Origin of the sequence: Sphingomonas sp., from assembly GCF_965227385.1 — a bacterium.
In the GTDB taxonomy this organism is placed as follows: domain Bacteria; phylum Pseudomonadota; class Alphaproteobacteria; order Sphingomonadales; family Sphingomonadaceae; genus Sphingomonas.
Genome location: NZ_OZ245750.1, coordinates 696874 through 752022 on the forward strand (window position 1 = coordinate 696874; position 55149 = coordinate 752022).

Annotated in this window: 58 protein-coding genes and 1 tRNA gene (2 of these 59 cut by a window edge); 27 read left to right on the forward strand and 32 right to left on the reverse strand. The window is 65.9% G+C overall.

The features are described 5' to 3' along the window. The 3 genes from ACO05N_RS03235 to ACO05N_RS03245 all read left to right on the forward strand — a co-directional run. Nucleotides 1-137, forward strand: partial view of a hypothetical protein gene (locus ACO05N_RS03235; RefSeq protein WP_422055754.1) — the 3' portion only. Its footprint begins 133 nt before the window's first position; the window shows 137 of its 270 coding nt (coding positions 134-270); its start codon lies off the left edge, out of view; it ends in the stop codon at nt 135-137. A gap of 86 nt (nt 138-223) precedes the next feature. Further along, nucleotides 224-757, forward strand: coding sequence for a PepSY domain-containing protein (locus ACO05N_RS03240; protein ID WP_422055755.1), 534 nt, complete (start codon nt 224-226; stop codon nt 755-757). 82 nt (nt 758-839) lie between these two features. After that, nucleotides 840-968, forward strand: a complete 129-nt coding sequence (locus ACO05N_RS03245) for a hypothetical protein (RefSeq protein ID WP_422055756.1) — start codon at nt 840-842, stop codon at nt 966-968. Between the two features lie 12 nt (nt 969-980). On the opposite strand, the gene ACO05N_RS03250 is transcribed toward ACO05N_RS03245, so the two are convergent. Together ACO05N_RS03250 and ACO05N_RS03255 are read right to left on the reverse strand one after the other, a co-directional pair. After that, a complete protein-coding gene (locus ACO05N_RS03250; RefSeq protein ID WP_422055758.1) occupies nt 981-1619 on the reverse strand; it encodes an SOS response-associated peptidase family protein in 639 nt (212 codons plus the stop codon). Nucleotides 1620-1625: 6 nt separating this feature from the next. Next, on the reverse strand, nt 1626-1976 hold the full coding sequence (locus ACO05N_RS03255) for an ArsR/SmtB family transcription factor (RefSeq protein ID WP_422055759.1): 351 nt from the start codon (nt 1974-1976) through the stop codon (nt 1626-1628). A gap of 111 nt (nt 1977-2087) precedes the next feature. Between ACO05N_RS03255 and ACO05N_RS03260 the strand changes: the two genes are divergently transcribed. After that, entirely contained in the window at nt 2088-2834 is a 747-nt protein-coding gene (locus ACO05N_RS03260; RefSeq protein ID WP_422055760.1) for a glucose 1-dehydrogenase, read from the forward strand. A gap of 290 nt (nt 2835-3124) precedes the next feature. On the opposite strand, the gene ACO05N_RS03265 is transcribed toward ACO05N_RS03260, so the two are convergent. The 4 genes from ACO05N_RS03265 to thiC form a co-directional block, all read right to left on the reverse strand. Next, nucleotides 3125-3319 (reverse strand): hypothetical protein, encoded by a 195-nt coding sequence (locus tag ACO05N_RS03265; protein ID WP_422055761.1) that lies wholly within the window; start codon nt 3317-3319, stop codon nt 3125-3127. 345 nt (nt 3320-3664) lie between these two features. Then, a complete protein-coding gene (locus ACO05N_RS03270) occupies nt 3665-4456 on the reverse strand; it encodes a hypothetical protein (RefSeq protein ID WP_422055762.1) in 792 nt (263 codons plus the stop codon). Further along, entirely contained in the window at nt 4440-5489 is a 1050-nt protein-coding gene (locus ACO05N_RS03275; protein WP_422055763.1) for a DGQHR domain-containing protein, read from the reverse strand. The genes ACO05N_RS03270 and ACO05N_RS03275 overlap by 17 nt, the downstream gene beginning before the upstream one ends. Nucleotides 5490-5612: 123 nt before the next feature. Continuing rightward, entirely contained in the window at nt 5613-7487 is a 1875-nt protein-coding gene (gene thiC / locus ACO05N_RS03280) for a phosphomethylpyrimidine synthase ThiC (protein ID WP_422058694.1), read from the reverse strand. Between the two features lie 220 nt (nt 7488-7707). Here thiC and ACO05N_RS03285 point away from each other — a divergent pair, with 220 nt between their 5' ends. Further along, nucleotides 7708-8475, forward strand: coding sequence for a class I SAM-dependent methyltransferase (locus ACO05N_RS03285; RefSeq protein ID WP_422055764.1), 768 nt, complete (start codon nt 7708-7710; stop codon nt 8473-8475). An 18-nt stretch (nt 8476-8493) separates the two neighbouring features. Here the strand turns inward: ACO05N_RS03285 and ACO05N_RS03290 are convergent, their stop codons facing one another. From ACO05N_RS03290 to ACO05N_RS03300, 3 genes are all read right to left on the reverse strand, one after another. Next, nucleotides 8494-9351, reverse strand: a complete 858-nt coding sequence (locus tag ACO05N_RS03290) for a MipA/OmpV family protein (protein ID WP_422055765.1) — start codon at nt 9349-9351, stop codon at nt 8494-8496. Nucleotides 9352-9445: 94 nt separating this feature from the next. Further along, nucleotides 9446-9859 (reverse strand): DUF2141 domain-containing protein, encoded by a 414-nt coding sequence (locus ACO05N_RS03295; protein ID WP_422055766.1) that lies wholly within the window; start codon nt 9857-9859, stop codon nt 9446-9448. Continuing rightward, nucleotides 9789-10580, reverse strand: a complete 792-nt coding sequence (locus ACO05N_RS03300; protein WP_422055767.1) for a sterol desaturase family protein — start codon at nt 10578-10580, stop codon at nt 9789-9791. The genes ACO05N_RS03295 and ACO05N_RS03300 overlap by 71 nt, the downstream gene beginning before the upstream one ends. Nucleotides 10581-10631: 51 nt before the next feature. Between ACO05N_RS03300 and gluQRS the strand changes: the two genes are divergently transcribed. The 5 genes from gluQRS (at nt 10632) to egtD (ending at nt 14745) form a co-directional block, all read left to right on the forward strand. Next, a complete protein-coding gene (gluQRS, locus tag ACO05N_RS03305; protein WP_422058695.1) occupies nt 10632-11480 on the forward strand; it encodes a tRNA glutamyl-Q(34) synthetase GluQRS in 849 nt (282 codons plus the stop codon). A gap of 9 nt (nt 11481-11489) precedes the next feature. After that, nucleotides 11490-11720, forward strand: a complete 231-nt coding sequence (locus ACO05N_RS03310; protein WP_422055768.1) for a twin transmembrane helix small protein — start codon at nt 11490-11492, stop codon at nt 11718-11720. A gap of 138 nt (nt 11721-11858) precedes the next feature. Further along, nucleotides 11859-12428, forward strand: a complete 570-nt coding sequence (locus ACO05N_RS03315) for a cob(I)yrinic acid a,c-diamide adenosyltransferase (protein WP_422055769.1) — start codon at nt 11859-11861, stop codon at nt 12426-12428. A gap of 44 nt (nt 12429-12472) precedes the next feature. Then, entirely contained in the window at nt 12473-13732 is a 1260-nt protein-coding gene (egtB, locus tag ACO05N_RS03320; protein ID WP_422055770.1) for an ergothioneine biosynthesis protein EgtB, read from the forward strand. Between the two features lie 35 nt (nt 13733-13767). Beyond that, nucleotides 13768-14745 (forward strand): L-histidine N(alpha)-methyltransferase, encoded by a 978-nt coding sequence (egtD, locus tag ACO05N_RS03325; protein WP_422055771.1) that lies wholly within the window; start codon nt 13768-13770, stop codon nt 14743-14745. A gap of 153 nt (nt 14746-14898) precedes the next feature. Here egtD and ACO05N_RS03330 read toward each other — a convergent pair whose 3' ends face one another. Continuing rightward, nucleotides 14899-16014 carry a GNAT family N-acetyltransferase gene (locus tag ACO05N_RS03330; RefSeq protein WP_422055772.1) on the reverse strand — a complete coding sequence of 372 codons (1116 nt, stop codon included), beginning with the start codon at nt 16012-16014 and terminating at the stop codon, nt 14899-14901. 70 nt (nt 16015-16084) lie between these two features. On the opposite strand from ACO05N_RS03330, the gene ACO05N_RS03335 reads away from it, so the two are divergent. Further along, nucleotides 16085-16546 (forward strand): DUF2721 domain-containing protein, encoded by a 462-nt coding sequence (locus ACO05N_RS03335; protein WP_422055773.1) that lies wholly within the window; start codon nt 16085-16087, stop codon nt 16544-16546. On the opposite strand, the gene ACO05N_RS03340 is transcribed toward ACO05N_RS03335, so the two are convergent. From ACO05N_RS03340 to ACO05N_RS03395, 12 genes are all read right to left on the reverse strand, one after another. Then, complete coding sequence (locus tag ACO05N_RS03340; protein ID WP_422055774.1) at nt 16543-17184, reverse strand: DsbA family protein; 642 nt, start codon at nt 17182-17184, stop codon at nt 16543-16545. The two genes, ACO05N_RS03335 and ACO05N_RS03340, sit on opposite strands and share 4 nt — an antisense overlap. A gap of 9 nt (nt 17185-17193) precedes the next feature. Beyond that, nucleotides 17194-17937, reverse strand: a complete 744-nt coding sequence (locus ACO05N_RS03345; RefSeq protein ID WP_422055775.1) for a FadR/GntR family transcriptional regulator — start codon at nt 17935-17937, stop codon at nt 17194-17196. 87 nt (nt 17938-18024) lie between these two features. Further along, complete coding sequence (locus ACO05N_RS03350; RefSeq protein WP_422055776.1) at nt 18025-20874, reverse strand: TonB-dependent receptor; 2850 nt, start codon at nt 20872-20874, stop codon at nt 18025-18027. 106 nt (nt 20875-20980) lie between these two features. Continuing rightward, nucleotides 20981-21844 carry a rhamnogalacturonan acetylesterase gene (locus tag ACO05N_RS03355; RefSeq protein ID WP_422055777.1) on the reverse strand — a complete coding sequence of 288 codons (864 nt, stop codon included), beginning with the start codon at nt 21842-21844 and terminating at the stop codon, nt 20981-20983. Further along, nucleotides 21841-22593: an SDR family NAD(P)-dependent oxidoreductase gene (locus ACO05N_RS03360; protein WP_422055778.1), complete on the reverse strand. Its 753-nt coding sequence runs from the start codon at nt 22591-22593 to the stop codon at nt 21841-21843. The genes ACO05N_RS03355 and ACO05N_RS03360 overlap by 4 nt, the downstream gene beginning before the upstream one ends. Then, nucleotides 22594-23871, reverse strand: a complete 1278-nt coding sequence (locus tag ACO05N_RS03365) for an MFS transporter (protein ID WP_422055779.1) — start codon at nt 23869-23871, stop codon at nt 22594-22596. Continuing rightward, nucleotides 23868-26045, reverse strand: a complete 2178-nt coding sequence (locus ACO05N_RS03370; protein ID WP_422055780.1) for an alginate lyase family protein — start codon at nt 26043-26045, stop codon at nt 23868-23870. Before ACO05N_RS03370 ends, ACO05N_RS03365 begins: the two co-directional genes overlap by 4 nt. After that, the gene (locus tag ACO05N_RS03375) at nt 26042-28225 is read right to left on the reverse strand and encodes a chondroitinase-B domain-containing protein (protein WP_422055781.1); all 2184 of its coding nucleotides are present in this window, start codon (nt 28223-28225) and stop codon (nt 26042-26044) included. Before ACO05N_RS03375 ends, ACO05N_RS03370 begins: the two co-directional genes overlap by 4 nt. Before the next feature lie 118 nt (nt 28226-28343). Next, the gene (locus ACO05N_RS03380) at nt 28344-28511 is read right to left on the reverse strand and encodes a hypothetical protein (protein ID WP_422055782.1); all 168 of its coding nucleotides are present in this window, start codon (nt 28509-28511) and stop codon (nt 28344-28346) included. Between the two features lie 74 nt (nt 28512-28585). Further along, nucleotides 28586-29305 (reverse strand): Crp/Fnr family transcriptional regulator, encoded by a 720-nt coding sequence (locus ACO05N_RS03385; protein WP_422055783.1) that lies wholly within the window; start codon nt 29303-29305, stop codon nt 28586-28588. A 124-nt stretch (nt 29306-29429) separates the two neighbouring features. After that, nucleotides 29430-30401 (reverse strand): alpha/beta hydrolase, encoded by a 972-nt coding sequence (locus ACO05N_RS03390; protein WP_422055784.1) that lies wholly within the window; start codon nt 30399-30401, stop codon nt 29430-29432. A 193-nt stretch (nt 30402-30594) separates the two neighbouring features. Continuing rightward, complete coding sequence (locus ACO05N_RS03395; RefSeq protein WP_422055785.1) at nt 30595-32817, reverse strand: TonB-dependent receptor; 2223 nt, start codon at nt 32815-32817, stop codon at nt 30595-30597. A 475-nt stretch (nt 32818-33292) separates the two neighbouring features. Between ACO05N_RS03395 and ACO05N_RS03400 the strand changes: the two genes are divergently transcribed. Next, a complete protein-coding gene (locus ACO05N_RS03400; RefSeq protein ID WP_422055786.1) occupies nt 33293-33760 on the forward strand; it encodes an Lrp/AsnC family transcriptional regulator in 468 nt (155 codons plus the stop codon). Between the two features lie 22 nt (nt 33761-33782). Here the strand turns inward: ACO05N_RS03400 and ACO05N_RS03405 are convergent, their stop codons facing one another. After that, nucleotides 33783-34829, reverse strand: a complete 1047-nt coding sequence (locus ACO05N_RS03405) for an ornithine cyclodeaminase (RefSeq protein ID WP_422055787.1) — start codon at nt 34827-34829, stop codon at nt 33783-33785. A gap of 154 nt (nt 34830-34983) precedes the next feature. On the opposite strand from ACO05N_RS03405, the gene ACO05N_RS03410 reads away from it, so the two are divergent. Together ACO05N_RS03410 and ACO05N_RS03415 are read left to right on the forward strand one after the other, a co-directional pair. After that, nucleotides 34984-35421 carry an Lrp/AsnC family transcriptional regulator gene (locus ACO05N_RS03410; RefSeq protein ID WP_422055788.1) on the forward strand — a complete coding sequence of 146 codons (438 nt, stop codon included), beginning with the start codon at nt 34984-34986 and terminating at the stop codon, nt 35419-35421. Between the two features lie 210 nt (nt 35422-35631). Next, nucleotides 35632-36651, forward strand: coding sequence for a histone deacetylase family protein (locus ACO05N_RS03415; protein ID WP_422055789.1), 1020 nt, complete (start codon nt 35632-35634; stop codon nt 36649-36651). Between the two features lies 1 nt (nt 36652). On the opposite strand, the gene ACO05N_RS03420 is transcribed toward ACO05N_RS03415, so the two are convergent. From ACO05N_RS03420 to infA, 6 genes are all read right to left on the reverse strand, one after another. After that, complete coding sequence (locus ACO05N_RS03420) at nt 36653-38782, reverse strand: S9 family peptidase (RefSeq protein ID WP_422055790.1); 2130 nt, start codon at nt 38780-38782, stop codon at nt 36653-36655. Nucleotides 38783-39124: 342 nt separating this feature from the next. Continuing rightward, nucleotides 39125-39200: transfer RNA gene (locus tag ACO05N_RS03425), tRNA-Phe, on the reverse strand. Between the two features lie 19 nt (nt 39201-39219). Beyond that, nucleotides 39220-39402: a DNA gyrase inhibitor YacG gene (locus ACO05N_RS03430; protein WP_422055791.1), complete on the reverse strand. Its 183-nt coding sequence runs from the start codon at nt 39400-39402 to the stop codon at nt 39220-39222. Further along, nucleotides 39399-40337, reverse strand: coding sequence for a ribonuclease (locus ACO05N_RS03435; protein WP_422055792.1), 939 nt, complete (start codon nt 40335-40337; stop codon nt 39399-39401). The genes ACO05N_RS03430 and ACO05N_RS03435 overlap by 4 nt, the downstream gene beginning before the upstream one ends. Continuing rightward, complete coding sequence (locus ACO05N_RS03440; RefSeq protein ID WP_422055793.1) at nt 40330-40899, reverse strand: Maf family protein; 570 nt, start codon at nt 40897-40899, stop codon at nt 40330-40332. Before ACO05N_RS03440 ends, ACO05N_RS03435 begins: the two co-directional genes overlap by 8 nt. Nucleotides 40900-40909: 10 nt before the next feature. Then, on the reverse strand, nt 40910-41128 hold the full coding sequence (gene infA, locus ACO05N_RS03445; protein ID WP_033923152.1) for a translation initiation factor IF-1: 219 nt from the start codon (nt 41126-41128) through the stop codon (nt 40910-40912). A gap of 153 nt (nt 41129-41281) precedes the next feature. Between infA and ACO05N_RS03450 the strand changes: the two genes are divergently transcribed. From ACO05N_RS03450 to ACO05N_RS03480, 7 genes are all read left to right on the forward strand, one after another. Next, nucleotides 41282-41854, forward strand: coding sequence for a NifU family protein (locus ACO05N_RS03450; protein WP_422055794.1), 573 nt, complete (start codon nt 41282-41284; stop codon nt 41852-41854). Next, nucleotides 41854-42447, forward strand: a complete 594-nt coding sequence (locus ACO05N_RS03455) for a malonic semialdehyde reductase (protein WP_422055795.1) — start codon at nt 41854-41856, stop codon at nt 42445-42447. The genes ACO05N_RS03450 and ACO05N_RS03455 overlap by 1 nt, the downstream gene beginning before the upstream one ends. Then, nucleotides 42440-43060, forward strand: a complete 621-nt coding sequence (gene tsaB, locus ACO05N_RS03460; protein WP_422055797.1) for a tRNA (adenosine(37)-N6)-threonylcarbamoyltransferase complex dimerization subunit type 1 TsaB — start codon at nt 42440-42442, stop codon at nt 43058-43060. Before ACO05N_RS03455 ends, tsaB begins: the two co-directional genes overlap by 8 nt. Then, nucleotides 43057-43533, forward strand: a complete 477-nt coding sequence (locus tag ACO05N_RS03465) for a GNAT family N-acetyltransferase (protein ID WP_422055798.1) — start codon at nt 43057-43059, stop codon at nt 43531-43533. Before tsaB ends, ACO05N_RS03465 begins: the two co-directional genes overlap by 4 nt. A 109-nt stretch (nt 43534-43642) precedes the next feature. Continuing rightward, complete coding sequence (locus ACO05N_RS03470) at nt 43643-44059, forward strand: MucR family transcriptional regulator (protein WP_422058696.1); 417 nt, start codon at nt 43643-43645, stop codon at nt 44057-44059. 106 nt (nt 44060-44165) lie between these two features. Beyond that, nucleotides 44166-44588, forward strand: a complete 423-nt coding sequence (locus ACO05N_RS03475) for a Fur family transcriptional regulator (protein WP_066657248.1) — start codon at nt 44166-44168, stop codon at nt 44586-44588. Nucleotides 44589-44592: 4 nt separating this feature from the next. Continuing rightward, nucleotides 44593-45459, forward strand: coding sequence for a lysophospholipid acyltransferase family protein (locus ACO05N_RS03480; RefSeq protein ID WP_422055799.1), 867 nt, complete (start codon nt 44593-44595; stop codon nt 45457-45459). Here ACO05N_RS03480 and ACO05N_RS03485 read toward each other — a convergent pair. Further along, the gene (locus ACO05N_RS03485) at nt 45456-46220 is read right to left on the reverse strand and encodes a L,D-transpeptidase family protein (RefSeq protein ID WP_422055800.1); all 765 of its coding nucleotides are present in this window, start codon (nt 46218-46220) and stop codon (nt 45456-45458) included. The two genes, ACO05N_RS03480 and ACO05N_RS03485, sit on opposite strands and share 4 nt — an antisense overlap. A 257-nt stretch (nt 46221-46477) precedes the next feature. Between ACO05N_RS03485 and ACO05N_RS03490 the strand changes: the two genes are divergently transcribed. Genes ACO05N_RS03490 through ACO05N_RS03500 form a run of 3 tightly spaced genes read left to right on the forward strand, consistent with a single transcriptional unit; the run spans nt 46478 to nt 49796 of the window. Beyond that, nucleotides 46478-47188 carry a murein L,D-transpeptidase catalytic domain family protein gene (locus tag ACO05N_RS03490; protein WP_422055801.1) on the forward strand — a complete coding sequence of 237 codons (711 nt, stop codon included), beginning with the start codon at nt 46478-46480 and terminating at the stop codon, nt 47186-47188. 53 nt (nt 47189-47241) lie between these two features. Then, nucleotides 47242-47748 (forward strand): CinA family protein, encoded by a 507-nt coding sequence (locus tag ACO05N_RS03495; RefSeq protein ID WP_422055802.1) that lies wholly within the window; start codon nt 47242-47244, stop codon nt 47746-47748. Between the two features lie 2 nt (nt 47749-47750). Then, complete coding sequence (locus ACO05N_RS03500) at nt 47751-49796, forward strand: NAD(+) synthase (protein ID WP_422055803.1); 2046 nt, start codon at nt 47751-47753, stop codon at nt 49794-49796. Here ACO05N_RS03500 and ACO05N_RS03505 read toward each other — a convergent pair. After that, the gene (locus tag ACO05N_RS03505; protein WP_422058697.1) at nt 49789-51366 is read right to left on the reverse strand and encodes a cisplatin damage response ATP-dependent DNA ligase; all 1578 of its coding nucleotides are present in this window, start codon (nt 51364-51366) and stop codon (nt 49789-49791) included. The genes ACO05N_RS03500 and ACO05N_RS03505 overlap by 8 nt on opposite strands. A 142-nt stretch (nt 51367-51508) precedes the next feature. Between ACO05N_RS03505 and ACO05N_RS03510 the strand changes: the two genes are divergently transcribed. Then, entirely contained in the window at nt 51509-51814 is a 306-nt protein-coding gene (locus ACO05N_RS03510) for a hypothetical protein (protein ID WP_422055804.1), read from the forward strand. 148 nt (nt 51815-51962) lie between these two features. Here ACO05N_RS03510 and ACO05N_RS03515 read toward each other — a convergent pair whose 3' ends face one another. Continuing rightward, complete coding sequence (locus tag ACO05N_RS03515; protein WP_422055805.1) at nt 51963-53183, reverse strand: phospholipase D-like domain-containing protein; 1221 nt, start codon at nt 53181-53183, stop codon at nt 51963-51965. Between the two features lie 128 nt (nt 53184-53311). Here ACO05N_RS03515 and rpoZ point away from each other — a divergent pair, with 128 nt between their 5' ends. Both rpoZ and ACO05N_RS03525 read left to right on the forward strand, forming a co-directional pair. Beyond that, nucleotides 53312-53656: a DNA-directed RNA polymerase subunit omega gene (rpoZ, locus tag ACO05N_RS03520; RefSeq protein ID WP_294015319.1), complete on the forward strand. Its 345-nt coding sequence runs from the start codon at nt 53312-53314 to the stop codon at nt 53654-53656. Nucleotides 53657-53823: 167 nt separating this feature from the next. Beyond that, nucleotides 53824-55149, forward strand: partial view of a glycosyl transferase family protein gene (locus ACO05N_RS03525; protein WP_422055806.1) — the 5' portion only. The gene runs 51 nt beyond the window's last position; only the first 1326 of its 1377 coding nucleotides appear in the window; its start codon is at nt 53824-53826; the stop codon falls past the right edge of the window.

Below are 55149 nucleotides of genomic sequence, written 5' to 3' on the forward strand. Positions count from 1 at the left end.
CACAGGCCGACATGGCCCCCAACGAAACGATGGAAGAGGCGCTGGAACAGCAGGCCGACAATGTCGAGGAGGCGGGCGAAGCCAAGGCCGATGCGATCGACGACGCCGACGACGCGCGGATGGAAAACACGCGCTGATCGCTTAGCCCCATGCGCGCCGGCGGCTTGCCTCGGCGCGTACTGGGAGGCACTATGACACCGGTATCCCAACCCGGAGTATCGCCATGCGTATTCTCGCCCTGCCCCTCATCGCACTTGCCGCCTGTTCGCCCGCTGGCAACGACGCGGCTCCGCCCAATGGCGTGCTGGCGGAGGGGCCGGAGACGGCGATCACCAATGTCGCAGCGGTCGAGTTGCCCGCCGGCGTGGCCGAGCTTGCCGAGGCGACGGTGCCCGGCATGCGGATCGCCGAGGCCGAGCGTAAGGATCGCGACGGGCGAACCTATTATGATGTCGAGGGCACGCGGCCCGATGGCAGCGAGGTCGAGATCGACATGCTGGTCCAGCCCGACGGGTCGCTGAAGGCGGTCGAGGTGCAGCGCGACATTGACTGGACGCAGGCCCCTGCCCCGGTCCGCGCCGCCGCTGCGGCCACCGCCGACGCCTTTACCCCGGAGCGGGTGATCGAGAGCCGGCAGGTCGAAGACGGGCGGATCCTGTACGAACTGTTCGCGCCGGGTAAACCCAAGGAACCCGCGATGGAGATCGCCTGGAAGGACGGCAAGGCAACGGTGCTGACCGAGCGCGCGGTGCATTGACCGGGGCGGCGAATTCGCAAGCCAGCGCGCCGCAAAGCGCCTAGGCTTGCCGGCGGGCGCTATGCCCGCGAAGGAACAGGTGATGGCCAAGAGCCAGAAGAAGTCGAACCGCGAAATCCGCAAGCCCAAGGCCGAAAAGCCACCCAAGGGCAATGCGTCGAACCCGACGACCAAGGACAAGCCGGTCGCGATGGTGACTATCAAGAGCTGACAGCGCCGCCGCCTATCGCACCCGCGCGGCGACCAGACCGCCGGCGGGAAGCGGGCGGCACAGATCCGCGCTGGGCGTTGCCGGGTCGAGCCAGCGCGCCCAGTCGTCGAGCGGCAGCACCACCGGCTGGCGATCATGGACCGGGGCGACATCCGGGCCGGGCGGACAGGTGAGCATCGCCCACGCTTCCCCCACCGCCGGGTCGCTGCGCCAGATGCCGGCGATGGCGAACCCCTCTGCCCCGGCCAGGGTGAAGGCCCATTTGGCCTTGAGCGGCTTGCCGCGTCGCGCCGGTGCGGGGGCACCGAACAGGTCGGCCGTATCGCCCGGCTCCGGCGCATCGCCATATTCGTAAAAGCCGTCGACCGGGATCAGGCAGCGGCTGGCATGGGCGATCTCGCGGCCGTCGGAGCGGAAATTATACACCGGCTTGCCATTGGCTGCAGGCCAGCTCCAGCGGCGCGTCACCATTTCTGCCACGCCGGGTGCATCGGCCGCGGGGCGGATGATTTCCACCCGGTCGGTGATGCGAAAGCCGTCGAGCGGGGCGAAATTGGGCCGCCCCTCCGGAAAGCGCAGCGTCACATGCTGAGTCGGCCAGCTCCCAAGCAGTTTGTCGAGTTCGCGCTTGCGATAGGCTTCGTTGCACATCGCAGGCTAGCGCGGGGTTGGGCCCGACGTCTCCCCTGCCCCGGCATAGGCGCCCATGATCGCCTTGAGCAGGCCGGGGAAGCGGGTGTCGATTTCCTGGCAGCGGGCATAGTTGCGCATCTCCACGCCGTGCCGTTCCGAACGGATCAGCCCGGCTTCGCGCAGGACGCGGAAATGCTGGGACAGCGAGGATTTGGGGATCACCCGCTCCCCGGTGTCGGCGAGCGTCGCGCAACCCTGAACACAGCCCAGCCCGGCGATCTCGGCATAGATCCGCGCGCGTTCCGGATCGGCGAGCGCGTGCAGGATCGCTTGAGGGCTCACGCTGTCGATGGTGGGATGGACGAAGGGGCGCATGATAAAAGTCAGATAGGCCCCCTTGCCGCCTTGTTCAACAGTTCCATATTCCCGAACTATCGCACTAACGCTGCCAGTTCGGCGGCGGGCGAGGGACAAGGAATTGCAGTCATGAGTCGTTTGCAGGGCAAGGTCGCGGTCGTCACCGGCGCGTCCAAGGGGATCGGCGCGGCGATCGCACGGGCGCTGGCCGCCGAGGGCGCGGCGGTCGTGGTCAACTATGCCAGCAGCCGCGACGGCGCGGACGCCACGGTCGCGGCGATCGAGAGCGCCGGCGGCAAGGCGCTGGCGGTGCAGGGCGACGTCGCCGACGCGGCACAGGCAACCGCGCTGATCGATGCGGCGACGCGCGCATTCGGGCGCGTCGACATCGTGGTCAACAATAGCGGAGTCTATGCCTTCAGCCCGATCGAGGACTTCGACCCGGTCGAATATCACCGCATGTTCGGGATCAACGTGCTGGGGCTGCTCAACGTGACCAAGGCGGCGGTGCCGCATCTGGGCGCGGGGGCGAGCGTCATCAACATCTCGTCCAACATCACCCGCATGAAGATGCCGGGCGCGTCGCTCTATACCGCGAGCAAGGCGGCGGTGGACGCGATCACCCGCGTGCTGTCGAGCGAGTTGGGCCCGCGCCAGATCCGCGTCAACGCGATCTCCCCCGGCATGACGATGACCGAAGGCACCGACGCCGCGGGCATCGTCGAGGGTTCGGACTTCGCCAACCAGATCGTCGCGCAGACGCCGCTGGGCCGGGTCGGCCATGTCGACGACATCGCGGTGGCGGCGGTGTTCCTGGCTTCGGACGAGGCGCGCTGGATTACGGGCGAGGTGATCGGGGTGAGCGGCGGGGCGTGACCCGCAGCGCCGTCGCGCGCGCCGCAGATCGCGGCGGCGCGGCGGCGCTTTGCTTGCGGGAACAGGGACTCGCGCCTGACACCTCCCGGCGAAGCTGACGAAACCATGCGGGTTGCGGGCTGACTGGACGGGATGACACCCGCGAAGCGCCCGCGACACGACAGGTGCGCGACACGGGCGCGACGGGTGCGCGACGATCGCGCGACGCATGCCCGACTGTGTCGCGACGCGATCTGAACATCGGGCGACTGGCACGCGACGCTTTGGCGACAGGACGCGACGGCGGGGCATCAGCGAAGCGACGACGGCGCGACGGGCGCGGGCCTGGGCGCACGCGGCGCAACGGGATCGCGCGGGGCGAGCGGATCGGGGCCGAAGGGATCGGCGAGCCGCGCGGCGTGGAGCCTGAGCGCGTGGGTCCATTGATGGTCGAACGACGTGCCGGCCAGGCGGTTGCGCAACGCATGCGCACTGGACCGCGACATGCCGGCGGCGCGAGCGGCGCGGGCGATGCTGCCGGTTTCGACGAGCGCGGCGAGGAAGACGCGCTGTTTGGCGGGGGTCCAGTGCGCGGACGGGTGGAAATTGCTGGGTCATCCGACAGGATCAAGCGGATTGCGCGCGTGTAGGACAGGGGGTGGCGGGGCGTGTTGGAAGGATTTTGGGTGGGGTGTGGCTCGGGGGCATCCGTCACGGAAATCCCACACTAATCAGCAGCATCTACTGGCGCATGACCGGAGACGAAGGACATTAAACGCCGCAAGAGGCGCAGTGCGGGCATCGGGACCAAGAGATACACCGCGAACGTTCCCGAAGTATCGAAGAAAGCACTATATGAAGGGCTTAAGCAAAGAGCAGGAACTTCCCTCCTTGTAGAAGCCATTCATTAGTCTGTAGAAGTCCGTGCCGCAGGAAATTGAGCGAGAACGCAGCGCTTGACCGGTCAGCTGAAATCGCTTCAATGGGAGCGCCAAAGCGGCATAATCAGGATCAAAACAGAAATATGGATCATTATCACTAAGAAATGTATTTATCTGATCGTAGATGGACCATTGCGAATCGGGAAAAAACGGATCGAAACTATGCAGCTCCGGAGGACGCCGGAGCTTGTATTGAACAGTTTCGCGGACGCTTTTAAGCCATTCATACGAATGAGCGCCATTGATCGTTTGCGACTGTAGTATGTCATGCGCTGAACAAAATCGTTGCGATAATGCAATGGCAACACCATGATCCCCTTTCGCGTTACCATTGTACTGCGAAAATTTAGCACCCCTCTTTCCTTCAACTATAAGAAATCGGCCGGCACGTACGACAACGCGATTCGCCAATAGTATTTCCGCCCTCAAGGCATAGAACGTAGAATAATATAATTTAACTGACGCCCAAAGACGGTCTCCAGCTTGTAGATCGGAAACTGCCTGATAGAGCGTGAAAGCACATCGCTCATATGAGGATGCTATATCTATTGATATGCACTCTTCGAGCTCTTCGACTTCCGACAAAGTGAGCTGCGAATCCTTCATCTCATCGCGATACAATGATAAGGCCTCGGGGGAATCCACCGCGTACTTTTCTTCAAAAAAACGCTGCGTCGCAGCGCGTTTAGAAAGCGTAGCCATCCTTGCTCCCGATGGACCGAGTCATCCCACTTTCCAAGAAGGTGACAACAGTCCTCTTGGCGCTCTTCCCATCCTGCCCCTTCATGTCATCCCACGTAAGCAACTCCTCGTCCTCGAGGCCAAGTATATCGACTATTGTTTTAACTTTAAAAGATCCCTTTTCCGCGCATTTGAGTATCAACTTCTCTAGAAGAAACTCAATCGCACCATTGAAACCCGCGGCTCTAAGGAACGGGTTCTGCGCGGCGTTAGTCCATAGTTTTTGCTTTTGATATGGAAGTCTAATAGCTTCAAAATAATTTTTAACAACAGCTGTCTGATGGTCCAATGACTTCAGGCCTCTCTTGGCAAATTCGCCGTCAAGCTCCAGACCTTTCTTCAGAGCCGTCACAAACGTTGACAATTCGATCTTCCCAACACCACGCGGGGATCCTGGGAATTTTATCAACCTGTAAAGAGGGGAGTCGGCATCTTCATTCAAAGCGGTAGCAATGTCACGAGCGCGATTAATTGCATGTTTAGGATCATTACCTACTTCACCAAACAAATCGTACAAGAGGCTCTTTGGAACAGGCCGCTGCTCTGTGTTAATATTAAGAAATATCGTAGCAGCCTGTTTAGTAGTGAGCCCCACGCAAAGAGTAACGATAACACTTCGATCGCCGACCTTTGCATCATCTGCCATCGCATCTTCAAGGCCGGCTAAACGGTGCTGGCCGTCAATCGCCTGAGCGGCAGATGAAATCAAATCAAAAGAAATAACATTATCTTTAACCAACACCTCGCTCGGGTCAGTCCAATTAAGAATGAAGGAATTGAAAAATGTATTTCCCTGTCGGATGTACTGGGTGATACTTTGAATTCTGCGCTTTGATAGCGGCCGCTGAACAGCGCCCTCCTCTTCATCCTCTCCCCGAACCGCGACGTAGTATATACTTACGAGGTCGCGAACCTTCATCGGGAATGAATAAGCCGTAACATCATCAAGCTTAATAGTGATGCACTGAGCAGAAAACTGCTTTTTGGCTGCCATGCGACACTCCTTGAGACTGCACAAAGGTGCATAGCTCGGTTCACTAAGAAAACAAACGCTCGCATGATTTGACGTAACGCGAGACTTTGAATTGATACAATTCCAGCTCGTTGACCAGCAGTATCAATCGTGCTCCCGCCCGCCCGATCCCAGATACAACTCCCGGCCCATTTCGTCATACACCCGGCTCATCTGCGCCATGCCCTCTTCCGCCACAGCCGCATCAACCGGCTGCGCCGCGATGAAGGCGTCCGCATCCTGATTCTGCTTCGCCGCGAAGTCGCGCACTTCCTGCGTGATCTTCATCGAGCAGAATTTCGGGCCGCACATCGAGCAGAAATGGGCGGTCTTGGCGCCTTCTGCGGGGAGCGTCTGGTCGTGATATTGTTCGGCCGTGTCGGGGTCGAGCGACAGGTTGAACTGGTCGCGCCAGCGGAATTCGAAGCGGGCGCGGCTCAGCGCGTCGTCGCGGACCTTGGCGGCGGGGTGGCCCTTGGCGAGGTCGGCGGCGTGGGCGGCGAGTTTGTAGGTCACCACGCCGACCTTGACGTCGTCGCGGTCGGGGAGGCCGAGATGCTCCTTGGGCGTGACGTAGCAGAGCATCGCGGTGCCGTACCAACCGATCATCGCGGCACCGATGCCGCTGGTGATATGGTCGTATCCGGGGGCGATGTCGGTCGTCAGCGGCCCGAGCGTGTAGAAGGGGGCTTCGCCGCACGCCGCCAGCTGCTTGTCCATGTTCTCTTTGATCTTGTGCATCGGCACATGGCCGGGGCCTTCGATCATCACCTGAACATCCTGTTCCCAGGCGCGCCTGGTCAGTTCGCCCAGCGTGTAGAGTTCGGCGAACTGGGCCTCGTCATTGGCGTCGGCGATCGATCCGGGGCGCAGGCCGTCGCCCAGGCTATAGGCGATGTCATACGCCTTCATGATCTCCGTGATCTCGTCGAACTTCTCATAGAGGAAGCTCTCACGATGATGCGCCAGGCACCATTTGGCCATGATCGATCCGCCGCGACTGACGATGCCGGTGACGCGCTTGGCGGTCAGCGGGATGTAGGGCAGGCGCACGCCGGCGTGGATGGTGAAATAGTCGACGCCCTGTTCCGCCTGTTCGATCAGCGTGTCGCGGAAGATTTCCCAGGTGAGGTCTTCGGCGATGCCGCCGACTTTCTCCAGCGCCTGATAGATCGGGACGGTGCCGACGGGCACGGGCGCGTTGCGCAGGATCCATTCGCGGGTGTCGTGGATGTTGCGGCCGGTGCTCAGATCCATGATCGTGTCGGCGCCCCAGCGGATCGCCCACACCATCTTGTCGACTTCTTGCGCCACGTTTGACGCGACGGCGGAGTTACCGATATTAGCGTTGATCTTGACCAGAAAGTTGCGGCCGATCGCCATCGGCTCGCTTTCGGGGTGGTTGATGTTGTTGGGGATGATCGCGCGGCCGCGGGCGACTTCATCGCGGACGAATTCTGGGGTGACGTAATCGGGGATCGACGCGCCCCAGCTTTCGCCGTCGCGGACGTACTCGGCGAGCATCTGGCGGCCGAGATTTTCGCGGGTGGCGACATATTCCATTTCGGGCGTGACGATGCCGCGGCGGGCATAGTGCATCTGGCTGACGTTCATGCCGGGCTTGGCGCGCAGTACCTTCTTGCGCACGTTCGGGAAAGGCTGGACCCCGCCGCTGCGGTCGGGGCCGAGCTGGCCGTTATCCTCCGGACGCACCTCGCGCTGGGTCACTTCCTCGACATCGCCGCGATCGCGGATCCAGTCGCGGCGCAGTTCCTGAAGCCCGGCCATGATATCGATGCGGGCATTGGGGTCGGTATAGGGGCCGCTGGTGTCGTAGACGCGGACCGGGGGCTCGCCGCTCGACGGTTCGAGATGGATTTCGCGCATCGCCACCTTGCGCGGGCCGACATGGATCTTGGTGGAGCCGCGAATGGCGCCGGTGGTGACGGCAAGTTCGGTCTTTGCGGGGATGTCGGCCATGATGTTCCTCTCCAGGTGGAGGAAACGGACCATGGATGCGGGCCGCTCCCTCCCTACGCCGGTGTCAACCGGATCAGGTTCAGCGGGTCGAAGGCTCCTGCCCTCCTCTCAAGCGCGGATAGGGACCCCATCAAAGTATTACTTTGATGGGAACCCGGCAGCGCTCCCCCGGGGATGCGATCGCCTTACCCGCTTCCGTCGCGCGGGGGAAGGGGCGGGTTTGACCGACCGGGCGGGACGCGCCATGAACCGCGCGATGGAGCGCGAGCGCCGACCGAAAAACCTGGCACACTACGCATTGTGGCTGAAGCTGCGCGCGGGGCGGGTGCGCGACTTGCTGCTGAGCGGGCGGACGCGGTCGGAGCTGTGGACGCGGTGGCGCTATGGCGGGGCGGTGCATCAGGATGTGAGCCTGAGCTTTCCCGACCGCTATAGCGGGCTGTTCCGCCTGACCCAGCGCTTGCTGGCAGGGCGGAGCGCGCCGCGCATCCTGTCTTATGGCTGTGCGGCGGGTGAGGAAGTGGTGTCGCTGCGCGCATATTTCCCCGATGCGCTCCTGGTCGGGGCGGAGATCAACCCGATCCTGTTACGGGCCTGCCGGAAGCTGCCCGCCGACCCCGACCGCCGGTTCGTCGAGTCGACGCCGGAGCAGATCGCGGCGCATGGCCCCTATGACGCGATCTTTGCAATGGCGGTGTTCACACGGCGGCCGAGCGAGATCGCTGCGCGCGGGGTCACCAACATCGCCGGCCATTACCCGTTCCAGCACTTCGCAGCGGGCATTCGCCTGCTGACGGAGCAACTGGCATCGGGCGGGCTGCTCATTGTCGAACATGCACTGTACAGAGTCGAGGACGCGATCGCCGACCTGCCGCTGGACCCGATCATGATCGAGGGCAATGTCCGGTCGAAACACCCCCGGTTCGATCCCAACGGCAACCTGATCGAGCCGAATCCGCAGATTTCGCGCATCTTCCGCCGCCGCTGACGCGCGCGGTGCGCGGGTTCAGAACGTCAGCGCCAGCCCCGCGCCGGCGGTCCACTGGTGGCGCGATCCGGCGATGGTGACGAGCGGGCTGTTCGCGACGTCGCCGACCAGCTTCTTGTAGGTGCCGCCCGCGATCAGCGCGAGGCCCTTGGTCAGGTTGCCGGTGATCGAATGGGTGAACATGCCACCGAAGGTGATGTCCTTCTGCCCGCCTTCGGGCGTGTAGGTGGGAAGGCCGCTGAGCACGCTGCCGGTCGGGGTGACGCCGAAATAGGTGCGGGCGTAGCGGTCGCCGACGATCTCTGCGCTGGCGAACAGGGTGACCAGCGCCTTGGTGCTGAGCGGCGTGGTGTAATTGACCGACGGCGTCCACACGCCGCTGCGGTGGATGCGCGTCACGTCGTGGCGATAGCTGACGCTGACCGACAGCGTGTCGAAATCATGGAGAATGCCGGTCTTGGCGATGGCGCCATAGCCGCCGACCTCGACCGCGGTGTCGATTTCCCCAAGCGCGCGCACGCGGGGGTCGGCGATCGCGTCGCGGTTGGTGCGGTTGAGGTTGATCACCGCGACCGGCCCGAGCTGGAGGTTCCAGTCCTTGCCCGCGACATCGGGGATGAGGTCGAGGCTGGCGCGGTTGCCGAGCACGGTGAAGCTCATCCCCGCGACGGTGCCGTTCGCCGCGGGGGCGGGTACCCAGCGATTATCGTCCGACCCTTCATAGTCCGGGAGCCACACGCCGCCGACGGCGACGGTCAGGCGCGCGCGGGCTTCCTGTGCGACCTCGGCCTGTTCGGGGGTGGGTGCTTCGTCCTGCGCGAAGGCGGGGGTGGCTAAGGTGGCAGCGAGGACGGCGGACAGAAGGCGGATACGCATGGAGATGATTCCCTGAACCTGTTTCAGGGGCGCAACGCTGCGCTGCGGAAATGGATGCGTGCGGTACCGGATCGCGCGTCGATAAGCGCGCGGCTCAGAGCATATATTTCATCTTCACCTGCTGCTTCGCGCCGTCGAGCGGGAAGCACGCCGCCTTGAATTTGGGCGGGCCGAAGGTGATGGTGGGGTTGCGGCTGAAGCCGAACCCTTCCTTCGGGATGCCCATCATCGTGTCGAGTTTCTTGTTGCTGTTTGCGTCATGGATGACGGCGACGGCATAGCTGGCGGTCGCCAGCCCTTCGAACCGGGTTGCCGGGTGGGCGGCGGAAATGGTGCGCGAGATGGCGCGCGGGTCGTCACGGCAATCGGGGAAGCTGTCGGGGCGCGCGGTCAGGCAGATCTGCAGCACGCCCTTGGCATTGCGCAGATTGGTGATTTCAAGGTCGAAGCTGCCCACCGGCGAGGCCGCCGGGAGGAGCAGCAGCGCTGCGGGCAGCAGCGCGCACATGTGCTTTCTGGAAATCGCCAATCCCCCGGTCGGTGCCGCACAGCCGGTCCCAGAATCGAAAATAGAGACCATAGTTGCACCCATATTGCTCATGGTGCCGCTGATGATGGCTCGCGGTGATCAACCACGCACCCAATGGCCCCCGCCACATCATCCGCGGGAACACCTCCCACCCCATGTGATTGGTTACACCCATAAGGGTCATGATTCCAAGCACCAACGCCAATGCGCCGACATGAATGGGAATCGCGAAGACCAGTGCCGGGATCACCACCGCGCCGGTCAGCGCCTCGATCGGGTGGAAGCTCATCGCCGCCCAGGCGGTGGGCGGGCGGCTGTCGTGATGCACGGCATGCGCGATGCGGAACCAGCGCGGCTGATGCATCCAGCGATGCGTCCAGTAAAACCAGGTGTCGTGCGCGAAGAGATAGAGAAACACCGATAGCGGCAGATAACAGAGCGGATAGGCCGAGACATCGGTGTAGATCCGCGTCCAGCCCAGATTCTGCCAGCCCCAGGCGACCACGCCGGCCGGGATGCCATAGATCGCGGCGCTGGCGAGGCTCCACAGCAGCTCGCGCCGCATCTGGCGGTCGAGCCCCGCATAGAGGCCCGGATGCCGGACACGCGTTGCCCAGGCGAAGGCGCCCGAGACGATCAGATAGCGCACCCCGACGATCAGCGTCATCGCGAGTGCCGACAAGAGGATGGCGAGCCACATGCAGCCGCTCTACATGAAAGTCGTGCCCGCCAACAAACGGAGAAACCCGTAATTTCGCCCGTCATTACCCGCTTCGCGCCCAGTCCCACAGGACGGTTGCATATGGGCCATGCCTTTTCGGCGATTGCGGCGCATGATTTCGCGCGGGCGCGGGGTGGCGCGTTCCTGCTGCGGATCGAGGATATCGACGGGACGCGCAGCCGGGCGGAGCATGTCGAGACGATCCTGGCGGACCTGCGCTGGCTGGGGCTGGAATGGGACGGCGCGGTGCTGTTCCAGTCGGCGCGGCTCGATGCCTATCAGGCGGCACTGGACGCTCTGCGCGAACGGGGCCTGATCTATCCGTGTTTCTGCACCCGCGCCGATATCGCCGCGAGCGCCAGTGCGCCGCATGGGCCGGAGGGGTTGATCTATCCGGGGACGTGTCGGGAGCTGGGTGCGCCTGATTTGGCAAAGCCGCATTGCTGGCGGCTAAATGTGGGGGCGGCGCTGGATACCTTCACATCATCGCTGTCCTTCACCGACTCGCGCTTCGGCACAATCGCCGCCGACCCGTCCGCGCATGGCGATGTCGTGCTGGCGCGCAAGGATGCGCCGGCGTCTTACCATCTGGCGGTCACCATCGACGATGCGGCGCAGGGGGTGAGCGATGTTGTGCGGGGCGAGGATCTGTTGCCCGCGACGCATGTCCACCGGTTGTTGCAGGCGTTGCTCGACCTGCCGGTGCCGCGTTATCATCATCATGCCTTGCTGACCGGGCCGGATGGGGAGCGGCTGGCGAAGCGGCATGGCGCGCCGACGCTGGCGGCATTGCGCGAGAATGGCGTGGATGGAAGGGCGATTGCCGACGCCTTGCGGCGGGGCGAGGTTCCGGTTGGAATCGGCGCGGGGAAGGACTAGATTACGGCCATGCAGCTTTTCCTGGTCCTCCTGCTCGTCGCCGCAATGCTGGCCACCGTCTTCGCCCTGATCAAGGGGATCGTCGCGTTCCTGCGCACGACCGAAGCGGAACTCAAATCGGGCGAAGGGCCGAGCGCGTCGGCGCTCAAATCAAACAAGGCGATGCAGCAGCGCATCCTGTTTCAGGGGATCGCGATCGCGATCGTCGCACTGCTGCTGTTGCTGGCGAGCGGGAAGTAACGGGGCTTTTTGATCCGGCTGCGCCGGATGGTACGGCACCGGCCCGGTCCCCCACCCGGCCACCCATCAAGATACCCTGTTGTGGGTGGCCGGGTGGGGGAGCGGGCCGGCGCCGCAAACCAGCGAAGCTGAACAAACATGGTCAAACTCAACAAGATTTACACGCGCACCGGCGACGACGGCACCACCGGCCTTGTCGACGGGTCGCGCGTCGCCAAGCATGATGCGCGGCTGGCGGCGATGGGCGATGTCGATGAGGCGAACAGCGCCATTGGCGTCGCGATTGCCGCGATCGGGGCGGGGCACCCTGCGGCGCTGCTGGAGACGGTGCAGAACGACCTGTTCGACCTGGGCGCGGACCTGGCCACGCCGGGCGAGGATTTCACACCGGGCGAAATGACGCTGCGCATCGTGCCGGCGCAGGTCGCGCGGCTGGAGGCGGCGATCGATGCGGCCAATGGCGCGCTGCCGCCGCTGACCAGCTTCATCCTGCCGGGCGGGTCCGCTGCTGCTGCAGCGATCCATCTGGCGCGCGCGATCGTGCGCCGGGCCGAGCGCAGCGCGACGGCGGCGGCGAGCATCATGCCGATCAATCCGCAGGCAGTGATCTACCTCAACCGCCTGTCCGACCTGTTGTTCGTGCTTGCGCGCGAAATGAACCAAAATGCGGGCGGCGACGTTCTGTGGAAACCGGGGGCGCATCGCTGATTTGAGGATTTGATCCTCGTCGCGTTTCGGGTTAGGAGAACGAAATGCGAACAAAGGCGAGTCCCGCCGCGTGCAGCACAACGCTCGAGGCGCGGTTTCGCGCGGTTCGCGGGCTGTCTGCCGATCTGGTCGCACCTTTGTCCGACGCGGACGCCAGCGTGCAGTCGATGGACGACGCATCGCCCGCCAAATGGCATCTGGCGCATACGACCTGGTTCTTCGAGACGTTCGTTTTGCGCGATTTCGTGTCGGGCTACCGGCTGCACGACGATCGCTTCCCGTTCCTGTTCAACAGCTATTACGAGGCCGAGGGGCAGCGCCACGCGCGGTCGCGGCGGGGCATGGTGACACGGCCGACGCTGGTCGAAGTGCTGGCGTATCGCGCGGCGGTGGATGCGGCGCTGGTCGCGGCGCTGCCCGACCTTCCGCAAGCGGCGGTGGCGCTGGTGGAATTGGGATGTCACCATGAGGAGCAGCATCAGGAATTGCTGCTGACCGACATCCTCCATCTGTTTTCGTGCAATCCGATCGAGCCGGCGATCTGGCCGGGCGACCCCAAGGTGCCGGTTGCGATGCCGGGGCCGATCGGGTGGATCGAAGGTGCGCAGGGTGTCGCCGAGATCGGGATCACCGGCGACGGCTTTGCGTTCGATTGCGAGGGGCCGCGTCATCGCGTGCTGCTGCACCCGCATGCGATTGCCGACCGCACGGTGACCAATGGCGAATGGGCGGCGTTCATCGCCGATGGCGGCTATCGCGACCCGCGCCACTGGCTGTCCGATGGCTGGGCCTGGGTGAAGGCGCAGGGGATCGAGGCCCCGCTTTATTGGGAGCAACAGGACGGCGGCTGGACGCGGTTCGGGCTGGATGGGCGGCGGCCGATCGACCCCGCTGCGCCGGTGACGCATGTGAGCTTTTTCGAGGCCGATGCCTATGCCAGCTGGGCCGGCGCAAGGCTCCCGACCGAGGCGGAGTGGGAGGTTGCGGCGGCGGGATATGACCCGGCGGGCGGCAACCAACTCGACCGCGCCGGGCCGGTCGAACCGCGCCCTGCCCCCGCTGGCCCTGCTTTCTTCGGCGATGTGTGGGAATGGACCGGGAGCGCGTACCGCCCCTATCCCGGCTTTGCCGCCGCTGAAGGCGCGGTCGGCGAGTATAATGGCAAGTTCATGAGCGGGCAGTTCATCCTGCGCGGCGGGAGCTGCGCGACGCCGCGCGGCCATGCACGGGCTAGCTACCGCAACTTCTTTTATCCCCACCAGCGCTGGCAGTTCACCGGCGTGCGGCTGGCGAAAGACCTTTAAGCCCCCTCCCCCCACCGCATCGAGGAGCCCAAGCGATGCTGAAGCAGGAAATCGAAGACGGTCAGGCCAGTCTGGCCGACCCGGCGTTTCGCGCCGACGTGCTGAACGGCCTGACCGCCCGCCCCCGGGCGATTCCGGCGCGCTGGTTCTATGACCGGCGCGGGTCGGAGCTGTTCGAGGACATCACCCAGCTGCCCGAATATTATCCGACGCGGACCGAAACCGCGCTGATGGAACGGGTGTGCCCCGAAGTCGCGCGGGAGGTCGGGCTGGGCGGCGCAGTGGTTGAGTTCGGATCGGGATCGTCGGTGAAGACGCCGATCCTGCTGCGCGCGGTGCGCCCCGCTGCTTATGTGCCGATCGACATTTCGGGCGATTTCCTGCGCGATTCGGCGCGCACGATCGCGGCGCAATTTCCCGCGATGGCGGTCGAGCCGGTCGAGGGCGATTTTTTGAAGCCGCTGAAGCTCCCCGCCGGGATCGGAGGCCTCGCACGGTTGGGCTTCTTCCCCGGATCGACGATCGGGAACATGGCGCCGGTCGCGGCCGTGGACCTGTTGCGGACGATGCGCAGCTCGCTGGGCGAGGGATCATCGCTGCTGATCGGGATCGACCGGATCAAGGACCCGGCGGTGCTGGTTCCCGCCTATGACGATGCGCAGGGGGTGACCGCGGCGTTCAACCTGAACCTGCTCGAGCGGATCAATGCCGAGCTGGAGGGGACGATTCCGGTCGATGCGTTCGCCCATGTCGCGCGGTGGAACGACGAACGCGCGCGGATCGAAATGCATCTTGAAGCGACCCGCGCAGTGGCGTTCGAGGTCGACGGGCGCGGCTTTGCCATGGCGGCGGGCGAGACGATCCATACCGAGAACAGCCACAAATATGGCGACCGCGATGCGCGGTTGCTGCTGGCGGCGGGCGGATGGACGGTGACGCGGGCGTGGACCGACGATGCCGGGCTGTTCGGCCTGTACCTGGCCGAGGCGCGGGCGGTGGAGACGGCGCCTTAAGACAGGCGGCCGTGATCAACCTCCGTTTGTGCTGAGCTTGTCGAAGCACGGTTCCTGCGCGCGATGGGTCGGGCTTGCGGCCCTTCGACAATGATCAGGTGAAACGTACCCCGGCGTTCCAGCCAAAGCGGGGGGCTTTGGCGGACCTGGTCATCAGGGCAAACGGCTGGATACCGGCTCCACATTCCCGCTCGCGCGCCAGCGGCCGCGCAGCAGTTTTGCCACCACGCCGGGAGCGCCGGGGCGGACGAACAGCCAGTCGCGGATCGCCGGGGCGGCGTCGGCGCCGATCACGCGCTTGTAGCCGCTGTCGCCTGCGCCCCAGTCGACGGTGGTGATGCCGTCCTCGAGCGCGCGGACGAGGTTGCGGTAGTAGAGCAGCTTGCCCGGCGAGTGTTTGGCGACGCGGGGGTCGTAGCTGTTGGCGATCGCATATTTGAGCGACCCGGCGTTGAGGTCGAACGAGAATGCGGTGGGTTCGCCATCGATGCGCAGCACCGCCGCCCACAGCATGTCGGCGATCACCGGGTCCTGCGCGGCCGCGCGCCAGAAGGCGCCATGGCCGGTGTCGGTGAACTTGGCATCGCTGCCGTCGGTGCGGTCGGCGATCCAGCTCTTGCGCTCGATCTCCGCCAGCGCGTCGAACGCCGGCGCAGTCCAGTCAGCGCCGGAGACAAAGCTCCAGTCGGGTTCGCCATGGTCGGCGAGATGCTTTTCGTGGAAGCGGTTCTTGCGCAGCGTCGAATTGCGCGGCCAAGTGCCCTCGGCCTGCAGCGCGGCCATGTCGAGCAGGAAGCTTTCGGCGACGAAGCGGTCGAGCGCGACCCAGCCGCGCGTGGCGGCAGCGGCGCGCAATCCTTCGAGCGCGGGATCGCCGTCATAGACCGGGCCGATGCGCAGCGCATTGGCGTGGCGGGCGAGCCGGTCGAGTGCGACCTCGAACGCCTCGGTCCCGGCGTCCTGCGCGACGGGGAAGGACCGGAACGGCCAGTAGCAACCGGGCACCTGTGCGATCCGCAGCGGCGCGGGGCCGGTGGCAACCAGCGGCAATGCGAGCAGCGGCGCGCCCTCGCGCGCGACCGTCAGCGTGCGGGCTTCGCCGCCATAGGCATGGAGCGCGGCGGCGAACCAGCCAAAGCGCAGGAAGCGATGCGTCGGTGCAGCGGTGGCGGCGACGGTGTCGATCGCACTCGCCAGCCCGTCGCCGATGCTGGCGGTCAGCAACGGCGGCAGGCGCGTGAAGTCGGCGAGCGGCATCGGCTTCGTCATGCGGGGCGGTCTAGCGCCAAGTCGTTACGAATGGGTTGGCGGTGCGCGGTTAGCGCCATAAGCTGGCGGCATGCAGGCACCCATGATCTCCACCGTCGCCGCGACGATCCAGATTTCGATCGCGCCCGTGTTCCTGCTGGCGGGCATCGCCGGCATCCTGAACGTGCTGGTCGGGCGGATGGCGCGGGTGGTCGACCGCGCGCGCAAGCTGGAGCAGCTGCACCCGGTGTCGACCGGGGCGGAGCATGAGCGGCAGGTTTGGGAGCTGCGGCTGATCGACCGACGGCTGTCGATCATCAACACGTCGATCTGGCTGTGCGTGGCGAGCGCGATCGCGATCTGTCTGGTCGTCGCGTTGCTGTTCGGAGCGGAGATCGTGCATCTCGACATCGGCATCGTGGTGGCGGCGGCGTTCATCGCGTCGATGCTGTTGCTGACGTCGGGGTTGGTCGCATTCCTGTTCGAAGTGCGCCTGTCGGTGCAGGCGGTGCATGTGCGCGAGGAGCTGCTGGAGCGCGACCGGCTGAGTTAGCGCCGCGCCCGGGCCTGGGCGACCGCGCGTTTGAGCGTGGGCAGGTCGATCAGGCCCGGGACGAGATAGGGGCCGACCATCATGCCCGGCGTGCCGGTCAGGCCGAGCGTGCGGGCATGGTCGTTGGTGCGCGCGAGCAGCGCGTCGATGTCGGCGCGGCGCTTCACCTGATCGCGCTGCAGCCGGGTCCAGTCCACGCCGGCAGCGTCGGCGGCGGCGCGGATCTTGGTCGGGTCGATCCGGCCCGACTGCGCGATCAGCGCGCGGTGGAAGGCGAGGTGCTTGCCCTGGAAACTGGCGGCAATCGCGGCACGCGCGGCGGGACCGGAACCGCCGCCGAGGATCGGCCAGTCGCGATAGACCACGCGGACCTTCGCATCGCTCGCCATCAGCGCGTCGAGCGTCGGGCTGAAGCGGCGGCAATAGCCGCACTGATAGTCGGAGAAGACGACGATGGTGACGTCATGGCCACGCGGCGCGACAGTCGGGGCGAGCGGGTCGTTGCGAATCCTTTCCCGGATCGCCTCGGCCGCGTCGCGGCGGCGGGTGTCGCCTGATTCGGAGACGCCCTCGTCTTGCGCTGCGGTCGAAAGCGGGAGGGTGAGCGCGAACGCGGCGAGCAGGAACTTGCGAAGCATCCGCGCGCCTTAGCGCAGCCGCGCGGTCATCAGGAAGCGTTCGCGGCTTTGCGCGGCCTTGCGGCGCAATTCGCTGATCTCGCGCTCTTCGGTGGCGTCCAGCATCGCTTCAAGCAGGCGGTTGAAATGCTGGCGCATCGCGATGCGCGCGGCGCCGGAGTCGCCGATGCGCAGTGCGTCGACGATCGCGGCATGCTCACGCTGGCGGGTGCGACCGTCATGCTGGCAGACGCTGGCATAGGTGGTGCGCACTTCGGGCATTTCGGTACGCATCCGCCACAGCTGCTGGATGACGTGGATCACCGCCTGATTGCCCGAGGCCGAGGCAATCAGCAGGTGAAATTCCTGATCCGCCGCGGTCGATGCCGCGTCGTCGGTGTCGTCGCGGCCCATGATCTCGAGCAGGTCGTCGAGCCGGGCGAGCGTGTCGGGGGAGATCGTCGACGCGGCGAGCGCAGCGGCTTCGCTTTCGAACAATGAGCGCGCCTCGGTCAATTCGAAGGCGCTGACCTGGGGCGGGGTGTCGGTCGGTGCGGGCTTGCCGTCGGTGACGTAGACGCCGGAGCCGGTCTTGATGACGATGCGACCGATCGCCTGTAGCGCGATCTCCGCCTCGCGGATCGTCACGCGGCTGACGCCGAAACGCTCCGCCAGCTCGCGCTCGCCGGGCAGACGGGTGCCGGGGGGGAATACGCCCTGATCGATCAGCGCAGTGATCTGATCGGCGATCCCCTGGTATAGCCGGTCAGCCATTGCGCTCCTCACCAATTCGCATGGCCCGATCCTTATTGCCTTCACACCAAAGCGCAAGCAGAGACCGGCCCAAGCGAACCGTCCAAACTACAGCCGGAAGCGCGCGCCGAGGAAATAGCGCGGGCCGTAATAGTGATACTGCCGGATGCTGCCGGGAACCGGCATGTCGGTTACCTTGGGCTCGTCGGTGATGTTGGTCGCCTCGGCACGCAGCGAGATGTTGCGGTTGATATTGTACGAAACGCGCAGGTCGACCGTCTGGTTGTCGCGGACATAGCGGTTCTGCGAATTGCCGCCGACGAAATCCTGATAATATTGCGAGCGGTAGTTGTAGATGCCTTGGATCGAGAAGCCGCCAATCTCGTAGTAAAGCTGTGCCGAGAGCACATGCTTAGAATAGCCGTTGAGCGAGGCGGGCGGGATGATACCCGGCGTGATCGTTCCGGTGACCGGGTCGAGCGTGTCGCCGAGGCGGATGTCGGGCGATTCGAAATTAGTGTCGGCGAAATTGTAGCTCACCTTGCCGCCAAAGCCGTCGAGCGGCTTGGGCAGCCAGGAGAAGCGGTTGGCGACCGTGACCTCGACGCCCCAAAGCTGGCTCTTGTTCGGGCTGTTGATGGTCCGGATCACCGGAACGCTGACCGTCTGGCCGTCGATCACGAAGTCTTCGTCGGTCACGAAGGGCATGAAGCCGCCGCCGAACTCCTTGAAATAGATCGTCGCGGCAAAGATCGAGTCGCGATTGGGATAATATTCGAGCGCGATGTCGCCGTTCCACGACATCAGCGGCTTCAGCCCCGGGCTGCCGGTGGCGCGGATTTCGCTGATCGCATCCTCGATCGACGTGCCGTTGGCATCGAGGCTGAAGTTGCGGCCGGACCCCAGCGCACTTGGCGCGGGGCGCGACATCGCGCGGTAGGCGGCGGCCCGCAGCAGCAGGCGGTTCGGTTGCAGCTCAAAGATCGCGTTGATGCTGGGCAAGACGCGCGTGGTTTCGCTCGTCTCCGTCAGCGACTGATAGCTCCCCGTGATCGGAACGAGCGTCACGGTGCCGTCGCCATTGTCGCGCAGGTCGAACTCGCTCCGCAGGCCGATCGACGTCACGCGGGTGTTGACGACGCGGACGCCGATATTGCCGCGGATCGGGGTGCCGCCCAGCTCCGACTGATATTCCGCCATCACATAGCCGGCCAGCGTGCGTTCAGTGACGTCGCGGTTGAGCGGCGAGCGCAGGTCGGCGGGCAGGCCCGGATCTTCCGACCCGGCATATTCGCGCATCAGGCAGATCGGGTCGAACGTCGCCCAACGCGTGATCGTGTTGCCTTCGGCTGCGTCGAGGAAGCCGGTCTGCGGGAATGCCGTCCGGCACAGCTGGTTGATGCGGCGATCCTCGGACATCGCCGGGTTCAGGTTGAGTTCGTTGCGGACGTCATAGTCGGCGAAGGTCTGTTCGGCCCAGCGCGCGCCGACCTTGACGCTGCTGATGAAGCCGTCGACGCGATAGGTGCCGTCGGCGCGGAAGCCCCAGATTTCGTTCTGACGGCGCGATTCGTCGCGGCGGGTGCGCGCGTCATCCCAGAACAGGTCGTGATTGGTGATGTCGAAGCGCGGATCGATCGTGATCGTCGGCGCGAAATTGCCCGGCAGCACTTCGTAGCGATAGGGAATGCGCTGGTTGTTCACTGCGGTCCGCACGCCGTTGACGTCGAACGCGTCGGTACGCAGGCGGACCTGCCGCTCGATTTCGGTCCGGATCGTGCGCGAATAGGCGCCGTCGAGGTTCAGGGTGAAGCGGTCGCCGAAATCGAGACGCAGATTGGCGCCGACGCCGAGATATTCTTCGGACCGTTCCAGATTGCTGGCGGTCGATTCGAACGAGCTCGACCCGTCGAAGCTACGCAGCACGTGATTGTCGTCGAACACGACATTGGTCAGGCTGCGGCGCATTTCGGAGATGTTGAAGTCGCGGCGGTTCTCGACGAACGTCCGGTCGGAATATTGCGCGTCGACATTCAGTTCGACCCGGTCCGAAAATGCCCATTGCACCGCGCCGAAGATCGCGTCGCGGCGGTCGACTTCGCTGATCTGGCGCCAGGCGATCGAATTGGGGACGAGGTAGAAGGGGGTACCGGCCGCAACCTGAGGCTGGGTCACTTCCTGGCAGTTGTTGTTGATGACGGTGACGTTGGCGTTGCACGCGACCCAGGTCGAGCTGCCCGCCATGGTTTCTTCGGGATTGTTGGTGCTGTTGCGTTGCGCGCCGATCGCGATGCCGACATCGCCCAGTCCGCCCAGCTTGAACTGGTCGACATAGGACAGGGTGCCGCGCCAGCCCCAGGCGGACGATCCGGTGACCTTGTCCTGATAGGGGCTGTAATTCGCCTTGATCTCACCCTGCACGCGCATCTTGCCGAAATCGAGCGGGCGCAGCGTGCCGATATCGATCGTGCCGGCGACGCCGCCTTCGACCAGATCGGCCTGCTGCGATTTGTAGATCTTGATGTTGTTCACCAGTTCCGACGGGAACTGGTTGAAATTGACCGAGCGGTCGCCCGATCCGTTGGTCGCCTCACGCCCGTTGAAGGTCGAGTTGCTGAGGAAGGGCCCAAGGCCGCGCAGCGCGATCTCCGACGCGTCGCCCTTTTCGCGGTGCGTGGTCGCGCCGGTGATCGTCTGAATCGCCTGACCCACCGACAGCGCGGGGAGGTCGCCGATCTCGTCGGTCGACAGCGCATCGACGATCGCGGTTTCACGCTTCTTGACGTCGATCGAGGTGCGCAGCGTCTCGCGGATACCGGTGACGACGACTTCGTCCTCCGGCGTGGCGTCGGCATCCTGTGCGAATGCGGGCGCGGCGACGAGCAGCGGGAGCGCGGCTCCGGCGAGCAGAATGTTGCGAAGTGCGCGCGGCGCGCGTGCCTGATCGAGCATGGCCATCAGCCCTCTCCCCTGAGTTTATCTTATGGTCGCACTGGTCGCCGGTCTGGACGATTCTGTCAACCGGTTATTTAGTCCTATTGGCAAAATTGGTCCTACCAGTTGGTCAGGGCACCAATTGCGAGGCGAGCGCCGGGACCGCACGTGCCAGATCGTCGGCCATCAGCCGGGCAAACACGCCAGCCCCGGTTTCGCCGAGATGGGTGTAGTCGAACTTCCGCACATGCTGGCCGCGCGCACCGCCGGGGCGGGTCGGTAGGTCGGGTTCGCGCGCTTCCTCGGTCGAGCGCTGTTTGAGCGTGGTGCCGGCCTTGGCGGCAGCGCGTTCCTCTGCGGTCGGTTCGGCCTGGGCGAGCGCCATCGCATCCGCGGCGCCCAGCTTCTGCACCACCGCGGCGCTGCGGCGGTTGAGGTCGACCAGAGGCGTCTTGGTCGCGGCGGCGACCTTGCGCACCTCTTCCGACCATTCCTCGAGATTGTTGTCGAGCTTGCCGTTCTTGAACACGCGGCGGGTCAGCGGGGTGACGAGGACCGGGGTCGCGCCGACGGCGCGGACTTCCTCGACCATCCTGGTCAGGTTTGCCGGAAATTCGGTGGTGCGGTCGGTCCAGCGTTCGGACGCGCTCGACTGGTCGTTATGGCCGAACTGGATCAGCACATAGGTGGCGCGGTAGCCGGGCACCTTGGCCTCGGCCAGCGCAATGTCCCACCCGCCTTCCTGGCGGTAGCTGCGGGTCGAGCGCCCGCCGCGCCCGGCGTTGAGGCAGGCGACCGAGGATTTGACGTGGCGCGCGCAGAACATCGACGCCCAGCCGCTCGCCACCGCCATGGTCGAATCGCCGACCAGCACGATCTTGTACGGCTGAAGCGGCGGCGCGTCGGTGCGCTCCTTCGTCTGAGCCCTGGCGATGGTCGGAGCCAGCGCGAGGGAAACGGCGGCGAGCGCGGCGGTGGCGAGCGTGCGGGTCATGAGAAGGCCAGCCCGCCATTGATGTCCATGTTGAGCCCGGTGAGGAAGGCGGCGTCGTCCGAGGCGAGGAACGCGACGGCGCCGGCGACCTCGTCGGGATGCCCCTCGCGGCGCAGCGGGGTGTTGCCGGCGGTGGCGGCGCGGCCTTCCGGCTTGGAGAAGGTGTCGTGGAAGCTGGTGCCGATCAGCCCCGGGCACAGCGCGTTGACGCGGATGCCCTGCGGCCCAAGTTCCTTGGCCCAGCTGCGCGTCAGCGTGGTCATGGCGCCCTTCGACGCTGCATAGATGCTCGCGCCCGGCCCGCCGCCGTCGCGTGCGGCCTGCGACGACAGGTTGACGATGGCCGATCCCTTGGCGAGGTGCGGGAGCGCAGCCTTGGTAACGAGGAAGGCGGACTTGAAGTTCAGGTCCATGACGGTGTCGAAGAACGCTTCGTCCATCTCGGCCAGCGTCTTGCGCGCGACCATGCCGCCCGCGCAGTTGACCAGCACGTCGATCGTGCCGCCGCCGAATTCGGCGGCTGCGGCGATAAGCCCGGCGACCGCGTCAGGCTTAGTCACATCGGCGCGGTGGAGCAGTGCGGTGCCGCCGGAGGCCTGAACCGCCGCCAGCGTGTCCTGCGCCGCCGCTTCGTCGCCGCGATAGTTGATGACGACCTTTGCGCCCTCTGCTGCGAAGCGCAGCGAGATCGAGCGGCCGATGTCGCGTCCACCGCCGGTGACGATGACGAGCTTGTCCTTAAAACGCATTTATGCCCCTTGGTCTTGAGTGTCGGGTTGGACGGGTGCGATGCGCCCGCCGATGAAGATGCAGATCAGCGACAGCGGCACGAGCGCTGCGCCGAGGATGAAGATCGGCGCGAAGCTCGCCTTGGTCATCGCCGGGACGAGCCAGGTGGTGATCAGCGTGCCCGCGACCGCCGCCGTGCCGCTGATCCCCGCAAGCGAGCCGACCGCCCCGCCGCCGAACCAGTCGGATGGAAGCGTCTGGATATTGTTGATCGCGACCTGGAAGCCGAACAGGATCGCGGCGATCAGCAGCACGGCATAGAGCGGCGTCGCGGCGGTCGCGGTGAGCAGCAATGCCGGCAGCATGATGATGCAGCCGAGTGCGATGACGCTCTTGCGCGCTTTGTCAGTGCTCCAGCCGCGCTGAATAAGCTTGCCCGAGAGCCAGCCGCCCGCCAGCGACCCCGCCATCGCGCCGACGAACGGCACCCAGGCGAACATGCCGATCTGCTTCACGTCGAAGCCGAAGCTTTCGTTGAGGTAGATCGGCAGCCACGAGACGAACAGCCACCAGATCGGGTCCAGGAAGAAGCGGCCCGACATCACCGCCCATGCCTGACGATGGCGCAGCAGCTGGCCCATCGTGGGGGCATAGCCGGCGGGGTGGGTCCCGCCATCCTTCTCGTTCGCGCCGAGGATATGCTCGCGCTCGGCCTTGCTGAGCCAGGGGTGGGCGTCGGGGTCCGACTTGTACACCCAGATCCACGGCAGCAGCCACAGGAAGCCGAACACGCCGACGATGACGAAGGTGGTGCGCCAGCCGACGAACCCGAACAGGATCGCGATCAACGGGGCGGAGACGATCGCGCCGAGCGAGGCACCGGCGTTGAAGATCCCCTGAGCAAAGGCGCGTTCGGAGCGCGGGAACCAGGTGGCGTTGGCCTTGGCCGCGCCGGGCCAGTTGCCGGCCTCACTGACCCCGAGCGATGCGCGCAGCAGCCCAAGGACGAGCATCGAGCGGACCAGGCTGTGCGCGGCGATCGAGATCGACCAGACCACGATCGAGATGGCAAAGCCCATGCGGGTACCGACCACGTCGAAAATCTTGCCGAAGATCGATTGGCCGAGCGCGTAGAAGACCATGAAGATGGTCACCAGCAGCGCGTAATCTTCCTTGTCCGCGCCGATGTCCTTGGCCACTTCGGGCCACATCACCGCAAGCGCGTTGCGGTCGATATAGTTGATGACCGTCGCGATCGCGATCAGGCCGATGATCCACCAGCGGAACCCGGATTTCATTTGCTCTCTCCATCGAAGCGGCCGACCGGGCCGCTCCAGTCGAGCTTGCGCCCGTTCACGGTGACGCTGTGCGCCTTGCCCGCGGTCGTGTCGGTGGCGATGGCGATCAGGATCGTCTTGCCGCCGGTAAGGGTGATGGTGGCGACGCGCGCGCCGGCGGCTTCGGTGAGGGTCAGGCCGGTCACGCCGCTGCGGCTGCCGGTCGTGGTCTCGGTTGCGGCGTCGTAGCGGCCATGCGGTTCGAGCAGGCTGAGGAACGCGGCGTCCCCTGCCCCGCTCAGCCGCTGGATCAGCACCGGTTCGCGGCGCAGGTTGAAGCGCGGATCGTTCGCGCCGCTCTCCGCCACAATGAGCTGCGCGCCCGGCGTCGCCATGCGATAGCTGTAGAAACGGCCCTGATTGATCCAGGTGACACGGCCTTGCCCGTTCGCGAGCGGCCCGGTCGCGTCGACCCAGAGGTGCTGATAGCCATTGGCAGTGCCCAGCACCGGGCGGGTCGTGACGTTCGATGCGAGCTTGACGTCGGTGTCGATGATGTGGCCGGCGAAGTGCAGCGGCAGGTCATAGGTCGCCTTGCCCGCATTCTTCACCGTCATCAGGTCGAGCACGAGCGGCGCGTTCCTGCCCATGTCGACCTGCACCAGCGCGCGGCGGAAGGTGATGCCGGGATAGGCCCCGGCCATCTCGCCGATGCTGAAGCGCAGCGGGCCTTCGCCGACAAAGGCGAGCTGGGTCGGCGCGATTTCCTCGGCGGGCTTGAGCTGGGCGTCGAAATGGCTGGTTTCGTTGACCACCAGCGTGTTGTGCGCAACGGTCTGCTTCGCCCAGCTTTCGTTCTCGGGAAGGTAGCGGCCACCCTCCTTCGCCTCGATGTTGAGGAAGCGCGCGGCGCCATAGTCCGTCACCACCGCCTGGCCATTGTCGTAGAGCAGCCAGTTGAGCTTGTCGAAATGGCCATGGCCCATGCCCTGGGCGGTATTCTTGGCGATCACGACCTGCGCATGTTCCTGCGGGCCGGAGCGCAGGATGGCGAGCGCGCCGTCCTTGCCTTGCGGCCCGTCGCGCAGCAGCGTGGAGGCAAAGGCAAACGGCTTGGCTTTACCGCTCGCGATGTCGCGCGTCACCGCGAAGCCCTCGGGCGACAGCGCTACCTTGCCCTGCCATTGCGCGATGCCGAGCAGGCCGGGATCCTGGGTCGCGGCATAGCCGATGGCGACGCCCTGATAGAGTTCCTCGGTCTTGAGGCTCTTATCGGGCATCGCGTCGTTGATCGGGAAGAAGTAGCCGCCATAGCTGGTCTGGATCGCGGTGCGGATCGCCTTCAATACGATGCCGTCGCGATAGGCGAAGATCTTGCGCCCCGGCTCATTCGCTTCGATCGCCTGTGCGAACACGACGAAAGGCTGGAGGGCATAGCGCTGGTAGTAAGGCCCCTCGGCATAATAGCCGTCAGGGGAAAAGAGCAGGTCGAGCTGGCGCAGGAAGCCGACCTTGCCGCTCCGATCGCTGCCCTTCAGCGCCTGTTCGACCAGCACCGGATCGCGCAGGACATAGCCCGCCATGCCGACCCCGGCATTGGCCCAGGTCGAATGGTTGTGGATGCGATCGAAGGTCCGCGCTTCGCTGGTCAGGAATGCGGCCATGCGGCGGAAGACGGACTCGTCGATCGTCTTGCGCTCGGCGGCGGTGAGGTCGGCGCGGACGGCGTCGTAACCCTGGATCGCATGGACCAGCCAGACACTGTCATTCAGGCTCTGCCAGAACAGGCGGCCGGGCACCTGATCCGACGCGGCAGGGTGGTTGGCGAGGCCGGGGTAGAGCTTGGCGTAAGCGAGCAGCAGGTCGCGGACATAGTCGGCATATTTGCGCTCACCGGTCAGGCGGTAGAGCGTGCCGGCCTGCTGGATCAGCTTGTAGTTCGCCTTGTGCCGTTCATGCGTCGGGCCACCGCCGCGATCCTTGGGAATCGGCACGTCGATCCCGGCGCGGATGCCGGCATCGACCGATTTGCGCGCGGCGGCGAGTTCGCGGGCGAACAGCGGGGCGCGCTCGGTTCCCGCGGCCATGGTGCGATAGGCATCGAGGCTGGTGAGCACCGGCGCAGTCGCGGCGTCCTGCGCAAAGGCCGGCGCGGCAGTAGCGAGCAGCAGTGCGGCAAGGGTCGTGCGGATCATCGCAGCGCCTCCATCTGATTGTCGGCGAGGGCGATGTCGGGCGTCCCCTGCGGGTAAAGGCGGGTGATCGCCGGTTCCGGCGTCGCGGCGAAGACATTGGCGGTGATGCGGATCACCGGCGCGCCGACGCTGTTGGCGATGGCAATGCCCGCTGCCCGCTCGAAGCGGTTGCCGCTGATCGCGACATTCTGGACGCCCGAGAGACGCACCGCGCCGCCGCCCGAGACGCGGTTGCCGGTCATCGCGAACCACGGGCCGAAGGTGCTTTCGTCGGTGCCGAGCCGCGCGACATCGGCGATGATGGCGACGTCGGTAAAGTCGCTGTCGGCGATGGTGATGCGTTCGGCGCTGTAGAGGCCCTTGCTGCCCGTCTCGGCAGCTGCGGCGACGACTGCGCCGGACACGTTGGCGAAGGTCGAGCGGTGGATTGCGATGGCCTCGGCAAAGGTGCCGGGGGTGGTCGCGATCACGTCGGCCGCGTCGCGCACCGCCACGTCGGACAGGCTCACGCGATAGTTCAAAATGCTCACCGACTGCGGCGCGCGGATGAGGGCAGCGCGCTCCGCAGTCGGTGAGGCAGCGGCGCCGGAGAGGGTGACGCCGCTGAGGTGAATGCTGCCGCCGGGGGTGAGCTGGAACAGGGTCGACGATGCGCTTTCGAGGATCGCGGCGCGCGGGCCCGAGACGGTCAGGCTGTGGCCGACCGCGATCGGCGCGGTGACGCGGTGGGTGCCGGGCGCGACGCGAATCGTGTCGCCGGGGCCGGATGCCGCCACCACCTGCGCCAGTGCCCCCGGTGCGGCGTCGAGCGTGCGGCCGGTGCTTGCAGGGACGTCCTTCGGATACCAGGCGGGGCCGGCATCCGCGCGCTTGAGCATGACAAGGTCGCGGGGCGCGCCGACTGCGGCGAGCGCGGGATCGGCGGGATAGAGCAGGCCGTTGGCGGCGCGGACCAGCTTGATCGGCGCCTGTGCGAAGCCGGTCAGCCCCGTGGGCGCCGGGCCGGACTGGACGTTGCCAGTCATGGCGATGCCCGACGCGTCGCCCTCGACCCGGACGATATCCTTGCCCGATGCGGTATGGATGAGGTTGCTGGCGAAGCGGCTCGACACCGGCGGGGCGCTGCGTTCGGCGTCCGCGCCCGCGCCGAAGGTGATGCGCGCAGCGTCGATGATCGTGTTGCTCTCGATCGCCGCATTGGCGACCTGATGATAGCGGTTGACCGCGGAGTTCGGCACGCCGTTCATCACCGCGATCGCGCTGAGGAAGCCGGTACCGGTGACGTTTTCGAGGTAATTGTGGCGCACGACCTGATCGCGGTTGATCACCCGGATGCCCCCGGTCGACGCCTTTCCGCGCCCGAGGAAGATGTTGCGCTCGACCAGATTGCCGTTGCCGTGGCGGAGCACGATCGCGCCCTGCGATTGGACCACCATGTTGCCGCGGATTACATTGCCGCCCGATTTTACCGAGACGATCTCGACCTCGCCATCGCAGCCTTCGAACCAGTTGTTTTCGACCGTGGACCCGGAATTGCTCAGCGATTCGTCGCTGGTGCCGATGCGGATCGTCTCGCCGCCATTCGAGCCGAGCGGCGGGCGGGGCCCGAAGAAATTATGGTCGATGCGCGCGCGATTCTCGCCCGGCTGACCCTTGGGACGGATCACCGCGAGGGTGACGCCGGCATTGCCCTTGCCCGCGAACCAGCTGTGGTCGACGCGATTGTCGGGGCCATAGATCGCGACCCAGATATCCTCGGCGCGGCGATCAGGGTTGGTGAAGCGATCGACGACGATGCCGGTGAGGCGCGTGTGCGATGCGGGCGTCTTCGAATCGCGGCGGAGCGCGATCAGCTCCTTGGTCGGGGAATATCCGTCGCGAAAGACGAGGTTGGAGACGACCAGATGTTCGCCACCGATGCGCAGGTTGGACTGGCCCGACAGGATCACGCCGCCGGGGGTCTGTGCAGTCAGCGTGATCGGCTTGTCGGCGGTGCCGCGCCCGGTGAAGACGATCTGGAAATCGCGCCACACCCCATCGCGCAGGACGATGCGATCGCCGGGCTGGGCTTTCTTGACCGCAGCGGCATAGGCGGCGGGATCGGCGACGAGATGGTCGGCGGCGACAGCGGGCAGCGGGGCTGCCACAATCGCACAGGCAATGAGTGCCGCAATCCGCATCCCGATCCCCTTAATCTGTTCTCTATACCCATTGGACTAACCAATTGGTCGGAACACTTCAAGGGCTCTTCATACCATTTCGTCGTGCTGCGTGTTTCGGAGCGACTGGAACGGCAGCTCAGCCGCGCTCGACGATGCCAAGGTCGAGCTTCTCGCCCGCCGCCCCGCGTTCATACCGCTCGGCCATTGCCTCGTGTGCACGACGGACGGCCGGATCGGTGGCGGCCGCCGCGCGGGCGCGCTCCTCCGCGGCGCGCGCGCGGTAATATTCGGTGTCGGATTTCATGGCGGTATCCTCCTGTCGTGCAGAAGGCATAGCGCGCGGGGAAGCCGGGTTCGGCTAACCAGTGTTAATCGCGCTCACAACGGATCCGGGTGAAGATAGAGATAGCCGGGGTCGAATTCGGCAATGCGTTGCAACGCCGCAGCGTCGGTGATGGCAACCCGCCCGGCGCGGAACGTCAGCACCCCCATCTCGCGTAGCCGCCGCAGCGAGCGGTTGACGTGAACCGAGGTCAGGCCGCAGCATTCGCCCAGCTCGGCTTGGCTGAGATCGAGCGTATAGCCATCCGCATCGCCGAGCCCGACCAGTTGGAGCCGCACCTGCAACTCGCAGAACAGGTGTGCAATCCGGGCCAGCGCATCGCGTATGCCCATCGACAACACCCATTCGCGATGCATCGATGCGTCGAGATTGGTCGAGAACCAATATAGCCGCCCGATGCGCGGAAATTGTTCGACCAACTCCGCGATCCGGGCATGTGGGACCGGCGCTGTCCGGCAATCGGTCAATGCGATCAGCGAATGATCAAGGCGCTTCAACGTGAAGCTGTGCAGATCCGCGAAGTCGCCGGGGACGTGCAGCGCGGTAATCTGGCGCTGGCCATCGCGCAGATCCTTGTAGCGCGCGGCGAGCCCGTCGAGGATCAGGATGCTGTGGTCCAGGCGGGTACCGGCCTCGATGAAGGTCTGGCGCGCAGGAACGTCCCGGGCCGAACCGATGACAGAACGGATCGCCTGTTCCTCCACGGCATCGAGACGGTGCCGCACCCGAATGCGCGCGATATGGCGGTCGATCATTTCGCTCACGACGCGTCAACGCGTCATGTGCCGCTTGGGTCCGCGCGCGCGTGGGGCGATGGCCGACGCCCGACCCTTGACCGGATCAGCGCGACGACATGGCCGGGCACCGGCCGGACGAAGTTCACGCCGCGGCGGCACGCACGGTCGCGACGAGCCAGCGCGCGGCATCGTCCAGCGCCTTGTCCGCCAGCACGGAGATCGAGACCGCCTCGAGAAAACTGTGGGTCGCGCCGGGGTAGACGCGCATGTCCACCGCACCCCCGGCAGCGGCAAGCCGCTCCGCCATCGCGCGACTTGAATCGGCAAGGATGTCGCATTCGGGAATGGCCAGAAACGCGGGGGGCAGCCCGGCAAGATCGGCGCGCAGCGGCGCGATCAAGGGATCGTCGAGCGTCGCCGGTTCGCCGGCATAATTGCGCCAGAAGCCGTCCATCTCTGCCACGGTCAGCATATAGTCGGGACCGTCGTAGCGGACATAGCTGGCGGTCGGCGCGGGGTCGAACGCACCATAGTTGAGCAGCATCGCCGCCGGCAGCGGTTCCCCGCCATCGCGCAACCGCAGGGAGGCGGCGACGGCGAGATTGGCACCCGCCGAATCCCCGCCGATCGCGATCGCCTGTACCAGAATCCCCAGTTCGCCCGCACGTGCCCGCAGGTCGCGATGCGCCTGCACGATTTCGTCGAGCGCGACGGGATAACGCGCCTCGGGCGACAGGCTGTAGTCGATGCCGATCACCACCATGCCCGCCCGCGCCGCATATTCGCGCATCAGCCGGTCGTGCGTGTCGATGCTGAACAGCGTCCAGCCGCCGCCATGGATGTAGAGCAACGCGGGTTGCGGAGCGTCGGAGCGCGACGGGTAATGGATGCGCGCCCGGCACCCCGCGATCTTTGTTTCCAGCGTCGACGCCATGACCGGCCCGCCGCTACGCCATGGGGTGCGCACGACTTCGGCAGCGGCGCGGCGTTGTGGCAGCGGCAGGGTCGCGAAGTCCGGGAACTGCGCATAACCGCGATTCATCGCGACGACGAAGCGACGGATATCGGGATCGACATCGTCGTGCGCGGCGGGCGCCTCGGGGGGCAAGGTCATGCGCCCTGCACCCCGCGCGGGCGTCCGCGATCGTCTGGCTGGTGCATGTTCCGCTTCACCCTCTTGTCCTGAAAACCTGTTGGCACGCCCCGCTCCGGCGCGCAAACCGCGCGGGGCCGCGGCGCCCGTGCGCGGGGCCAGCCATCGTCGCGCTGTGCGATCGGCTCGCGACCGCGCAGCGCGACGACCCGTGCTAGTCGAGGCGGAACCGGACGGTCGCACCGATCGTGCGCGGGCGCGTTACCGACCCTGCGAACGAGAATGGGGCGTTCAGGATGCCATATTGGTTGAACAGGTTCTTGGCGAAGAGCCCCAGTTCGACCTTGTCGGCCACCGTGATCGATCCGTTCAGATCGACGATGTGGAAATCGCCCTTTTGCAACGTTGCGCCGAACGCGACCGGGGCGCTCGACAGGTAGCGATGCGCGATGCCGAAGCGCGGCTTCAACCCGCTGTCCGGAAAGCTGAAGTCCAGCGTGTTGGAGATCGTCCAGTCCGACGCGCCAGGCAGCACGCTGCCCTTGGCATAGCCGCCCCCGGGGGCGAACGAGTCCGGAAGGAGGCTGGAGAGCCGCGCGTCGTTGTACGAGATGTTCGAGGCGAAGGTGATGTTGCGCGTGGGCCGCATCGTCAGGCTCAGTTCCACGCCATCGATATCCGCGCCGCCGCCATTGGTGGTGTAGGCGCGGAACGCGACCGGCGTGAACAGGCGCGCCTGGATGTTGTTCCAGTCGATATGATAGGCGGTCACATCAAGCGTCAGCGCACCGCCGATCAGGTCGATCCGCGCCCCGACTTCGTAATTCTGCGTCGTGTCGCCATCGAACGTCAGCGGCAGGCCGGGCGTCGCCAGCGAGAAGACGTTGACGCCGCCGATGCGGAAGCCCTCGGAATACAGGGCATAGATGCGCAGGTCGTTGCTGGGCTTGAACGACAGCGACACCTTCGGAATGAAATCCGACTTGCTCTGCGCGCCCGGCTCGTAATCGAACGGTGCGATCAGGTTGGCGTTGGGCAGATACTGAAGCCGCGGCCGGGTCTCATATTCGAAATAGCGCCCGCCCAGCGTCAGCGTGAGGCTGTCGATCACGTCGAATTCCGCCTCGCCGAACACTGCCTTTTCGGTGACCCGATTGCTGCTGACCGTGCGCTCCGAGAGGTCGCCCGGGGCCAGCGTGGCGCCCGATTGTCCGCCGAACTGGCCGGGGTTGGCATCGATATAGGCCGCGATCCCCCGGATCGACACCGCATCGGTGCCCGTCGATCGCATCCGCGTATAGTTGGCGCCCAGCAGCCAGCGGAACCGGCCGGCGTCGGGCGACGTCAGCCGGAGCTCGACATAATCGGTCTTCGACGTACCGAAGCTGCTCGCCAGCGCAGGGGTGTTGGTGCGCGGGTCGTTGCCGCCGAATACCGAATTGTCGAACGCCAGATTATTCTGCTTTTCGGTATAGCTCCCGACCGCAGTCAGCGTCGCGAAGCCCAGTTCCTGCTCCAGCCGCACGCTGTGCACCATGACTTCCGTATGCTGGAACTCGGCAACGTTGGTTGCGCGGGCATAGGTGCGCGGCGGGCCGAACAGGACATAGGTCTGATCGTCCAGATCATATTCCTGATACATGCTGAGCGCCGAGATCCGCGTCCCTTCGGTCGGGGTGAACACGACCGATCCGCGCAGCCCGCGCACGCGCAGGTCGTTGCTACCCTTGCGGCCCAGCAGCGTGTTGTCGAGATAGCCGGTATCGACGCGTTGCAGCGCGACGACGCGCGCGGCAAGCTTGTCCTTGATGATCGGCACGTTGAGCATCGCCTTGGCCGCATAGCCCAGCTGGCCATCGGCGCGTTGCGTGGTGGAGACCATCCCCTCTGCGCCGGCATCGAACTTGGTCGAATCCGCCTCGTTCACGACATAGTTGATCGCGCCGCCCAGCGACGACGATCCAAACAGCGTCCCCTGCGGTCCGCGCAGCACCTCGACGCGACTGAGGTCGAAGCTGTCGATGTCCGGAATGGCGAGCGGAAACCCCGGCTCGAGCAAGGGGAGTTCGTTGAGATAATAGCCGGTCGTCGACTGATTGGCTTCGTGATAGGTGGTCGACGCGACGCCGCGCATGACCACTTCCGACACGCCCGGCTGATAGTCGTTGAAGACGACGCCGGGAACGCGCGTGATATAGTCGGACAGGCTCTGAGCGTTCAGCCGCTCCAGCGCTGCCTGGCCGACTGCGGATACCGAACCGCTGACGTCGCGCGCCGATTGCTCGCGCTTGTTGGCGGTGATGACGATGTCGTTGCCGCCATTCGCGTCGGTCACCTCGTCCTGCGCCGCGCCCTCTGCGGTCTGCGCTGCCGCCGGCAGCGTCAGCGCCAGCAGCGTGCCGGCCAAAGCGGTCGTCGTGGAGAATCGCTTGATCATGTCCCACCTCTTGATGCGGCGACGGACGCACCCGCCCATCGCCTTGCTCCCTGTCTGTCCTCTCGCGCAGAGTGCCCGGTCTTGCGCCGACACCTTCGGCCAGCCGCCATGCGTGGGAACCGCCCCCTCCAGTCCGGTGCGGCACCGCTCCCGCGGCAACTGACCCGGATCAGGCTAGAGCGAGATGACCGCTTGTCCAGCAGCTGTGCGGGAGTGACAAGCCTCTGTAAAAAAAGTGAATTAATGCAGAAATCCGGCCTTTCCGCCGATTGGTCGCGGCAATTACTGCAATTTGTTCGTTGCAGGCGCGTCACTTCCGCGAAATGTTCTTGGGAACCTCCACCGGGCCGGGTTTCGCCGCCCGGATCGCCCATGATCCGGTGTGCTGCACAGCAGAATTTTGTGCTTGCCGCACATTGTTCAGCCGGGAAAAGTGTCGGTTCCGGCCTGCTCCGGCACCGTTGAAAGGACTTTCGTGCAGCTCGACAAGCGCGACCTCAAGATCCTGCATGAACTGCAGGCGGACAATACCATCACCTATCGCGAACTCGCCAACCGCGTGGCGCTGTCGCCCAGCGCGTGCGTCGCGCGGGTCAAGCAGCTTGAGGATCAGGGTTATATCCTCGGCTATCACGCCGCGATCGCGATCGATCGCGTGCGGCCCACCTTCATGATGGTCGCCGAAATTTCGATGGCGTCGCACCTGCCCGACGATCTTGCGCAGTTCGACGCGCTGCTGATTTCGATGCCCGAAGTGATCGAGGCGCTGCGGGTCAACGGTCCGTTCGACTATATCGTGAAGTTCCTGCTGTCCGACCTGCGCGAATGGCAGGGGTTCGCCCACCGCCTTCTCGCCCCGCAGAATCGGGTCGAGAAGATGGTGAGCCATGTCGTGATGCAGGAATTGAAGCCGTTCAGCGGCTATCCCATTCCACAACGGTGACCGCGCCGGCAGCGCGCCGGGATCAGGCCGCGCGCTGCAGCATGCCGAACAGATCGCGGGGATCGTCCGGGTCGGCCAGCATATCGATCTTCTGGAAGAAGTCGGTCCCCTCCAGCTTGCAATGAATGTAGCGCAGCGCCGAGAAATCCTCGGTCGCGAAGCCGACACTGTCGAACAGCGTGATCTGTCGCGCGTCGCGACGTCCCGCTGCGCTGCCGTCCAGCACCTGATGGAATTCGGTGACCGGATAGCTTGCGTCCATCTGCTGGATCTCGCCCTCGATCCGGGTCTGTGGTTCGAATTCGACGAAAGTTGCCGCGCGCTTCAGGATGTCCTGGTGCAATTCGGTCTTGCCCGGACAATCGCCGCCGATCGCGTTGATATGGATGCCGGCCCCGACCATGTTGTCGGTCAGGATGGTGGCACAGGCCTTGTCGGCGGTGCAGGTCGTGATGATCTGCGCGCCCTCGACCGCTTCCTGCGTGCTGGCGCACGACACGATGGTGAGGCCGCTGTCGGCGAGGTTGCGGGCGACCTTTGCGGTCGCCTGCGGATCGATGTCGTAGAGCCGGACGGTGTCGATCCCAACTACCGACTTCATCGCCAGCGCCTGAAATTCGGCCTGCGCGCCGTTGCCGATCATTGCCATCACCCGCGCCCCGCGCGGCGCGAGGTGGCGTGCCACCATCGCCGACGTCGCGGCGGTGCGCAGCGCGGTCAGCAGGGTCATTTCGGCAAGCAGGATCGGATAGCCGGTATCGACCCGCGCCAGCAGGCCGAAGGCGGCAACCGTCTGAAATCCCTTGGCCGTATTGCTGGGGTGGCCGTTGACATATTTGAAGCTGAACACCTCACCATCCGATGTCGGCATCAGTTCGATCACGCCTTCGCGCGAGTGGGAGGCAAGGCGCGGCGACTTTTCGAACAGCGCCCAGCGCCGATAATCCGCCTCCACCGCATCGGTCAGTTCACGCAGGACCTGTTCGATCCCGTGGTGATGGACCAGCCGCATCATGTTTTCGACGCTGACGAACGGAACATAGGCGAGTTCGGAGGGCATCGGCGGCATGGTGGTTCCTTTGCGAGTTGCGTGGTGCCGTAAAGCCTATGTCGCGCGACTGGACTGGCGAAATCGCAAAGCTGCTTTGCGCGGCGGCATCTTTTGCGCATAATTGCTACGCCGACCTTGCAAATTGTCATTTCGTACCGGGAATGAACTGTTCATGCAGATTGCCAAATATCTCCCCGACGATCTCGACCGCCGCATCATCGCGCATCTGCGCAGCGACGGGCGGGCGCCGCTCGCCAAGCTGGCAGCGGCACTGGGCGTCGCCCGCGGGACGGTTCAGAACCGGATCGACCGGCTGCTCGCGACGGGCACCGTCCTGGGGTTCACGATCCGCATGCGGGAGGATTATGACGACCTGACCGTGCGCGCGGTGATGATGATCGAGGTTGTCGGCAAATCGACGACGCACGTCGTTCAACGGCTGCGCGGGATACCCGAGATCCGCAGGCTGCACACCACCAACGGCAATTGGGATCTGGTCGCGGATATCCAGACGGCCAATCTGTCCGATTTCGACCGCGTGCTGCGCGAGGTGCGCATGATCGACGGCGTCGCCAATAGCGAGACCAGCCTGCTGCTCAGCAGCGTCTGACGCGCGGACCCGGCGCCCCGGCGGCAACAGAACGCGCTGATCGCGGCGTCCAGATCGAACATTGCACGTCTATTGCCGCCCGGCACGGACATTTGTGCGGCGAAAGCGGCGAAAGAAATTGAATATCAGGCACTTGGCACGAACCGGGCGCGCGTGGACAGGCCTCGCGCTACGGCGCTAGCGTTGGGCAACGCCTAACGGGAAGCCTCAATGCTCGTCTATCATTCATCCGCCGCGACGCGCCATGATCCGCGCACATTCTATCGCCGCGGCAACCCGATCGATCATCCCGAATCCGCCGGACGTTATGCGGTCATCCGGACCGCCGTCGTGGAGGCGGGCTACACGCTGGTGGAGGCGCACGCGCACGATCTTGCGCCGATCGCGGCGGTTCATGATTCCGGATATCTCGACCTGCTGTCCGGCGGATGGGCGCGCGCCATTGCGGCCGATCCGGGCATCGAGGAAATCCTGCCCACCCAATTCGCACCCTGGACGCCGCATCGGCGACCGGAGGGGCTGCTGGGTCAGCTGGGCTACCACATGACCGACACCTCGACGCCGCTGCGCGCGGGCACCTGGGATGCGATCACCGGGGCCGCCCATGCCGCGATCGACGCGGCGGACGCGGCGCTGAAGGGCAAGACATCCTATGCGCTGACGCGGCCGCCGGGCCACCATGCGTCCGGCGCGCATGCCGGCGGTTTCTGTTACCTCAACAACGCCGCGATCGCCGCGCAGCGTGTCGCCTCCGCGCGCGGATCGGCGGCGGTGCTGGACATCGATGTCCATCACGGCAACGGGACCCAGGCGATCTTTTACGAGTCCCCGGATGTCCTGGTGGTATCGCTGCATGCCGAGACGTCGAACTATTATCCCTATTTCACCGGTTATGCCGACGAGACGGGGGCCGGCGCCGGAGAAGGGTGCAACCTCAACCTGCCGCTTCCGCTAGGGTCGGCGGATGACGCATTCCTCGACGCGATCGCGCAAGGCCTCGACCGGATCGCGCAATTCGATCCGCCCGCGCTGATCCTGTCGCTGGGACTGGACGCGGCGGTCGACGATCCGATCGGCGCGATGGCCGTCACCACCCAGGGGTTCGAGCGGGCCGCCGCGCTGATCGCCAGCTTTGGCCGCCCCACCGCGATCATCCAGGAAGGCGGCTATCTGTGCGAGGCGCTGCCCCGCAACCTTGCCGCCTTCCTCGCCAGTTACGATGCGGCCTAGCCTAGCTGACGCAGTTCATCGCAAAGGCCCAGAAACCGGCCATCTCGTCGAATTCGGCGCGCTGGTCGCCGCTGGATTGATGGCCGGCATCGGGATTGACGTCGAGGATCGCGGGATTGCCGCTGGTCGATCGCGCGCGCACCTGCGCGACCAGCTTGGCAGGCTCCCAATAGCTCACGCGGTCGTCCTTCAGCCCCGCCGTGCACAGCAGCGGCGGGTACGGCGCCGCGTGCACATTTTCGTACGGGGAGATCGCGGCGATATAGTCATAGGCCTTGGGATCGGCCAGCGGATCGCCCCAGTCGGGCCGGAACAGCGGCACCAGCGGATGATCGGCATCGCTCATCGTGTTGAGCATGTCGACGAACGGCACCTTGGCGATCACCCCGCCCCACAGCGTCGGGTCCAGGTTCATCGCCCCGCCCACCAACAGCCCGCCCGCCGACAGGCCGAACGAGACGACCCGTTTGGGCGCGCTGTAACCGGACCGGCACAAGGTGCGGGCGCAGGCGACGAAATCGGTCATCGAATTGCGCTTGGCAAAGCGCCGCCCGTCGAGGAACCAGCGCCGCCCCTTTTCCGACCCGCCGCGCACATGCGCGATCGCAAAGCGCCAGCCCTGATCGACCAGCACCGTGACCGGCAGCGAGAAGAGCGGATCGCTCGACACGCCATAGGCGCCATAGCCGTAGAGCAACAGCGGCGTGCTGCCGTCCTTTGGCGCGTCGCGCCGCGAGACGAGCGTGATTGGCACCGCCGTTCCATCGGGCGCCGTCGCGCTCAGCCGTTCGACGACATAGGCGTCCGGATCGAAGCCGCGCAGGCGTTCCGCGGCAATTTGCGTCTGGCGTCCGGTCGCCAGCTCGACGTCGAGCCAGCGCCGCGGCTGGATTGGCGACTGATGGACGATCCGCACCGTTGCCGCGCGATAGTCCTGCCCGTCCGGCACCTCGACCGCATAGGCCGCCTCCGGAAAGCCGATTGCCTGCTCGCGCCCGTCGGCCTGCCGAACGACGACGCGATGCTGGCCGTTCACCCTCTCCAGCCGCACCAGAGCGCTCGCAAAGGGGTGGACCGACAGGATCGGCGCCCCGGGGCGGTGTGGCACCAGCGTCGCCCGGGCGCGGAATGTGGCGGGGTCGAGCTGCACGATCTTTCGGTCGAGCGCGCCGCCATCGTCGGTCACCATCAGCAGCGCGTCGCGCCATTCGTCGATCTCATAGGTCACGCCAGGACGGCGCGGCCGCACGATGCGCGGTGCAGCGGTTTCGTCACGCGCGGAAATCAACCGGACTTCCGCCGTGTCGGGACCCGACAGGGTCAGCCGAACGAATCCGTCCGCGGCGGTCCGGCCGACCTGCATGAAAATTGCCGGATCGCCCTCTTCATAAACCAGGGTCGGCTGGCCGCCCGCGACCGCCGTCCGGTACAGCCGCGTCGGCCGGTTGCGCGCATCGCGCCAGATCCAGAAGAGGTGCGCTGACGACGGCGCAAAGACGAGGCCGCCATAGCCATAGGCGTCGGTCTCGACGAGCGTCGATACCGCCCCGGTGCGGGTGTCGCGCACACAGATCCGGTGGCGGTCGCTGCCCACCACATCCTCGGCCCAGGCGAAATAGCGATGGTCGGGGCTCGGCTGGTGGCCGGTGGTGCGGTAATAAGGCTGGCCCTTGGCGCGCTCCGCCTCGTCCAGCAGGATTTCTTCCGTGCCGTCCGCGGCGACACGGTAATGGACGGTGTGCTCGGCCCCGGCCGGCACGCGGCTGGCATAGCGCCACGCGCCCCGCTGCAACCCCGGCACCTCCACCCCGCTCCCGGCGCGATCGAGCATCGCGGCAAGCAGCCGCTCGCGGCGTGGCGCAAGCGGGGACAGCATGGCATTGGCATAGGCCGATTCGGCTTCCAGCTGTGTGCGGACCGGCGGCGGCAGCGTGGCAAGGGTGCGCGTCCCCTGCGCCGGGACATATTTCAGCCAGGAATAGGGATCGTTGCGCGTCCGCCCAAGCTGGCGGATGATATGGTCGCGCTTCGGGGCGACCGGTGGCGGCACTTGCGGCCAGCGCGCGCGCACCCCCGCAGCACGCGCCAGCCCGGTCATGCCGAGGACGGTCGCGGCGATCGTAGCGCGCATCAGGGCGCGACGTCTGACAGTCAGGCTAGTCCGCACAATCCCTCCGACCCCGGCGCGTGCGAACGGCGTCGCGACGCGATTGATCGCCGATCCTAGCGCAGCGCAATCGACGCTGTCTAACGCGTCGGTCGGCACACAAGTCATTCATATTGATCGATAAAATTAGGCATGCCGAACGTCTGACGGCACCGATGCCGCAGAATAGTTATTCCAACGGCGGGAAGCGGCGTGCGCCGTCGCTTGGACGTTACAGGAAACGCCGGCCGGCGCGGCTGGGCCGTGTCGCGGTGAGTCCGACCTTCACAAGTCGGGGCCGGGGCAGATAATCGCGCGGGAAGAAAGTGGTGCCCGGGGACGGAGTCGAACCGCCGACACTGCGATTTTCAGTCGCATGCTCTACCAACTGAGCTACCCGGGCACGGGATGAAGGCGCGCTCTTAGTCGCGGGGTTGGCCGCTGTCCAGCCCGCTTTGCAATTCTTCGGGATCGGCGGGGCGACCGGGGATGCGATAGCCCTCGCCGAGCCATTGCAGCAGGTCGCGGTCCTTGCAGCCGCGGCTGCAGAACGGCTTGAATTCGGGTGCGGGCCTGGCGCCGCAGATCGGACAGTCGGTCTTCATGTTGCTTCCACAAAACGGGTGCGCCCGCCGGTGCGGCGGTGGAGCTGCGCGATCCAGTCGGGCTCACGCTCGATCCGGCGCAGCAGCGGCGCAGGGAGGATATGGGTATCGGGCGCGGGCGGGGGAAGGCGTTCCAGCCGACGCAGCTCCGCCCGCAGCGCCGCACCCAAGGGATCGGCGGCGATCAGCTCGGGCAGCGACATGCGCGTCTTGCGCCGCACGATCTGAATAAAGCCGAAGCCGTTCATCGCGGTGCGCTCGAACGGTTGCGGCAGGGCCGCGTCGATCGCCTCGCCCACTGCATTGCGTTCGTTCTTGTTGGCGAGCGTCGGGAAATCGACCCCGACTGATCCCGCGATATCAAGCCGCTCCATCGCTGCCGCGACGGCATGCGCGGCGTCGATCGACAGCGGGCCCAGCGGCGGGCCGCCATCGACATCGAAGAGGTTCATCGCCGGGGTGAGCGAGAGCAGCAGCGCGCCGCTGGCAAAGCGGATTTCGCCGGTGCGCGCTTCCTCGAGCACCTCGGACCAGCCCGCATCTTCCAATGCATCGGGTTCGTGTGGGTGACAGAGGCGCACGGGAAGACCCGTGGCGGTGATCCGCGCGAGCAGGTCGGGGCCGGGCGCAGGCGCGCTGTCGGATGCGGGGACGGCCTTCGGCAGCTTGATCCGCCCGCGCTCGGCCACCGATTCGCGGACGATGCGGACCGGGAAGGACGCGCCCTGCGTCACCCCCTTGGGCAGCGGGTCGCACAGCGCCTCACCGCCATTGGGCAGCATCACCTTGCCGGTGCTGCGGTCGATCAGCTTGGCGATGGCGATCGTGTCAGCGCGCAGCCCGGGCAGCTCGATCCGTGCCTTGCGGATGGTGCCGCGCGCGACCAAGGCGGCGCGATTCTCGCCGATGCCAGCTTCGTAGAGCCACTCAGCCAAGGTCGTAGCCAGCCGTCTCCAGCAGCGCGCGCGTGTCGTAGAGCGGCAGCCCGACCACGCCCGAATAGGTACCGGAGATAAAGCGGACGAACGCCTCGGCACGGCCCTGAATGGCATAGCCGCCGGCTTTGCCCAGCCCCTCGCCGCATGCGATATAGCGATCGATCTCGGCTTCGCTCAGCCGCTTGAACGCGACCACCGTGTCGGACAGGCGCACACGCGCGCGGCCATCCAGACCGATCAGGCACACCGCCGACAGACAATGATGGCGACGGCCCGACAGCTTGGTCAGCAAATCGCGCTGCACAGCCTCGGTCTCGGCCGGCGGCAGGATGCGGCGGCCGAGCGCGATGGTGGTGTCGCCGGCCAGCACGATCTCGTCCTCGGCCCGCGCCACCGCGCGCGCCTTCGCCTCGGCCAGCCGCAGCGCATAGACGCGCGGCAGTTCGGCCTTGAGCGGCGATTCGTCGATATCGGGGGCCGCCACGCGATCGGGCACGACGCCGATCCGCGACAGCAGGTCGCGGCGACGCGTCGAGGTGGAGGCAAGCACGAGCCGCATCGGCCCGGACTTACTTGAAGCGATAGGTGATGCGGCCCTTGGTCAGGTCATAGGGCGTCAGTTCGACAAGCACTTCGTCGCCCACCAGCACGCGGATGCGGTTCTTGCGCATCTTGCCGGCGGTGTGGCCGAGAATTTCATGGTCATTCTCGAGCTTCACACGGAACATCGCGTTGGGGAGGAGCTCCACAACGCGGCCGCGCATTTCAAGCAGTTCTTCCTTGGCCAAACAAACCTCTTGGTACGGATCGGAAAAGTGGCGGTGCCTTACTCTCCCCGCGCACAAAAGGGAAGCGTGGCGATCATGCGAACGATGGCGCGGCAACAAATGGTTTCCTGCTGTTCGCTTGATGCGACGCGCGTTCGTCGCCAAATGGGGTCCATGCTGATCGAAACCGAACTGACGCCCAACCCGGCGACGCTCAAATTCCTGCCCGGCCGCACCGTGATGGACAGCGGCACGCGCGATTTTGCCACGCCCGAAGAGGCGGAGGTGTCGCCGCTGGCCGATGCGCTGTTCCGGCTGGGCGATGTCACCGGCGTATTCTTTGGCCGCGACTTCATCTCGGTCACCGCTGCGCCGGGTGTCGACTGGTCGGGGCTCAAGCCCGATGTGCTCGGCATCCTGCTCGACCATTTCAGCGCCGACATGCCGCTGTTCCGCCAGGGCAGCGCGGGCTTCAGCGTGCCGCCGCCCGAGTCCGACTTCACCGATGATCCGGAAGACGCCGACATCGTCGCGCAGATCAAGGACCTCATTGAAACGCGCGTACGCCCCGCCGTTGCCAATGATGGCGGCGACATCGTCTATCGCGGTTTCGACAAGGGCAAGGTGTTCCTGCAGATGCAGGGCGCGTGCGCCGGTTGCCCCTCCTCGACCGCCACGCTCAAGAACGGGATCGAACAGTTGCTGAAATATTATGTGCCCGAAGTCACCGAAGTGCGGGCCGTCTGATGGGCACCCCGATCGACGACGCCGCGCTCGACACGCTGTTCCGCACCGCGCGCACCTATAATGGCTATCTGCCTGGCGAAGTGACCCCGGCGGATATCGAGGCGATCTACGATCTGCTGAAGATGGGGCCGACCTCGGCCAACCAGCAGCCGGCGCGCTTCCATTGGTGCCTGTCGCAGGAGGCGAAGGACATGCTCGCCGATTGCGCCACGGGCAGCAATCCGGACAAGATCCGCGCGGCACCCGCCGCAGTGGTGATCGGCATGGATCTCGATTTCCACGAGGAACTGCCCTGGCTGTTCCCGCATACCGACGCCAAGAGCTGGTTCGAGGGACCACAGGAAAAGCGCCGCGACAGCGCGTTCCGCAACGGATCGCTGCAGGGCGCCTATTTCATCATGGCGGCGCGCGCATTGGGCTGGGATACCGGCCCCATGTCGGGCTTCGACGCAGCCAAGGTCGAGGCGGCTTTCTTCGCCGACCAGCCATCGGTGCGCGTCAACTTCATCTCGACGCTGGGCAAGGGCGATCCCGCAACCATCTTTGGCCGCTCGCCGCGTCCGGACTTCGCGAAGTTCAACAAGATTGGCTAGAACGCTCGTCATCGAGACTGCCACCGCCGCCTGTTCGGTCGCATTGATCGACGGCGGCGCACTGATCGCCGAAGACCATGCGGAGGTCGGGCGCGGCCATGCCGAGCGGCTGGTGCCGATGATCGCTGCGCTGCCCGATGGCGGGCGCGCCGATGCGATCCTGGTCGATTGCGGTCCGGGCAGCTTTACCGGCATTCGCGTCGGCATTGCCGCCGCACGCGGCCTCGGCTTTGGCTGGGGCGTGCCTGTGCATGGCTTCTCGTCTCTGGCGGTGGTGGCCGCCGGCGCGTTCGCGCTCAATCCGGGTAGCGACGCGCTGGCGGTGGTGCTGGAAGGCGGGCATGGTGAGGTCTTCATGGCTGCCTATGACCGCCAGTTCGCGCAGATCGCACCCTTCGCGTCGCTCAAGCCCGATGCCGCGCTGGCGCAGCTTGGCGGCCGGATCGCGGTCGGCAATGGCGTGCGCCATCTTGCCGCACTCGACGCCAGCCTCGACCTGCGCGAGGCGCTGCCGCGTGCCGCCGATGCGCGCCTGCTTCCCGCTGCGCTGACCAACTTGCCGCCGCGCCCGATCTATGGCCGCGCGCCGGACGCCAAGCCCAAGGCGGCATGAGCACCGCGCCCTGGCCGATCGAGATCGTGCACGGCCAGCCGGCCGATCTGCGCGCGGTGAACGCGATCATCGCCGAGGCGTTCGACCCACGCTTTGGCGAAGGCTGGACGCCCAGCCAGTGCATCGGGATGCTGTCCCTGCCGGGCGTGTGGTTCACGCTGGCATATATCGACGGCCGGCCGGCCGGCTTCGCACTTGCGCGGACCATCGTGAACGAGGCGGAGCTGTTGCTGCTCGCCACCCTGCCGACAATGCGGCGGCGGGGGATTGGCGGGGCATTGTTGCGCGCGGTGATGGCCGATGCGCGCGATCGCGGCGCCGATGTGATCCATCTTGAAGTGCGCGCGAACAATGATGCGGCGCAGCTCTATCGCAATGCGGGCTTTACCAAGATTGGTGAACGTCGCGACTACTATCGCGGAAATGACGGCAAGGTGTTCGACGCACACACATTTTCAAGATCGCTCGACTGATCCTAACAAAAATCGGACGGAATGACTTGCAAAGCGCCCTGTGTGGCGTGATAGCGCCTGCGACGGCCCGTACATCTTATCGCCGCCGCGTTTATGTGAAAGGACGAAAATGGACACGCAGAATGACCTGCAGGAAACGCTGATCACGCTGACTGCGGATATTGTTGCCGCGCATGTGAGCAACAATAGCGTGGCAGTGTCTGATCTTCCGTTGCTCATTGCTAACGTTCACGGCGCGCTTACCAATCTGGGTAGCGCGAAGCCGGAACCCGAAGTAAAGAAGCAGGAACCGGCAGTGTCGATCCGCTCTTCGATCAAGCCGGACTATATTGTCTGCCTCGAAGACGGCAAAAAACTCAAGATGCTCAAGCGTCATCTGATGACCCATTATCAGATGACCCCGGACGATTATCGCGCCAAGTGGAACCTGCCGGCCGATTATCCGATGGTCGCCCCCAATTATGCCGAACAGCGCCGCAGCCTGGCCAAGAAGATCGGCCTGGGCACCAAGCGCCGCAAGCGCTGAGGAACGGGCCCCACCCTTGCAACGCCGGATCGCGGTTTGCCCCGGTCCGGCGTTTTGCCGTCCAGCATCCCTTTTCCCCGGCGTCGCTTGACGCTACATCATCATCATGAACCGCAAGATCGACCTTGAAGCGCTGTGCCATGAAAAAGGCCTGCGCATTACCGAACAGCGCAAGGTGATCGCGCGCGTCCTGTCCGAAGCGGACGATCATCCGGACGTCGAAAAGGTCTATGCCCGCGCATCGGCGATCGATCCGGGCATCTCGATCGCGACCGTCTATCGCACGGTCCGCCTGTTCGAAGAGGCCGGTATCCTCGACCGCCATGATTTCGGCGATGGGCGCGCCCGCTACGAACCCTCGCCCGAGGCGCATCACGATCATCTGATCGATGTGGAGACGGGCAAGGTGATCGAATTCGTCGATCCCGAGCTGGAATTGCTGCAGAAGCAGATCGCCGAGCGACTGGGCTTCCGCCTGGTCGATCACCGCATGGAGCTGTACGGCGTCGCGCTCGAGCGCAAGCCCTGAGGCCATGGCCGACGGCGTCGATCCGCGGCGCCACGACGCCGCCCTTGGACTGCCTACCAGGCTGACGCCGGCGGAGAGCTTTCGCTTCTGGCGGCGGGTCGGACTGCTGCTGCTGGCAGTGCTGACACATGTGCCGATGCACTATCTGTGGCGGCTGTTGCGCCTGCCCTCGCCTTGGCCGCGCTGGTTCCTGGGGCGCGCGGGGCGTATTGCCGGGGCGCGGGTCGAGGTGATCGGGACGCCGTTGCGCCGCGACGTGTTCTACGTCTCCAACCATTTGTCGTGGATCGACATTCTGGCATCGGGCGGGGCCAGCGGCACCGCGTTCGTGGCCAAGGCGGAGATCGGCGCATCGCCGGTGGTGGGCTGGCTCGCCGGTCTCAACCGCACCGTTTACGTCAAGCGCGAGAACCGCATGGGCGTGGCCGAGCAGATCAATGCGCTGCGTGACGCGCTGACCGAAAACTGGGCGATCACCGTCTTCCCCGAGGGGACGACGACCGACGGCAAGTCGCTGCTGCCGTTCAAGACGCCGATGCTCCGCGTCCTCGAACCCCCGCCGCCGGGCGTGATGGTTCAGCCGGTGCTGCTCGATTATGGCGCCGTGGGCGAGGAAATCGGCTGGGTCGGCGAAGAGGGCGGGGTCAACAATGCCCGTCGCGTCCTGTCGCGCAAGGGCAGCTTTCCGCTGCGCATCCACTATCTCGACCCGTTCGACCCGCATGACTTTCCCGGGCGCAAGGCGATCGCGGCGGAGAGCCGGCGACGGATCGAGGATGCCTTGGTCGCCGCGCTGGGCGGGCCGCTGCGCCCGTTCGCCTGGACGGTTGCACCGGTCAACTACAACGGACCGGGCGAAAGCGGGGGCTAGCGCCTGCGGCGCCCGGTCTTCTGCACGACCGGCTCCATCGGCGCAAACACCACGCCCTCGGGCGACACCGACTGTGCGCCGGTGGCGGCGGGAATGATTACGTCGTGGCTCGACGTCACCACATCATAATCGCCGGTGCGGAACGCGGCGAAATCGGCGCGCAGGAATGGCGGATCGGCCCGTTTCGCCATCTGTTCCCGGGGCAGGCGCGGCGCGCCACGGCGGACGCGCGGATCGACGATCTCATAATCCACCACCGACACCGACGTGCCGAGCGCGGTCACCTCGAACAGCCGGCGCGCGAATTCGCGCGGAAAGCGGATGCAGCCATGCGACGCGGGATAGCCGGGTAGCTGCCCGGCGTGCAGCGCGATGCCGGTCCAGGTCAGCCGCTGCATGAACGGCATCGGCGCGTTGCTGTATATGTTGGAGCGGTGATGCACCCGCTTTTGCAGGATCGTGAACTCCCCGACCGGCGTCGCCTTGCCAGGCTTTCCGGTCGACACGGTCGAGGCCGCGATCAGCACGCCGTCGCGATAGACATAGGCGACCTGGCCGGGGATGCTGATGAGGATGGTGACTCCGGACGCGCCGCCGGTCGGCTGAAAGGCGGCGTCCTCGATCCATGTCCATTGCCCGTTGCGCAGCAGAATCTCGTCGCTACCGTCGGGCATCACCTGCTGCGCTGCGGCGGGAAGCGCGATACACAGCGCCAGCCCGATCGAAACCGCCCGCATTGTCCGCGCTACCGCAGACCCCATCCCTACACTCCATTGTTACGCGAGCGACCGCACCCACTATCTATGGTTAACGCAGGCAGGACAAGACGGTGCCGTGCAGTTCGCGCGAGTCCGGCGCACGCAGGCTGTGTTCGCCCATTTCGGGACAGGGTTCGACAAGCCGCGCCGCCTCTGCGGTGAACCGACGCCAAACTGTGGACTCCCTTAGGACGAATCGGCTGCGACCTGCGCTATAGTGATATTCCGAATAGCGAAGTTTGTGGGGGCACAGAGGACGCATGGACAAGATGACCAACGCCGTGGCGTCGCGCCGCGCTTTCCTGAAGTCCGCCGGCATGATCGCCGGCACGGGTCTGCTCGCCGGCTGTGCCGCGCGCAGCGTGACGACGGCAGCCCTTCCCGCTGCTCCGATCGCGGTCCCGCCGCCGCCCGTGGCGGTTCCGGTTCCGGCGGCGCCGCGTTCCGCCAACGCCCCGCGCGGCATCCGTCCCGAATTGTTCGAGCGCGCCGTGGCCGCGCTGCAGCAGCATTCGAGCCGCATCCGCCAGCAGGACCGGATCGCGATCGCCGACTTCTCGCTGCCCAGCTCGCGGCTGCGCTTCCATTTCGTCGACATGATCAACGGCGCCACGCGTTCGATGCTGGTCAGCCACGGCATCGGCTCCGACCCCGAACATACCGGCATGCTCCAGCGCTTTTCGAACGAGGTGAATTCGGAAGCGACGTGCGAGGGCGCGTTCCTCGCGGCCAATTACTATGTCGGCAAGCATCAGCTGTCGCAGCGACTGATCGGCCTCGACCCGACCAATTACAACGCGCTCGATCGCGCGATCGTGGTCCATGGCGCCTGGTATTCGAACCCCGACATGATCGCCAAGCATGGCAAGCTCGGCCGCAGCCAGGGCTGTTTCGCGGTCGGTGAGCGCGATCTCGACACGCTGTTCGCCCTGCTCGGCGAAGGCCGGATGATCTACGCGACCAAGGTCTAGGAGCAAGCTGCGCACGCCGTGCGTTGATGCCTCCCAAAAATCGGGAGGATCGCATGACCGAAACGCTGTACCCGGCGCTGCCCGACGACATCGATCGTGCCGCGCGTGACGTGTTGCAGGCCGCCTGCGACGCCAAGCTCAGCCTCGCCACCGCCGAAAGCTGCACCGGCGGAATGCTGGCGTCGCTGCTGACCGATGTCGAAGGGGTCAGCTCTGCCTTCGAACGTGGCTTCGTCGTCTATTCGAAAGACGCGAAATGCGAGCTGCTGCATGTCGCGCGCGACACGGTCGAGCGCTGCAATGCAGTCAGTCGTGAGGTCGCGGTCGCCATGGCGGACGGCGCGCTCAAGGCCAGCCATGCCGACATTGCGCTCGCCATCACCGGCTTTGCCGGACCCGGCGGACCCGATGACGAACCGGGCCTGGTCCACTTTGCCTGTGCCCGTACCGGACGCCCCACCGCGCATCGCGCCGAACATTTTGGCGATATTGGTCGCGGACCGACCCGGATTGCCTGTATGCGCGTCGCACTGCAGATGATCGGCGAGGCAATCGACTAGTGGTGAAGCAACGGTTCAACTCGATCCACACGCACGGCATGGTACGCGTCGGTGCCTGCACGCCCCGCGCAAGCGCGGGCGACATCGCCGCGAACACGGCATCGCACATCGCGCTGGCGAAACAGGGCGACGCGGCAGGGGCAGACCTATTGCTGTTCCCCGAACTCGGCATCACCGGCTATGCGATCGACGACTTGCACCTGCAGGACGCGGTGCTGCGTGCGACCGCGCAGGGCCTGGCCGATCTGATCGCGGCGAGCGCGAGGCTCAAGCCCGTGCTACTGGTCGGTGCGGCGCTGGAGCGGAACGGGCGGCTCTACAACTGCGCGGTGGTGATCGCGCGGGGCCGCGTGCTCGGCGTCGTGCCGAAGAGCTATTTCCCCAATTACCGCGAATATTATGAGAAGCGCTGGTTCGCCTCCGGCATCGGCCTGTCGGGCACGATCGAACTCGCAGGCCAGACTGCCCCGTTCGGCACCGACCTGATCTTCGCCGCCAGCGACCTGCCCGATTTCACCTTCCATGCCGAGATTTGCGAGGATTTCTGGGGGCCGCTGCCGCCCTCCACCTTTGGCGCGATGGCCGGGGCGCTGATCCTGTGCAACCTGTCGGCCAGCAACATCGTCATCGGCAAGGCGCGCGAGCGTGCGTTGCTGTGCGCAGCGCAATCGAGCCGCACAGCATCGGCCTACCTCTTCTCCGCATCGGGACCGGGAGAAAGCACCACCGACCTTGCCTGGGACGGGCAGAGCCTGATCTACGAGCTGGGCGAGTTGCTCGCGCAATCGGGCCGGTTCGATCTCGAGGACGAACTGATCACCGCCGATATCGATGTCGCGCGGCTGCGGCAGGAGCGGATGCGCTTCGGCACGTTCAACGACAATGCCGCCGCCGCCGGCCACCCCGAGCAGCGCTTTCGCCGCATCGCGTTCGATCACCAGACGGGCTTCGACGATATCGGCGTCCACCGCGCGATCCGCCGCTTTCCCTTTGTCCCCAACACCCCCGAAAAGCTCGACGAGGATTGCTACGAAGCCTTCAACATCCAGGTCGAGGGGCTGCGCAAACGGATGGTCGCGACCGGCAATGGTAAGATCATCATCGGCATTTCGGGCGGGCTCGACTCAACCCATGCGCTGATCGTCGCGGCCAAGGCGATGGACCGGCTGGGGCGGCCGCGCAGCGACATTCTCGGCTTTACCATGCCCGGCTTTGCCACCGGCGAGGGGAGCAAGGGCAATGCCTGGGCGCTGATGAAGGCGCTCGGCATCACCGCCGAAGAGATCGACATCCGCCCGGCTGCCCGCCAGTTGCTCACCGACATGGGCCACCCCTATGCCGATGGCGAGCCGGTGTACGACATCACCTTTGAGAATGTTCAGGCCGGGCTGCGCACCGACTATCTCTTCCGCCTCGCCAATCAGCGCGGCGGCTTCGTGCTGGGTACTGGCGACCTGTCGGAGCTGGCGCTGGGCTGGTGCACCTATGGCGTCGGCGACCATATGTCGCACTACGCCGTCAACGCCGGCGTGCCCAAGACGCTGATCCAGTTCCTGATCCGCTGGTGCGTTGCAACCAGCCAATTCGATGCGCAGACCGATGCGGTGCTCGAAGCAATCCTCGCCCAGGAAATCTCGCCCGAACTGGTCCCCGCCGACGCCAGCGGCGCGATGCAGAGCACCGAGGCCAAGATCGGGCCGTACGCACTGAACGATTTCTTCGTGCACTATGTCGTGCGCCACGGGCTGGCGCCGTCGAAGATCGCGTTCCTCGCCTGGCATGCGTGGCGCGATGCCGATGCCGGCGAATGGCCGCTGGGCGTGCCGCCGCATCAGCGCGTCGCCTATGACCTGCCCACGATCCGCCACTGGCTGGAGAAATTCCTGGTCCGCTTCTTTGCGCAGAGCCAGTTCAAGCGCAGCGCGATCCCGAATGGGCCCAAAGTGTCGGCGGGCGGCGCGCTGTCCCCGCGTGGCGACTGGCGCGCGCCGTCGGACGGGGTGGCCGGGCCGTGGCTCGACGAGCTTGAGGCGAACGTGCCTAAGTAGCGAGGCGCTCCAGCCCAAGAATCGTGTCCGCTTCATGCGCCGGTTTGTCGGTGCGGATACGGCTGATCCGGGGAAAGCGCATCGCGAGGCCCGATTTGTGCCGCTTCGACGCGTGGATCGAATCGAACGCGACCTCGAGCACCAATGACTTCTCCACCTCACGCACCGGCCCGAACCGCGCGGTCGTGTGGTTGCGCACGAAGCGGTCGAGCCACTTCAGCTCTTCGTCGGTAAACCCGAAATAGGCCTTGCCCACCGGCAGCAGCTCGCCGCCCTCGGTCCATGCGCCGAACGTATAGTCGGAATAGAAGGACGAGCGTTTCCCGCTCCCGCGCTGGGCATACATCAGAACGCAATCGGCGGTCAGCGGATCGCGCTTCCATTTATACCACAGCCCGACGCGCCGCCCCGCGACATAGGGCGAGTCGCGCCGCTTGAGCATCACCCCCTCGATCGCCGCATCGCGGGCGCCGGCGCGCAGCTCCTCCAGCGCAGCGAAATCCTCCGCCTCGATCAGCGCCGAGACATCGAACCGCGTCGGGTCGAGCGGCGCGGCATAGGCCTCGAGCCGGGTGCGGCGCGCGTGCCACGGCAGTTCGCGCAGATCCTCCAGCCCATCGAACAACAGGTCGTAGAGCCGCACGAACGCCGGAAACTCCGCCAGTGTCTTGGCCGACACGACCTTGCGCCCCAGCCGCTGCTGCAGCGCGTTGAAGCTGCCCGCCTCACCCCCCTGCGCCTCGCCCCGCACCAGCAATTCGCCGTCGAGCACGCCGGGCGTTGCAAAGGCGCTTGCCACGTCCGGGAAGCTGGCGGTGATGTCGTCGCCCGCACGGCTGTAGAGCCGAGTCTCCCCCGCGACATGCACGATCTGGACGCGAATGCCGTCCCATTTCCATTCGGCGGCATAGTCGGCAAGGTCAACCTGCGTCTCCTCCAGCGGGTGGGCGAGCATGAACGGGCGGAACACGGGCACGTCGGTCGTGGTCGGCTGCGGCCCGCGCCCTTCGCCCCAGTCGAACAGCGGCGCATAGGGCGGGGTCAGCCCGTGCCACACCTCCTCCACCGCATCGACATCGACCCCGAACGCCTCGGCGAACGCGGTCTTGGCCAGCCGCGCCGACACCCCGACGCGCAAGCCGCCGGTGGCAAGCTTGAGCAGCGCATAGCGTTCGTCCGCCGCCAGCCGGTCGAGCATCGCGCCGAGCGCGGCAGGCGCGTCGGAGCGCGACAGGCTGGCGAGCCGGTCGACCACTGCGCCCAAGGTCAGCGGCTCGGACGCGGGCGGCGGCGTCAGCGGCTCGGGCCAGATCAGCGCCACGGTTTCGGCGGTGTCGCCCACGAAATCGCGGCTAAGCTGGAACAGCACCGGATCGACCCGCTCGCCCACCAGCGCGCGGATCACGGCGGGCTTGACCGCGGGCAGATCGAGCGTGCCGGTCAGCGCCGCCAGCCCCCAGCCGCGATCCGGATCGGGCGTCTCACGCAGCCACGCGCCGATCAGCCGCAGCTTCGCATTGCGCGATCGCGTGTAGATCAACCGGTCGAGCAGGTCGGCAAAGGCGCGCATGGGACGCTCAACATGGCGCGATGCGACCGGTTCCACCAGAGCCGCGCCAATCCCCCTCGCGAAGCGCTCGCCTTCACGCTAGCGTCAAGTTACCGGAAAGGTCGGCCCGCGATTCGCGCGCGCCGTGGGAGGGAATGTTTCGATGAAGACCCTGTTGCTTGCCGTCGCCCTGTCGGCCCTGCCGCTCGCCCCGGCATCGTTCGCCCAGACGGCGCCCGCGCCGGCCGCTGCCGCCGCGAAGTATAATCTCGACACGCCGATTCAGGACATCGTCGCCGATCCGGCGGCAAAGGCTGCATTCGACGCCGCGCTTCCGGGCGTTTCGACGCATGAGAGCTACGAGATGTTCAAGACCATGAGCCTCAACCAGCTCAAGACCTATGCCGCCGACAAGCTGACCCCCGAAGTACTCGCCAAGGTCGAGAAAGATCTCGCCGCGGTGAAGTGACCTGCAATCCTCCCCCGCCAGGGGGAGGTGGCGCCCAAGGCGACGGAGGGGGAGGAAGCGACACGGCAAGAGCCATGATCGCACAGGCGACCTCCCCCTCCGTCAGCCGCGCTGACACCTCCCCCTTGCGGGGGAGGATTGTTCAGCCTCAATCCTCACGCGTGATGTTGAGCGAGCGCGTGACGCGATAATCGAGCACGCCGACGACGAAATAGACCGCCGCCTGCATCATCCGCGTCAAGAACCCGGTCCGCGCGCGGTGCAGGTCGCGCGTCACCTCCAGCGAGCGCGCCACCTCGGCATCGACATAGCCACGGACATGCGCAGCAAACGCCGCATCGTCGATCCGCAGCATCACCTCGAGGTTGAGGAACAGGCTGCGCATGTCGAAATTGGCCGATCCGATCTGCACCTTGTCGTCGATCACGAACAATTTCGTGTGCAGCTTGGTCGGCAGATATTCGAACACCCGCACCCCCCGCCGCAGCAGCCCGCGATAGGTGAAGCGCGCGGCGTGCAGCGTCAGGTGATTGTCGGTGATCGACGGCACCACCACGCGCACCCGTCCCCCGCGACGCGCGGCGCGGCCAAGCCGCAGCAACATCGCGGGACTCGGAAAGAAATAGGCGGCGAGGATATCGATCGTGCGCGCGCCCTTCAGGTCGCGGCGGACCGCGCGCGCCCAGGGCGACAATCGCCGCGTGGGCCCGCCGAGCAGCCAGCGTAGCTGCCCCTCCGGCTCACTCCATTGCTTAAGCGCGCGGCGCAGCGCTCGCAACGGCGCACGCGGCCGCTTGGCCCAGCGCCACAGCGCGTCGAAATAGCCGGTCAGTCGCGCCGCCGCCGGCCCTTCGACCAGCAGCCCCAGGTCGCGCCAGCCATCGCTGCCCGGCGCGCCGAAATAATCGTCCTGGATGTTGAACCCGCCGATGATGATCCGGGCATCGTCGCCTTCGCCGTCGGCCAGCGCGATCTTCTGGTGATTGCGCAACAGATAGCGCCGCCCCAGTCGCGGCTCGAAGAAGCATACGCGCCCGCCCGCATCCCGCAGCGGCCCAAAGAAGTCGCCGTCATAGGCCGGGTCGCTGCCCAGGCCATCGACGATCAGCGTCACCTCGACCCCGCGCGCGACGGCGGCGATCATCGCGTCGCGCACCCGCGCCCCGACCGCGTCGTCGGTGTAGATGTAATAGAGCAGCCGCAGCGAACGGCGCGCACCGGCGATCAGCCCGAGCAGCGCGTCGAGCCGGCGCGGACCGGTATCGAGCAATTGCAGGCGATTGCCCGCGATCGCAAAGACCGGCTGGGGCGGCGGTTCCGGCGGCAGTCCCGCGGCAAGACCGGGCGTTGGATCGGTGGCCAGCTCCATCGCGCCGGGATTGCACGCTTTGCCGCCGCCGCGCCAGCCCGCACTGCATCGGGCGATTTCCTTGACTCTGCGGGGGACACCGACTAGATGGCCCCCTTTCCTGTATCCCTGTCCAAAGGAAGCGTTCCATGGCGCGCGTCACCGTCGAGGATTGCGTCGACAAGGTCTCCAACCGTTTCGATCTCGTGCTGCTGGCAGCCCAGCGCGCGCGTCAGATCTCTGGCGGCGCGGAACTGACCATCGATCGCGACCGCGACAAGAACCCGGTCGTCGCACTGCGCGAGATCGCCGAAGAGACGGTGCGTCCCGACCATCTCGAGGAAGCACTGGTCGGCAGCCTGCAGCGCGTGCAGATCGACGATGAGGAAGCGCCCGACGAAGTCGGCAGCCTCGCCGCATCGGCCGAGGCGCTGCGCCTCACCGCCGCTGCGCCGCCGCGCAACCAGAATCTGGGTGCCGATTACGACGGCTGAGCCGCGTATCTCCGCTGCCATGTGAGAGGCCGCTGCCCAGCCGGGCGGCGGCCTTCTCGCGTTTTAGCGCGTGTGTTTGCTCCACTATGGCGCAAGCATCTGAGTTTACGCTTGATTCACTATGATCCGAATCGGACAGTGTCGCGTCCGAATCGGGGGGAATCGGGTTGGAAACGAGCGCGACGATCCTGTTCGTCATTGACGGTGTCGCGCGTGAAACGATGCTGTTCGCCGCGATCGGATTCCTGATCGGCGGGATCGACGATCTGCTGATCGATCTGGCCTATGGCATTGCCCGCATTCGTGCGCGGTTGCTGGGCGAAGTACCGCGCAGCCTGGGTGCGGTACCGCTGCCGATGGCGCTGTTCATTCCCGCATGGGAGGAAGCGGCGGTGATCGGCGCAATGCTGCGCGCGACCCTCACCCGCTATCGCGAGGCCGATTATCGCATCTATGTCGGCACCTATCCCAACGATGCCGCGACGATCGCGGCGGTCGCGGAGGTTGCGGCGTCCGATCCACGCGTGCGGTTGGTGATCGGCCCGACCCCGGGACCGACCACCAAGGCCGATTGCCTCAATGCGCTGTGGCGCGCGCTGTTGCGCGACGAGGCCGCGGGCGAGCCGTGCGCGGCGGTCGTGCTGCACGATGCCGAGGATCTGGTCCATCCCGACGAACTGGCGGTCTTCGCCGCCTGGCTGACCGACCATGACGCGGTACAGCTGCCCGTCCAGCCACTGGCCGACGCGCGCTCGCCCCTGGTCGCCGGCCACTATCTGGACGAGTTCGCCGAAAGCCATGGCAAGAATCTGATCGTGCGCGCGGCACTGGGCGCGGCAATCCCGTTTGCAGGCGTCGGCTGCGCGATCCGCCGCGCGATGCTGGGCCGCATTGCCGACAGTCGCGGCGGTCAGCCATTCGATGCCGCCAGCCTGACCGAGGATTATGAGCTGGGCCTGACCGTCGCCACATTAGGCGGGCGCACCCGCTTCGTCCGCGCGCGCGATGCGGCGGGGGCGCTGATCGCGGTGCGAGCCTATTTCCCCGCCAGCCTCCCTGCGGCGGTGCGGCAAAAGGCGCGCTGGCTGACCGGCATCGCGCTGGCAGGATGGGACCGTGTCGGATGGCAGCGCGGTGGGTCGATGGGCGAACATTGGATGCGCATGCGCGACCGGCGCGCGACACTGGCGATTCCAGTGCTCGCCATCGCCTATCTGGCGCTGGTCGCGTGGGGGGCGTCGCTGGTCGGACACTGGCTGGTCGGGACGCCGGTCCCGACCCCTGCTGGGCCGATGAGCTGGCTGCTTGCCATCAATGCCGCCCTGCTGGGCTGGCGAGTGGCGATGCGGATCGCGTTCACAGGGGCGAGCCACGGACCGGTTCAGGCCGCGCTGGCGATTCCGCGGGTGCTGGTCGCCAATGTGATTGCACTGCTCGCTGCGCGACGTGCCCTGGCGATCTATTGGCCGATGTTGCGCGGGGGCCCGCCGCGC

Bases quoted from the DNA above. Each gene is read 5' to 3' on its own strand.
- ACO05N_RS03480 (WP_422055799.1), top strand. From the start codon at position 44,593: ATGGCCGACGGCGTCGATCCGCGGCGCCACGACGCCGCCCTTGGACTG.
- ACO05N_RS03440 (WP_422055793.1), bottom strand. From the start codon at position 40,899: ATGCGGCTCGTGCTTGCCTCCACCTCGACGCGTCGCCGCGACCTGCTG.
- ACO05N_RS03450 (WP_422055794.1), top strand. From the start codon at position 41,282: ATGCTGATCGAAACCGAACTGACGCCCAACCCGGCGACGCTCAAATTC.
- ACO05N_RS03275 (WP_422055763.1), bottom strand. From the start codon at position 5,489: ATGGCAGCCAAAAAGCAGTTTTCTGCTCAGTGCATCACTATTAAGCTT.
- ACO05N_RS03470 (WP_422058696.1), top strand. From the start codon at position 43,643: ATGGACACGCAGAATGACCTGCAGGAAACGCTGATCACGCTGACTGCG.
- ACO05N_RS03495 (WP_422055802.1), top strand. From the start codon at position 47,242: ATGACCGAAACGCTGTACCCGGCGCTGCCCGACGACATCGATCGTGCC.
- ACO05N_RS03420 (WP_422055790.1), bottom strand. From the start codon at position 38,782: ATGCGCGCTACGATCGCCGCGACCGTCCTCGGCATGACCGGGCTGGCG.
- ACO05N_RS03255 (WP_422055759.1), bottom strand. From the start codon at position 1,976: ATGCGCCCCTTCGTCCATCCCACCATCGACAGCGTGAGCCCTCAAGCG.
- ACO05N_RS03370 (WP_422055780.1), bottom strand. From the start codon at position 26,045: ATGATCCGCACGACCCTTGCCGCACTGCTGCTCGCTACTGCCGCGCCG.
- egtB (WP_422055770.1), top strand. From the start codon at position 12,473: ATGCGAACAAAGGCGAGTCCCGCCGCGTGCAGCACAACGCTCGAGGCG.
- ACO05N_RS03345 (WP_422055775.1), bottom strand. From the start codon at position 17,937: ATGGCTGACCGGCTATACCAGGGGATCGCCGATCAGATCACTGCGCTG.
- ACO05N_RS03365 (WP_422055779.1), bottom strand. From the start codon at position 23,871: ATGAAATCCGGGTTCCGCTGGTGGATCATCGGCCTGATCGCGATCGCG.
- ACO05N_RS03295 (WP_422055766.1), bottom strand. From the start codon at position 9,859: ATGTGCGCGCTGCTGCCCGCAGCGCTGCTGCTCCTCCCGGCGGCCTCG.
- ACO05N_RS03245 (WP_422055756.1), top strand. From the start codon at position 840: ATGGCCAAGAGCCAGAAGAAGTCGAACCGCGAAATCCGCAAGCCCAAG.
- egtD (WP_422055771.1), top strand. From the start codon at position 13,768: ATGCTGAAGCAGGAAATCGAAGACGGTCAGGCCAGTCTGGCCGACCCG.
- ACO05N_RS03395 (WP_422055785.1), bottom strand. From the start codon at position 32,817: ATGATCAAGCGATTCTCCACGACGACCGCTTTGGCCGGCACGCTGCTG.
- ACO05N_RS03490 (WP_422055801.1), top strand. From the start codon at position 46,478: ATGGACAAGATGACCAACGCCGTGGCGTCGCGCCGCGCTTTCCTGAAG.
- ACO05N_RS03360 (WP_422055778.1), bottom strand. From the start codon at position 22,593: ATGCGTTTTAAGGACAAGCTCGTCATCGTCACCGGCGGTGGACGCGAC.
- ACO05N_RS03240 (WP_422055755.1), top strand. From the start codon at position 224: ATGCGTATTCTCGCCCTGCCCCTCATCGCACTTGCCGCCTGTTCGCCC.
- ACO05N_RS03405 (WP_422055787.1), bottom strand. From the start codon at position 34,829: ATGCCGCCGATGCCCTCCGAACTCGCCTATGTTCCGTTCGTCAGCGTC.
- ACO05N_RS03430 (WP_422055791.1), bottom strand. From the start codon at position 39,402: ATGAAGACCGACTGTCCGATCTGCGGCGCCAGGCCCGCACCCGAATTC.
- ACO05N_RS03455 (WP_422055795.1), top strand. From the start codon at position 41,854: ATGGGCACCCCGATCGACGACGCCGCGCTCGACACGCTGTTCCGCACC.
- ACO05N_RS03250 (WP_422055758.1), bottom strand. From the start codon at position 1,619: ATGTGCAACGAAGCCTATCGCAAGCGCGAACTCGACAAACTGCTTGGG.
- ACO05N_RS03475 (WP_066657248.1), top strand. From the start codon at position 44,166: ATGAACCGCAAGATCGACCTTGAAGCGCTGTGCCATGAAAAAGGCCTG.
- ACO05N_RS03315 (WP_422055769.1), top strand. From the start codon at position 11,859: ATGGTCAAACTCAACAAGATTTACACGCGCACCGGCGACGACGGCACC.
- ACO05N_RS03385 (WP_422055783.1), bottom strand. From the start codon at position 29,305: ATGATCGACCGCCATATCGCGCGCATTCGGGTGCGGCACCGTCTCGAT.
- ACO05N_RS03410 (WP_422055788.1), top strand. From the start codon at position 34,984: ATGCAGATTGCCAAATATCTCCCCGACGATCTCGACCGCCGCATCATC.
- ACO05N_RS03505 (WP_422058697.1), bottom strand. From the start codon at position 51,366: ATGCGCGCCTTTGCCGACCTGCTCGACCGGTTGATCTACACGCGATCG.
- ACO05N_RS03260 (WP_422055760.1), top strand. From the start codon at position 2,088: ATGAGTCGTTTGCAGGGCAAGGTCGCGGTCGTCACCGGCGCGTCCAAG.
- ACO05N_RS03270 (WP_422055762.1), bottom strand. From the start codon at position 4,456: ATGGCTACGCTTTCTAAACGCGCTGCGACGCAGCGTTTTTTTGAAGAA.
- ACO05N_RS03465 (WP_422055798.1), top strand. From the start codon at position 43,057: ATGAGCACCGCGCCCTGGCCGATCGAGATCGTGCACGGCCAGCCGGCC.
- ACO05N_RS03300 (WP_422055767.1), bottom strand. From the start codon at position 10,580: ATGTGGCTCGCCATCCTCTTGTCGGCACTCGCGATGACGCTGATCGTC.
- ACO05N_RS03515 (WP_422055805.1), bottom strand. From the start codon at position 53,183: ATGGAGCTGGCCACCGATCCAACGCCCGGTCTTGCCGCGGGACTGCCG.
- ACO05N_RS03310 (WP_422055768.1), top strand. From the start codon at position 11,490: ATGCAGCTTTTCCTGGTCCTCCTGCTCGTCGCCGCAATGCTGGCCACC.
- ACO05N_RS03265 (WP_422055761.1), bottom strand. From the start codon at position 3,319: ATGTCGCGGTCCAGTGCGCATGCGTTGCGCAACCGCCTGGCCGGCACG.
- ACO05N_RS03290 (WP_422055765.1), bottom strand. From the start codon at position 9,351: ATGCGTATCCGCCTTCTGTCCGCCGTCCTCGCTGCCACCTTAGCCACC.
- ACO05N_RS03350 (WP_422055776.1), bottom strand. From the start codon at position 20,874: ATGGCCATGCTCGATCAGGCACGCGCGCCGCGCGCACTTCGCAACATT.
- ACO05N_RS03415 (WP_422055789.1), top strand. From the start codon at position 35,632: ATGCTCGTCTATCATTCATCCGCCGCGACGCGCCATGATCCGCGCACA.
- ACO05N_RS03380 (WP_422055782.1), bottom strand. From the start codon at position 28,511: ATGAAATCCGACACCGAATATTACCGCGCGCGCGCCGCGGAGGAGCGC.
- thiC (WP_422058694.1), bottom strand. From the start codon at position 7,487: ATGGCCGACATCCCCGCAAAGACCGAACTTGCCGTCACCACCGGCGCC.
- ACO05N_RS03510 (WP_422055804.1), top strand. From the start codon at position 51,509: ATGAAGACCCTGTTGCTTGCCGTCGCCCTGTCGGCCCTGCCGCTCGCC.
- ACO05N_RS03485 (WP_422055800.1), bottom strand. From the start codon at position 46,220: ATGGGGTCTGCGGTAGCGCGGACAATGCGGGCGGTTTCGATCGGGCTG.
- ACO05N_RS03335 (WP_422055773.1), top strand. From the start codon at position 16,085: ATGCAGGCACCCATGATCTCCACCGTCGCCGCGACGATCCAGATTTCG.
- ACO05N_RS03390 (WP_422055784.1), bottom strand. From the start codon at position 30,401: ATGACCTTGCCCCCCGAGGCGCCCGCCGCGCACGACGATGTCGATCCC.
- ACO05N_RS03340 (WP_422055774.1), bottom strand. From the start codon at position 17,184: ATGCTTCGCAAGTTCCTGCTCGCCGCGTTCGCGCTCACCCTCCCGCTT.
- rpoZ (WP_294015319.1), top strand. From the start codon at position 53,312: ATGGCGCGCGTCACCGTCGAGGATTGCGTCGACAAGGTCTCCAACCGT.
- ACO05N_RS03355 (WP_422055777.1), bottom strand. From the start codon at position 21,844: ATGACCCGCACGCTCGCCACCGCCGCGCTCGCCGCCGTTTCCCTCGCG.
- ACO05N_RS03375 (WP_422055781.1), bottom strand. From the start codon at position 28,225: ATGCGGATTGCGGCACTCATTGCCTGTGCGATTGTGGCAGCCCCGCTG.
- ACO05N_RS03330 (WP_422055772.1), bottom strand. From the start codon at position 16,014: ATGACGAAGCCGATGCCGCTCGCCGACTTCACGCGCCTGCCGCCGTTG.